43 protein-coding genes and 1 pseudogene are annotated in these 42,273 nt (G+C 43.3%); 24 read left to right on the plus strand and 20 right to left on the minus strand.

Going from position 1 to position 42,273, the window contains the following annotated elements; all coding sequences use genetic code 11:
• Positions 1–129 precede the first annotated feature (129 nt).
• Complete coding sequence (locus tag ED652_RS15155) at positions 130–738, minus strand: riboflavin synthase subunit alpha (protein WP_122055354.1); 609 nt, start codon at positions 736–738, stop codon at positions 130–132.
• A gap of 161 nt (positions 739–899) precedes the next feature.
• Between ED652_RS15155 and ED652_RS15160 the strand changes: the two genes are divergently transcribed.
• On the plus strand, positions 900–2,270 hold the full coding sequence (locus tag ED652_RS15160; protein WP_122055355.1) for an MATE family efflux transporter: 1,371 nt from the start codon (positions 900–902) through the stop codon (positions 2,268–2,270).
• A 114-nt stretch (positions 2,271–2,384) separates the two neighbouring features.
• On the opposite strand, the gene ED652_RS15165 is transcribed toward ED652_RS15160, so the two are convergent.
• Positions 2,385–3,227 (minus strand): DNA ligase, encoded by an 843-nt coding sequence (locus tag ED652_RS15165; protein WP_122055356.1) that lies wholly within the window; start codon positions 3,225–3,227, stop codon positions 2,385–2,387.
• Between the two features lie 294 nt (positions 3,228–3,521).
• On the opposite strand from ED652_RS15165, the gene ED652_RS15170 reads away from it, so the two are divergent.
• The 23 genes from ED652_RS15170 (at position 3,522) to ED652_RS15280 (ending at position 33,573) form a co-directional block, all read left to right on the plus strand.
• Positions 3,522–3,848, plus strand: coding sequence for an STAS domain-containing protein (locus ED652_RS15170; protein ID WP_017105482.1), 327 nt, complete (start codon positions 3,522–3,524; stop codon positions 3,846–3,848).
• A gap of 69 nt (positions 3,849–3,917) precedes the next feature.
• The gene (locus tag ED652_RS15175) at positions 3,918–4,751 is read left to right on the plus strand and encodes an OmpA family protein (RefSeq protein WP_122055357.1); all 834 of its coding nucleotides are present in this window, start codon (positions 3,918–3,920) and stop codon (positions 4,749–4,751) included.
• A complete protein-coding gene (locus ED652_RS15180) occupies positions 4,748–6,847 on the plus strand; it encodes an SLBB domain-containing protein (protein WP_122055358.1) in 2,100 nt (699 codons plus the stop codon). Before ED652_RS15175 ends, ED652_RS15180 begins: the two co-directional genes overlap by 4 nt.
• The gene (locus ED652_RS15185; protein WP_122055359.1) at positions 6,847–7,536 is read left to right on the plus strand and encodes a tyrosine-protein kinase family protein; all 690 of its coding nucleotides are present in this window, start codon (positions 6,847–6,849) and stop codon (positions 7,534–7,536) included. The genes ED652_RS15180 and ED652_RS15185 overlap by 1 nt, the downstream gene beginning before the upstream one ends.
• A 46-nt stretch (positions 7,537–7,582) precedes the next feature.
• Complete coding sequence (locus tag ED652_RS15190) at positions 7,583–8,410, plus strand: phosphate/phosphite/phosphonate ABC transporter substrate-binding protein (protein WP_122055360.1); 828 nt, start codon at positions 7,583–7,585, stop codon at positions 8,408–8,410.
• Positions 8,411–8,452: 42 nt separating this feature from the next.
• Positions 8,453–10,825: a response regulator gene (locus tag ED652_RS15195; RefSeq protein ID WP_122055361.1), complete on the plus strand. Its 2,373-nt coding sequence runs from the start codon at positions 8,453–8,455 to the stop codon at positions 10,823–10,825.
• Between the two features lie 522 nt (positions 10,826–11,347).
• Positions 11,348–12,340, plus strand: a complete 993-nt coding sequence (locus tag ED652_RS15200) for an ABC transporter substrate-binding protein (protein WP_122055362.1) — start codon at positions 11,348–11,350, stop codon at positions 12,338–12,340.
• 200 nt (positions 12,341–12,540) lie between these two features.
• Complete coding sequence (locus ED652_RS15205) at positions 12,541–13,440, plus strand: proline/glycine betaine ABC transporter permease (RefSeq protein ID WP_122055363.1); 900 nt, start codon at positions 12,541–12,543, stop codon at positions 13,438–13,440.
• Positions 13,433–14,665 (plus strand): glycine betaine/L-proline ABC transporter ATP-binding protein, encoded by a 1,233-nt coding sequence (locus tag ED652_RS15210; protein ID WP_122055364.1) that lies wholly within the window; start codon positions 13,433–13,435, stop codon positions 14,663–14,665. The genes ED652_RS15205 and ED652_RS15210 overlap by 8 nt, the downstream gene beginning before the upstream one ends.
• Positions 14,666–15,012: 347 nt before the next feature.
• Positions 15,013–15,441, plus strand: coding sequence for an Hpt domain-containing protein (locus ED652_RS15215; protein WP_162929948.1), 429 nt, complete (start codon positions 15,013–15,015; stop codon positions 15,439–15,441).
• A 195-nt stretch (positions 15,442–15,636) separates the two neighbouring features.
• A complete protein-coding gene (locus tag ED652_RS15220; protein WP_122055365.1) occupies positions 15,637–17,151 on the plus strand; it encodes a sigma-54 dependent transcriptional regulator in 1,515 nt (504 codons plus the stop codon).
• Positions 17,132–18,271, plus strand: coding sequence for a glycosyltransferase family 4 protein (locus tag ED652_RS15225; RefSeq protein ID WP_122055366.1), 1,140 nt, complete (start codon positions 17,132–17,134; stop codon positions 18,269–18,271). Before ED652_RS15220 ends, ED652_RS15225 begins: the two co-directional genes overlap by 20 nt.
• Before the next feature lie 295 nt (positions 18,272–18,566).
• Entirely contained in the window at positions 18,567–19,955 is a 1,389-nt protein-coding gene (locus tag ED652_RS15230; protein ID WP_122055367.1) for an O-antigen ligase family protein, read from the plus strand.
• Between the two features lie 80 nt (positions 19,956–20,035).
• Positions 20,036–20,827 carry a DapH/DapD/GlmU-related protein gene (locus ED652_RS15235; RefSeq protein ID WP_122055368.1) on the plus strand — a complete coding sequence of 264 codons (792 nt, stop codon included), beginning with the start codon at positions 20,036–20,038 and terminating at the stop codon, positions 20,825–20,827.
• Positions 20,820–21,938, plus strand: coding sequence for a glycosyltransferase (locus ED652_RS15240; protein ID WP_122055369.1), 1,119 nt, complete (start codon positions 20,820–20,822; stop codon positions 21,936–21,938). Before ED652_RS15235 ends, ED652_RS15240 begins: the two co-directional genes overlap by 8 nt.
• Positions 21,935–23,362, plus strand: a complete 1,428-nt coding sequence (locus ED652_RS15245) for a Wzz/FepE/Etk N-terminal domain-containing protein (RefSeq protein WP_122055370.1) — start codon at positions 21,935–21,937, stop codon at positions 23,360–23,362. The genes ED652_RS15240 and ED652_RS15245 overlap by 4 nt, the downstream gene beginning before the upstream one ends.
• A 318-nt stretch (positions 23,363–23,680) precedes the next feature.
• Complete coding sequence (locus tag ED652_RS15250) at positions 23,681–24,781, plus strand: glycosyltransferase (protein WP_122055371.1); 1,101 nt, start codon at positions 23,681–23,683, stop codon at positions 24,779–24,781.
• The gene (locus ED652_RS15255; protein WP_122055372.1) at positions 24,778–25,965 is read left to right on the plus strand and encodes a glycosyltransferase family 2 protein; all 1,188 of its coding nucleotides are present in this window, start codon (positions 24,778–24,780) and stop codon (positions 25,963–25,965) included. The genes ED652_RS15250 and ED652_RS15255 overlap by 4 nt, the downstream gene beginning before the upstream one ends.
• Positions 25,966–25,974: 9 nt before the next feature.
• Complete coding sequence (locus ED652_RS15260) at positions 25,975–26,634, plus strand: sugar transferase (RefSeq protein WP_122055373.1); 660 nt, start codon at positions 25,975–25,977, stop codon at positions 26,632–26,634.
• Positions 26,635–26,826: 192 nt separating this feature from the next.
• Positions 26,827–27,705, plus strand: a complete 879-nt coding sequence (locus ED652_RS15265; protein WP_017110861.1) for a LysR family transcriptional regulator — start codon at positions 26,827–26,829, stop codon at positions 27,703–27,705.
• A gap of 99 nt (positions 27,706–27,804) precedes the next feature.
• Positions 27,805–28,932: an efflux RND transporter periplasmic adaptor subunit gene (locus ED652_RS15270; RefSeq protein ID WP_122055374.1), complete on the plus strand. Its 1,128-nt coding sequence runs from the start codon at positions 27,805–27,807 to the stop codon at positions 28,930–28,932.
• Between the two features lie 9 nt (positions 28,933–28,941).
• On the plus strand, positions 28,942–32,058 hold the full coding sequence (locus tag ED652_RS15275; protein ID WP_122055375.1) for an efflux RND transporter permease subunit: 3,117 nt from the start codon (positions 28,942–28,944) through the stop codon (positions 32,056–32,058).
• Between the two features lie 12 nt (positions 32,059–32,070).
• The gene (locus tag ED652_RS15280; protein ID WP_122055376.1) at positions 32,071–33,573 is read left to right on the plus strand and encodes an efflux transporter outer membrane subunit; all 1,503 of its coding nucleotides are present in this window, start codon (positions 32,071–32,073) and stop codon (positions 33,571–33,573) included.
• A 117-nt stretch (positions 33,574–33,690) separates the two neighbouring features.
• Here ED652_RS15280 and ED652_RS15285 read toward each other — a convergent pair whose 3' ends face one another.
• The 18 genes and pseudogenes from ED652_RS15285 to ED652_RS15365 form a co-directional block, all read right to left on the minus strand.
• Positions 33,691–33,906, minus strand: coding sequence for a DUF6434 domain-containing protein (locus ED652_RS15285; protein ID WP_102488036.1), 216 nt, complete (start codon positions 33,904–33,906; stop codon positions 33,691–33,693).
• A gap of 34 nt (positions 33,907–33,940) precedes the next feature.
• Positions 33,941–34,273, minus strand: a complete 333-nt coding sequence (locus ED652_RS15290; RefSeq protein ID WP_004733816.1) for a YnfA family protein — start codon at positions 34,271–34,273, stop codon at positions 33,941–33,943.
• 71 nt (positions 34,274–34,344) lie between these two features.
• Complete coding sequence (locus ED652_RS15295) at positions 34,345–34,641, minus strand: hypothetical protein (protein WP_122055377.1); 297 nt, start codon at positions 34,639–34,641, stop codon at positions 34,345–34,347.
• A 104-nt stretch (positions 34,642–34,745) separates the two neighbouring features.
• Complete coding sequence (locus ED652_RS15300) at positions 34,746–35,195, minus strand: DUF3291 domain-containing protein (RefSeq protein ID WP_122055378.1); 450 nt, start codon at positions 35,193–35,195, stop codon at positions 34,746–34,748.
• 93 nt (positions 35,196–35,288) lie between these two features.
• Positions 35,289–35,747, minus strand: coding sequence for a GNAT family N-acetyltransferase (locus ED652_RS15305; protein WP_048611109.1), 459 nt, complete (start codon positions 35,745–35,747; stop codon positions 35,289–35,291).
• A gap of 90 nt (positions 35,748–35,837) precedes the next feature.
• Positions 35,838–36,119: a hypothetical protein gene (locus ED652_RS15310; protein ID WP_086049389.1), complete on the minus strand. Its 282-nt coding sequence runs from the start codon at positions 36,117–36,119 to the stop codon at positions 35,838–35,840.
• A gap of 59 nt (positions 36,120–36,178) precedes the next feature.
• Positions 36,179–36,511 (minus strand): hypothetical protein, encoded by a 333-nt coding sequence (locus ED652_RS15315; RefSeq protein ID WP_122055379.1) that lies wholly within the window; start codon positions 36,509–36,511, stop codon positions 36,179–36,181.
• 174 nt (positions 36,512–36,685) lie between these two features.
• The gene (locus ED652_RS15320) at positions 36,686–37,090 is read right to left on the minus strand and encodes a DUF1801 domain-containing protein (RefSeq protein ID WP_122055380.1); all 405 of its coding nucleotides are present in this window, start codon (positions 37,088–37,090) and stop codon (positions 36,686–36,688) included.
• A 70-nt stretch (positions 37,091–37,160) separates the two neighbouring features.
• On the minus strand, positions 37,161–37,640 hold the full coding sequence (locus ED652_RS15325; RefSeq protein ID WP_122055381.1) for an ATP-binding protein: 480 nt from the start codon (positions 37,638–37,640) through the stop codon (positions 37,161–37,163).
• A gap of 111 nt (positions 37,641–37,751) precedes the next feature.
• A complete protein-coding gene (locus tag ED652_RS15330; RefSeq protein ID WP_122055382.1) occupies positions 37,752–38,297 on the minus strand; it encodes a GNAT family N-acetyltransferase in 546 nt (181 codons plus the stop codon).
• The gene (locus ED652_RS15335; RefSeq protein ID WP_122055383.1) at positions 38,294–38,491 is read right to left on the minus strand and encodes a hypothetical protein; all 198 of its coding nucleotides are present in this window, start codon (positions 38,489–38,491) and stop codon (positions 38,294–38,296) included. The genes ED652_RS15330 and ED652_RS15335 overlap by 4 nt, the downstream gene beginning before the upstream one ends.
• Before the next feature lie 64 nt (positions 38,492–38,555).
• Positions 38,556–38,666 (minus strand): annotated as a pseudogene (locus tag ED652_RS23890) (GNAT family N-acetyltransferase); the annotation flags it as partial.
• 38 nt (positions 38,667–38,704) lie between these two features.
• Complete coding sequence (locus tag ED652_RS15340) at positions 38,705–39,109, minus strand: NUDIX domain-containing protein (RefSeq protein WP_122055384.1); 405 nt, start codon at positions 39,107–39,109, stop codon at positions 38,705–38,707.
• A gap of 120 nt (positions 39,110–39,229) precedes the next feature.
• Positions 39,230–39,646 (minus strand): GFA family protein, encoded by a 417-nt coding sequence (locus ED652_RS15345; protein WP_102441528.1) that lies wholly within the window; start codon positions 39,644–39,646, stop codon positions 39,230–39,232.
• A gap of 132 nt (positions 39,647–39,778) precedes the next feature.
• Entirely contained in the window at positions 39,779–40,591 is an 813-nt protein-coding gene (locus ED652_RS15350; protein WP_122055385.1) for a class I SAM-dependent methyltransferase, read from the minus strand.
• Positions 40,592–40,723: 132 nt separating this feature from the next.
• Positions 40,724–41,125, minus strand: coding sequence for a hypothetical protein (locus ED652_RS15355; protein ID WP_122055386.1), 402 nt, complete (start codon positions 41,123–41,125; stop codon positions 40,724–40,726).
• Positions 41,126–41,274: 149 nt separating this feature from the next.
• On the minus strand, positions 41,275–41,613 hold the full coding sequence (locus ED652_RS15360; protein WP_017083684.1) for a hypothetical protein: 339 nt from the start codon (positions 41,611–41,613) through the stop codon (positions 41,275–41,277).
• Between the two features lie 152 nt (positions 41,614–41,765).
• Positions 41,766–42,113, minus strand: a complete 348-nt coding sequence (locus tag ED652_RS15365) for an SH3 domain-containing protein (RefSeq protein WP_122055387.1) — start codon at positions 42,111–42,113, stop codon at positions 41,766–41,768.
• Between the last annotated feature and the right edge of the window lie 160 nt (positions 42,114–42,273).

Below are 42,273 nucleotides of genomic sequence, written 5' to 3' on the forward strand. Positions count from 1 at the left end.
TCTGACAGCTCTGGAGGATCGTTCAACCGATCACTTTAGTCCTAACTGATCGGCATTATACCTGATGTGCTCTTTTTACTATTTATAACGATATCTTAATAACTCAAACCATAAACCTTGTTGTTCAGGTCACTTCTGATTTGCGAGTACGCGTTCTACGGTATCAACGATAGCTTGTGTTTGAGGGTCGAATTCGATGTTCACATCGTCCCCTGCTTCACGGCCACCAAATAGAGTGCGATTCAGCGTTTCTGGGATTAGATGTACGGAGAAACGATTGTCTTCCACTTCACCAATCGTTAATGAACAACCATCGACGCCAATGTAGCCTTTGCTCAGAACATATTTCATCGATGCTTCTGGCAGTTCGAACCAAAGTGTACGGTTGTTTTCCGTTTTAATCACTTCGACTAACTTAGCCATAAGTGCGATGTGCCCAGACATGCTGTGACCACCGATCTCGTCACCAAACTTAGCGGCGCGCTCGACGTTTACTTGGTCACCAACATCGAGTTGGCCTAAGTTGGTTAGTCTTAGTGTTGCTTGCATGAGATCAAATGAGATTTGGTTACCTGAGATTTCAGTAACGGTTAAGCAACAACCGTTATGAGCGACTGAAGCACCAATCGCTAATCCTTCAACCATCTCATCGTTTAACTCAATGGTATGAGTCTGAAACAACACTTTTTTGTTGATAGCAACCAGTGTAGCCATGCCTTGAACGATACCTGTAAACATAAGATTCCTATTTAGCATTTTAGTAACAGTTTTTCATAGCAAGTATTGTGACATTTCTTTATGATTCGTCCAGTGGAAGCTCAAGATCAGTGTCTCTGATTCCTTCAGAATGTCTATTCCTACGCTATTATTCTAATTTTCTCTCTTATTTGGAGTTGTTTGTGCATCGTTACAAAGAAGAAGCCTCTAATTTAATCAAACTTGCGACCCCAGTTTTGATCGCATCAGTTGCACAAACCGGAATGGGTTTTGTTGATACCGTTATGGCCGGTGGCGTAAGTGCTATTGATATGGCGGCGGTTTCGATTGCAGCAAGTATTTGGTTACCATCCATTCTATTTGGCGTGGGTCTATTAATGGCGCTTGTTCCTGTAGTGGCACAATTGAATGGCTCGGGTCGCCAAGTAAAGATTCCATTTGAGATTCAGCAAGGTGCGTTTTTAGCGCTAGTCATCTCTCTTCCAATCATTGGCGTGCTCTTTCAAACGCAACTGATACTTGAATGGATGGACATTGAACAACTCATGGCAGACAAGACCATCGGTTATATGAATGCCGTGATGTTTGCTGTTCCTGCATTTTTGCTGTTCCAAACTTTAAGAAGTTTTACCGATGGTATGTCTTTAACCAAACCCGCAATGGTTATCGGTTTTATCGGCTTATTATTAAACATCCCGCTTAACTGGATGTTTGTATACGGAAAGCTAGGTGCGCCTGCTCTTGGTGGCGTTGGCTGTGGCGTAGCGACGGCAATCGTCTATTGGGTGATGTTCGCTTTATTATTTGCTTACGTTTTAACATCGAAGCGTTTAGCGAAAATTAATATCTTTGGCACGTTCCATAAGCCACAGTTAAAAGCCCAAATCCGTTTGTTCAAACTTGGTTTCCCGGTTGCCGCTGCAATCTTTTTTGAAGTAACGCTATTTGCAGTCGTTTCTTTATTGGTGGCACCATTAGGCTCATTGATTGTTGCCGCGCACCAAGTCGCGATTAACTTCTCTTCACTCGTGTTCATGATTCCAATGAGTATTGGCGCTGCGGTGAGTATTCGTGTTGGCCATAAATTGGGGCAAGGCAACACAGAAGGCGCAAGAATAGCGACACATGTGGGCATTATTGTTGGATTAGTAACGGCGTTTATGACGGCTGCCCTAACCGTGTTGTTCAGAGAACAAGTTTCGCTACTTTATACTGAAAACACGGCAGTTATTACCGTTGCCATGCAGCTGTTGTTGTTCGCTGCGGTATATCAATGTACGGATGCAATTCAAGTGATTGCGGCGGGTGCTTTGCGCGGATACAAAGACATGCGTTCGATCTTCAACATTACCTTCGTTGCTTACTGGATACTTGGTCTTCCTATCGGCTATGTATTAGGAATGAAAGACTGGATAGTTGAGCCTATGGGCGCACATGGTTTCTGGATTGGTTTCATTGTTGGTCTTACGTCTGCAGCCATTATGTTGGGGATGCGCCTACATTGGATGCACAAACAAGACGACGATGTTCAGCTAGAATTTAGTTCTCGTTAATTACTAACGTAAATCCAGTATATAAATAAGCCTCAAGAGCTCTGAATTGTCAGGGCTCTTTTTGTTTCTGTTAACTTCAAACGCTCTAGTTTGAATACAGCTAATGCCTTAATTTTAATACTCACTCTTTTCTCGAACAAAGCGTGCAAACTTGGGCTTTCCGTTTTGCGTAAGGCCGTTATAGCGGAAGGTAATTCGACTGCCGATTTCTGGTGGAGCCAACCTCATCTTATCGCTAAACCCACTCCCAATATAAAATTCAACGCCCTCTTCGGTGTACACCAATATCGAGCCCATCATGCCTTTGTACTTTCCGGTTCCACCTTTGTAACCAATGACGGTTGCTTCGGCGTCATGATGTCTTTTGAGCTTCAACAGGTCGTTGCTTCTTCCTGCTTGATAACGACTGGTGATCTTACGAAGCATAATGCCTTCACCATTCTCTTCATCGATGCTGTCTAACTGCTCGAATAACAACTCTTCATTGGGTATTGGAAAATGTTCGATGTAACCAATATGCTTTTCATCAATGATACTCGCCCAATGGAGAATGTTGTAATAACGTTTTTGATAATCTCCAGCAGCACCAGGCATGTCAAAAAGCATGAAGTCGATTTTCCGCCACGCAGTATCACTGGGCGTATGATCTAAAACGGTTGATTGAACAATATGGAAGTTACCTCGCCCTGCCCATAACTCACCTTCTAAGTGAACTTTAGGAAGTTTTGCGACAAACCACTTAGGGACATAAATTCGATTGCCGTTACGTGTGTATAGATGCTCGCCATCCCACAATGCTCTAATACCGTCCAGTTTTTCGCTTTTCCAATATTGAGAGACATCTATCCCTTGTTGATAGGTATTGGCGAGCACCAATTGCTCGGGTGGTAAATAAGAAGAATGGGCAGGTAAAGTACACGCCCACAACGTCGCTATAGCCAGTTTGGTTAACCTCATTATTCACTCCGTATTATTCACTCCTTTCATCCTATGTGTTCAACAGAGTTGATATCAGGAATTAAATAAACGATGCGATCCAAACGTCAACATTATTTAACCCTTGATTTCATTCACCAAATTAATACCTAGTAGCTCTCAAAAATTCACTCATTTTTAGTTCTCATATTGAGAAGTCCTATTTCTCAATATGACACCTGAACAACCAATCGTGCTAACTTATTGAAAATAAACGATATAAAAGTTGGCACATTCAGTGCAATTGTAAACACATGCATTCAAGGAGATAACACTATGGAATTACGTAAAATTGACTTAAACACTACGACACTGACTCTTTCTATTTTTGGTGATTTAGACGCAGCAGGTAGTCGCGATGCTCAAACTGACATCGATGATGTTATTTCAAACGACGGTCATCAAGAAATCGAAGTTGATTTCAGCCAAGTACAGTTTCTTGATTCATCGGGTGTGGGTGCAATCGTCTACATGTTCAAACGTCTTACAGAACGTGAAAGAAACATGCGTTTAGAAAACGTTTCAGGACAACCTCTAGAAATCATGAACTTACTTCGTATTGGTCACGCAATCCCTGTTAACTCAAAAAGTCCTGCTAATTAAAAAAGATCCACTAAGCTAGAAGTAAGTATCTAAAAATAATAATAAAAAGAAAAAACAAAGGACGTTGGCATGAAACTACTTAAAAACTACATAGCCCTTTCTCTGTCTGCTCTAGTTCTGGGTTGCACAAGCTATCCAGAGCAAGGCACAGGCGGTTTGGCTGAAAGCTACGATCCACTTAATTACCAGAATTCTGACTTCTCACCTGTCATGCCTGACGAGCCTCTTGGTCCTGAACATGGACTACGTTTTGATTGGCAACTCGCAAAACTGCATTTAGATGCGTTGATTCAAGAAGGCGCGCGTTGGTGCTTCCCTGCTGCTGTTGTTCAAGCCATTCAAAAACAAAACCGAATCGCACGAGAACTCCAAGGTGGTCTTCTGTTAGATGCAGCCAACGACCTTGTTATCCAAAGAAAACGTCTTAACGAACTTGATGTTCAACTCGACTATGTGACCTCTCAAGCGCGCTGTGAACCACCTAAAAACGAAAACCAATTCCGCATGCAGTTATCCGTGATTCAACAATTGTATGAGCTGCTTAATGTTGACAACCAATTCGCGCAAGACTCTACCGAAGTGAATCCTAAATATATGGGTAAACTGGCTGAAGCATCTTACATTTTGAAAGAAAACAAATCTTTAGACCTTATTGTTACAGGACACGCAGATGCGAAAGGTTCTGAAGAGTACAACGATAAATTGGCACTAGGACGCGCAAAACAAGTCGAACGCTACCTCACTATCTTTGGCCTAAGCCCACAACGAATCAAAGCCGTATCTGTCGGTGGAACGGTGCCACTTTTTGAGGGTGAATCTGACGGAACCTTGCTGACCAACCGTCGAGTAAGCATTGAAGTCATCTCGCCTGAAAACGCAGCGAAGATGGGAGGTGCACTATGAAATCACTAATCACTTTATTCATCACATTCTCATTGTGCTTCGCGAGTTTCGTTCAAGCTAATGATGAGTTTTCTGATGCGGTACAAGTCGGTGACCTTATCCAAGTTAATGTTCCTGGTGAAAGCACTCTCAATACTGGATTCCAAGTTGATAAACGTGGACGAATTACCCTTCCTGAAGTCGGAGCGGTATTCGTGGCAGGTTACAACAATGAGCAACTAAACAAAGTCGTTCTTGAATCTTTAGCATCAGCTTACAAAGACCTATCAAACGCATCCGTGTATGTGAAAGAGCAACAAATCATCATTTCGGTACAGGGTTACGTGAAAGAACCGGGCGAATATACGTTGGCGCTCGGCTCAAGTGTTCAAATGGCACTTTATGCAGCGGGTGGTTTACGCTCAGGTGCACAGTTAGACAAACTGATCCTGAAACGTGGCTCTGATAAAAAAGAGTTCAACTACAAACGTTTTCTAGACTCTGGGGATGAAGCTAACCTACCAACACTACAATCACTTGATTCTCTGTTCGTTCCCGCTTCTCCACTTGTCGGTAATATTGAACAAGAGTTTGATCCAGCCAAGCTTGCTAACTCTGGTGACAGTGCCGACTCTCGCAATGCTATTAAGGTGTTTGGTGAAGTAAACGCGCCGGGGTCATTCACGTACAAGGAAAACACTGACCTCGTTGATGTACTAATGCGATCGGGCGGTGTGACTCGCTATGCCAGCGTTGAGCAAATCCGTGTTATCTCTAACAACACACCTACTCTATTCAACCTTAAACGCTACCTAGACTCTGGTGATGAAAGCTTATTGCCTGTTCTTCGTCCCGGCTCAACCATTTTTGTGCCTAAGCAAGAAGAAGAGATTAAGTCTGGTGCCAATATGGTCTACGTGATGGGTGAAGTTGCCGCTCCCGGCGCTTTTGAAGGTAAGAGGGACGCGACCTTCATGGATATCCTTGCGAATGCTGGCGGTCCGACTCGATTTGCAGAATCACGTCAAATACGTGTGATCAAAGCCGATGGCAGAGTGATTAAATTCGATTTAGCGGCGTACACCGAAGGCTTACCTAACTCTAACCCACCGAGTATTAAAGCCGGTGACGCGATTTTCGTTCCAGAAAAGACCGACATGAACGAGAAGTCTTGGTTAAAGATTGCGCCAGACAGAGCGGTGAATGTCATTGGTGAAGTAAACCGACCTGGACGTATTGAATGGTCAGACGAAATGAACTTCATGGGATTATTGGCTCACGTTGGTGGCCCGACATTACGAGCTGACACGTCAAAAATTGAAGTCGTGACGGGTAGAAAGATGGTTGTGTTTAATCTTGATGATTTCATTCGAAATGGCGCGCCACGCGATCAACTTCCATACATTCGCGCAGGTTCTATCGTGCGTGTTCACGATTTACCACAAGATCCTTCAGACAACAAATCACAATGGGTTCGTCAAAGCTCAGACGCATCAATCTATGTCTTTGGACAAGTGAATGCACCCGGTCGTTACCGCTTCACTAAAGACATGCATTTCTTAGACATACTGTCAGCGGCTGATGGTCCAACTAAAGATGCCGACATACACAATATTCGTGTCACACACCGCGACAAAACTTATTCTAAAGTAAGTAAACTGAACCTATCACTGTACTTTGAAACGGGTGATGAATCATTACTGCCGAACGTAACCACTGGCGACACCATTTACATCCCAGAGAAAGGTAAGAACTGGTTAGACACACCCAAAGAAGAAACCGTTCGAGTGCTTGGGGCTATCAATAATCCGGGTCGTTATGTGTTTAACGACAACATGACCATCTTAGATATCTTGGCGGAAGCGGCAGGCCCTACTGATAACGCTTACGTAGAGAAAATCACCATCGTGAACATGTCTTGCTGCCAAGGCCAAGCGCGTACCTTCGACCTTGTTGAGTTCAGTAAAACCGCGAACATTTACAACCTTCCGGTATTGCGTGCAGGTGATACGATTTACATCCCTGACCGTCGTGAAAGCTTTATCGAGAAAGCACGTGTTGGTTTAGATGACATCCTTCGTATTACGACCACTATCGTGTTAATAGGAGCGCTATAATGACTATTTCAGCAACGCATGCCGAAGTTGAACAACTGTACTTGGCTTCTGAACTGAATGGACAACGCTCTATTTGTGTCACCGCTTGTCATTCAGGTGACGGCGTAACATCTATTGCTACGGCCTTAGCGGAACGCTTTATGTTAGCGGGTCATTCTACCCTGTATGTGGATCTCAATTTATTTAATCCGGCATTCAAAGACTTACATATGTTGGAAGAAAAGCAACAAGGAAGACTCATTGAACATGTTGACTCTCAACGCCTTTTTATGGGGGTTCCAGCCCCTCAAGTTACTTCAACTCAACTGGCTTACAAAGACCCAGAAACGCTGAGTAAAGTGGTAAGCCAATGGTTAGAAACATACGAAAGAGTGGTTGTCGACACTTCGCCTCTGCTGAATATTAATAAAGGCAATATACCCGCCCAATCTGTAGCAAGTGCTTGTGATTGCACATTACTTGTTGTCGCGTACGGAGAAACTTCAACGCACAACTTAATTCAAGCAAAAAAGCTACTTGATGCACAAAATATCTTGCTTCTTGGATGTGTGATGAATATGAAACACTCCCCCAGTTTCGCTAATGAATTGATACGACAAGTAAATAAACTGAAGCTCCTTCCTCGTTCACTACGAGAGAAGATTAAAAATTCGATATCTAGAAATGAGTTTCTCAATTTACCTCTATAAGTGTCACTACAAAATTACGATGTCTCTAAGATAAGGAAGGGAATCTATGAAAAATCTAGCGTTACTAACATTGGCTTTGTTACCGACATTAACTTATGCAGAGACCTTCACATTTGGTATTGTTCCTCAGCAATCTGCAAGTAGACTCGCGCAGCAATGGACCCCAATACTCGCGAGAATAAGTAAAGAAACGGGTCACACAATCATCTTTGAAACCGCTAAAGATATCCCTATGTTTGAGCAACGTCTTGCTAATGGTGACTACGATTTTGCGTATATGAATCCTTTCCACTTTGTTACTTTCAATAACAGCGTTGGCTATAGTGCGATGGCCAAAGCCAAAGACAAACGCCTAAAAGGTATCATGGTAGTGCGTAAAGATAGTGGTATCACAAGCTTGGAACAGTTAGACAACACCACCCTTGCCTTCCCCGCACCTGCAGCATTTGCGGCAACGTTACTGACTCAATCTGGCCTGAAACAAAGAAACGTTCATTTTGAACCTAACTATGTCTCTTCACATGATTCAGTATACCTTTCTGTGGCCAAGGGTTTTTATCCATCTGGAGGCGGTATCATCCGAACCTTCAACGCATTAGCCCCGGAAGTTAGAGACCAGCTAACTCCTATCTATACCTCCAAAGGTTTTACACCTCATGCTATCGCTAACCACCCGAGAGTCGACTCAGAGGTAGTACAAAAAGTTCAAGCCTCTTTTGTTCAATTAGCCCAGAACGAAGAAGGAAAAGCGTTACTTTCGCCACTAAGAATTAAAGCTTTTGAAATAGCAGTTAATGTCGACTGGGATGATGTTCGTGCATTAAACATTAAACAGAAAGACACCATGCCTATGACCGTAAACAAGGATCAATAGTTGCGGTAAGTTTGGGGAAAGCACCACGGTAAGGATACGCTGATGACTTTTAGAACAAAAACAATCATTGGGATAGCTTCGATAGAGATAGTGATGCTTATGGCTCTTGTCATAAGTGCAATGTCATTTCTGTCGGGTTCGAATGAACAGCAACTTATCAAACGTGCGCAGGCAACTTCTCAACTGTTTGCCCGCGCAACCAAAGACGCAGTGTTATCCACTGATATCGCAACATTAGACGATATTGTAAAGGAGATAATGACGATTGAAGATATCGTCTATGTCAAAGTGGAGCGTAATGAAATATTGCTGAGTAGCGCCGGGGATCCAGACTATTTCAGTAAAGAAATTCAGGTCGACACGAGCTTATCCAACGTCAATGATGGCATATTCGATACGTACTACCCATTTGAAAGTGATGGACTAAAGTACGGTTCAATTTCAATTGGGTTTACAACTTCTTCGATAAATTCGATGCTGACAGACGCTAAGAAAACCATCAGTTCAATCGCCTTAATAGAGGTCATTCTTGTTGCCATCTGCTCCTTTATTTTAGGTACTTACCTAACGAAACATTTGTATCAGCTTTCGTTTGCTGTAAAAAAAGTGAGAACGCACGGGCCAGGTTTTCAATTGAACATAAAAAGTGACGATGAACTTGGTGACGTAATTAACGCATTTAATGATATGTCTACCTCTTTGTCTAAAAACTACACGGATATCAAACAAGCCAGAGAACAAGCTGAGCAAGCTTCTGAATCTAAAAGTCGATTTTTGGCCTCTATGTCTCATGAGATTCGAACCCCTATGAACGGTGTTCTTGGTATTTTATCTTTATTAAAAGAGACCAAGTTAACAAAAGATCAAAGCCACTTAGTTAATACAGCTTCAACATCGGGAGAACTACTTTTATCTATCATTAATGACATATTGGACTTCTCTCGTATGGAAGCCCATACGCTCACTCTTGAACAAACAACCTTTTCTCTCCAAGAGTGTATCCACAGCACCATTGATAGCTTTGAGCCGAGTGCCAACGCGAAAAATATCCAGCTTGTTACACCTTATCAGCCTGACCTACCCGTAATGGTGGTCGGCGACGTTCACCGCTTTCGACAAATCTTATTGAATTTGATAGGTAATGCGATCAAGTTTACTTCCGAAGGTAGTGTTACCGTCAACGTTGAGACTAATGAAACCGCAGATAATAAGGTAGAGATTACATGCCAAGTCGCCGACTCTGGGATCGGTATTGAATCCAACGCAATGAGCTATTTATTTGAAGAGTTCACCATGGTGGACCAAGGATATTCAAGACGTCGTGACGGTTCTGGTCTGGGCCTTGCCATTTGTAAACACCTAGCGAAACTGATGGATGGCAACATATATGCAAGTAGCGAGGAAGGTGTCGGTAGTACCTTTACCTTTTCGGTAATTTTGGAAAAAGCATCAAACTCAGCTGAAAAACGTCGTTCTAGTTCTTCGTCGGTGACGTTAAACCCTAAAATTTTAGCCAGCCGTATCCTAGTAGCTGAAGATAACAAAGCAAATCAACTCGTTATCATTAATATGTTTAAAAACGCAGGGATGATCATTGATATCGCGAACGATGGGAACCAAGCTGTCGATATGGTAAAAAATAATGATTATGACTTCATCTTTATGGATATTTCTATGCCAGAAAAAGATGGCCTACAAGCATGTTCCGAAATCAGAAACTTACCCAACAATCAAAAGGCGTCAGTGCCGATCGTCGCGCTGACTGCACATGCACTCTCCGGAGATAGAGAGCAGTTTTTAAATCAAGGCATGGATGACTACCTTGCAAAACCAATGAGAATGTCACATATCGCTGACATGTTGCACCTCCACCTTGTTACCAAACAGGAACATGCTATTGAGTGCAAACCTGATACAGTGAAGGTATCTCAAAATAGCGAGCCTACAACTTCAGATATTCAGGCAAGCGGTACTTCTGACGAACCATATGCAACAGAGGGTTCTGAGGCTCTGGATGACCACAAAAACCAAATAGCCAATCAGCCGCTAACGGAAATTCAAGAATCTGATCTGGTTGATGAGCAAATTCTTGAACAAATGGTTGAAGATACCTGTGCCGAAGTGATGCCAATGTTGATCGAACACTATATTGTAGAGTCTGAAAGCCGCATAAAACTGATTCAAAAAGCTGTTGTGGAACAAGACCTGTCGAACCTAGAGTTTGAAACTCACACCTTGGGCAGCTCCTCGCTCGCACTTGGGAACCGTCGCTTATCTGTGTTAGCGAGGAAAGTCGAAAAACTGTGTTATGAGCAACAATCTGAGTTGGCGTTTTCTAAAGTCGATGAGCTAGTAGCGATTGCCAAAGAATCTATGACTGCTATCGAGAAACGAAGAGAACGAGGTTTTAATTAGGCTGTGCGCTGCGGCTTATTTCTCACTCCCCTAATATCTTCTTTCACTCCTCTGTTTACTCCAACCACATACCTGACTAGAGCCTCTTTCATTAATCTGGCAAGGTTCGGTCAATGACGTACATTACTATTCAATGCATTTTACATGCAAATTGTAGGGTTTAGTGACTTTTCAAAACAAGTAGCACACAAAATAATTACGTTATGTGACTCAGTCTAATAAAGCACATTGTAGATTGAGTCAAAGGTGGAATTCACGAGAATATTCCCTAAGATTATATATAGAGGTGGTTTTTGACGAATTTGTAATAGTTTGACAAAGTTATCCGATGGCTGTGAAACACAGTGGATAAATCAAGCAAATCACACTTTATGCTTTGTTGGTTTATCTATTCATATTCCCTCCATCTCTCCTTCTGCTCAAATGGTTCAAATACACGGAAAGGATCACCATCGAGCAATTTAGTTAGTCAACAGAACTTGATTAGCTTGGTTGTATTATTAAAGAGAAAGGAAACTCAATATGAAATACAAGTTAAGCTCCGTATTTTTGTTAGTTGCAGCAGCCAGTGGTCATGCTAACGCTGGTGAATGTGGCAGCGTAACAATCGCAGATATGAACTGGAACTCTGCAACTTTAATCGCCAACATTGACCAATTCATCCTAGAACACGGTTATGGTTGTGATGCCGAACTCATCCCTGGTGACACAATGCCAACAGGCACGTCGATGATTGAAAAAGGTCAACCGGATGTTGCTCCAGAACTATGGAGTAACAGCCTCAAAGACGCGCTCGATAAGGGTGTTCAAGAGAAGCGTCTTCGTTACGCAGGTAAAGCCCTTGTGGACGGTGGTGAGGAAGGTTTTTGGGTTCCTGCTTATTTGGTTAAGCAATATCCAGAGATGGCAACCATTGAGGGCGTCCGCAAAAACGCTAGCTTGTTTAAACATCCAGAAGACCCAGATACATCTGCATTTTATAGCTGCCCAGCAGGTTGGAACTGTCAAATCAGTGCCGGTAACTTGTTTGAAGCTCTTGACCTAGAAGAGAGTGGTTTCACCATTGTGGATCCAGGCTCGAGTGCCGGCTTATCTGGATCTATCGCTAAAGCTTATGAACGTGAAGAAGCTTGGTTTGGTTATTACTGGGCACCAACCGCGGTGTTAGGTAAATACGATATGGTCAAAGTTGACTTTGGTAGTGGCGTCAATGAACAGGAATTTTTGAACTGTACCACTAAAGAAGACTGTGATTCCCCTAAAGCAACCATGTACCCGCCTTCACCTGTTCACACTGTCACTACTGAAGACTTCGCATCAAGAGCTCCAGAGGCTTATGACTACTTCACTAAACGTGGTTTCACTAACGACAAAATGAACTCACTTCTTGCTTGGATGGAAGACAACCAAGCAGATGGTGAAGAAGCGAGTATCCATTTCTTGAGTGAATTCCCAGAGATATGGCACCCATGGGTATCCCAAAAAGTCGCGAAAAAAGTAGAAGCTGAGCTGTAATCGCTCTTGCTAAATAGATGAAAATAATAGGAATAAATAACGTCGCTATACTTGATGTTATTCAATATTCGGAGTCCTAAGTTTCAGTCACGATGATGTTAAGCGTTATCGCGACTGAAATCGTCTATCTCGCTCGTTATTCTCGTTATTCAACAGCGACTTAAGACGAACTTAAAGACACCGAACTATAAGGATATAAAATGGCTGACAGCAATTGGTTATCAAGCTTTCCTGAAATGGAACGCTCTGATTTGCGAGCAATTAAAAAGGCGCTAGATGGCGCTTACCGTGAATTTTCCCGTGAATACGGCGAAATGATTGAATCATTATTTGACCCTCTTCTTTCTTTCCTTGTTTGGTTCGAAAAACTTCTCATTTCCACCCCGTGGATTATCGTTCTTGGTGTCTGCACCAGCTTGGTATATGCCGCGAGTCGCTCTTGGAAACTGGCATTAGGTTGTGTGGTTTCATTGCTTCTCATTGGTTACTTTGGAATGTGGGAAGATACCATGCGGACACTCAGTATCATTACCGTGTGTACCTTAGTCTCAATATTCCTCGGAATCCCTATTGGTATTGCGATGGCACGTTCTAATCGTGTGCAGTCAATTGTGACGCCACTCCTCGATATCATGCAGACCATGCCTGCGTTCGTATATCTTATTCCAGTGGTTATGCTGCTTGGCATCGGTAAGATCCCTGGCCTGATCGCCGTAGTTATCTATGCAATTCCACCGGTGATTCGTCTAACCAACTTAGGTATTCGTTTGGTCGACAAAGAAGTCTTAGAAGCCGCAACCGCGTTTGGTGCGAGCAAGAAACAACGTTTGTGGGGTGTTCAATTGCCTTTAGCGATGCCAACCATTATGGCGGGTATCAACCAAACTATCATGATGGCGCTATCTATGGTGGTTATCGCATCGATGATCGGTGTTAAAGGCTTAGGACAACCGGTACTTAAATCGATCACCAATCAATACTTCACATTAGGCTTGATGAACGGCTTTGCCATCGTTGCCCTCGCGATTCTATTTGACCGAGCTTCACAGGCTTATGCGCGTAGAACTAATGCGCATCTAGGAGGGTTAAAACATGACTAAACCATTGATTGAAATTAGTGGTCTTTACAAAGTGTTTGGACCAAAGCCGATGTCTGTGATGAACCGTGTGACAAACGGTGAACACAAAGACGATATATTGGCAGATACTGGGCATACCGTCGGGTTGAAAGAGATCAACCTAAAGATCAACCGCGGTGAGATCTTCGTTATCATGGGCCTTTCAGGCTCTGGTAAATCAACTCTAATTCGCCACTTCAACCGTCTAATTGACCCGACTCAAGGTAAGATCACGGTTGAAGGCATTGATGTAATGAGCCTCAATACCAAAGAGCTTGAAGAGTTTCGTCGTCACAAGATGTCGATGGTTTTCCAACGCTTTGGTTTAATGCCTCACCGTACTGTGGTTGAAAACGTTGCATACGGACTCGAAGTTCAAGGCATAAAGAAAGAAGACCGTTTAGCGAAGGCTAATGAGTGGCTAGAAACCGTTGGCTTGAAAGGTTACGGTAATCAATACCCCGCTCAACTCTCTGGTGGTCAGCAACAACGTGTCGGTTTATCACGAGCTTTATGTACCAACGCTGAAATTCTACTTATGGATGAAGCTTTCTCGGCGCTGGACCCTTTAATTCGAAGCGAAATGCAAGATCAGCTGATTGAGCTACAAGAAAAGCTTCATAAAACCATTATCTTCATTACCCACGATCTCGACGAAGCACTTCGTTTAGGAGACAGAATCGCGATTTTGAAAGATGGTGAATTAGTCCAACAAGGTACGCCTCATAAAATTCTGTTGAACCCTGCAGATGATTATGTAGAAGCGTTCGTAAAAGACGTAAACCGAGCACGCGCGCTTACCGTTGAAACGGTAATGCAACCTCCTCTATACCGCATTACTTCGGAAACCATTGAAGGTGCTCTGGCTCAGATGAAGATGCTGAAAAACGATTACGCTTATCACGTGACCGATGACGGCTATCAGGGCTTAGTGACCCAAGAAAGTCTTCAAGATGCGGTTGAAGATTCTTCTGTGCATGACTTCAGTGAAGAGATCTACGAAGAAGTACCAGCGGTATTGCCAGATGCCGTTATTGAAGAGGTTCTGCCTGATACCATGTCTTGTGATTACTCTCTTCCTGTTGTCGACGAAGAAGGCAACCTGAAAGGCGAACTAGAACGAAGCGCTGTTGCTGAGATCTTCACCGAAAATAGCGAGGAAGAAGTAGAGCCTGCCCCAAAGTTAAAAATTGATAAAGCCTCTTAACTGAGTGCCACTTGTCGTGTTGTCATTTAGCTTTGTCGTAAACGGCCTTTCATACAGATAGAAACCAAGGTCGTTGCGATCAATTAATCGCAGCGGCCTTTTATTTTCACAGCCCATCAAATGCATCAAAACACACCACAAACCAAACTAGCTATATTTAATTCATTAAAATAAAAATCTTAATCGTGAGAGTAAACTCAACTCTACGATATACCACTTCTAAATAATTCCTATATTTATAGAGCAAGCGGTTGAAATTATTCTGAAAAATGTCTAAAACTTAATAATGACGGTGCAATTTGGCATCCAATTAAGATAATGCGTTTCTCAAAATAAAAGGAATTGATGTGCAGAACTCAGCCTTAGCCACAAAGACACCCATGAATTTGAGCACACAGGTCGACAACGTCAGCACCATTCAAGAAGCTGAACTTGTAGACGAAAGTATTCTGCAGCAGATGATCAAAGACACCAGTGCAGATGTGATTCCAATTTTGATTGACCATTATATTCAGGAATCAAAAACTCGTATTGCAGCTATTAAACAGGCCTCGACAGCAAACGATTCAGAGGCTCTTGAGTTTCAAGTTCATACCTTTGGTAGCACTGCCATGGCATTAGGAAATCGACCGCTTTCAAAGTTGTCTAGAAAGATTGAAAAGCAATGCATAGAACAGGAACACAAATTAGCATTTAGCCAGGTCGATCAACTTTTAGACTTAATAGTTCTTTCAATCGATGCACTTATCGCAAGAAAAGAAGCCGGTTTTAGATAACGCCATATACGACACAAAAACACTCAACATAGGCAATATCAATAATCAAACTTCGAGTTTGATGCAGTTGAAACAATAAGTAGAACTGTCGGAAAAATTGCATGCGGTAGATAACAAATACACAAGACTCGTATTGATGGTTACATATCACCATGTTAACGATTGGTTAGGATAAAGTTTCAAAAGGAATATACAATGCGCCCTAAAGTATTGTTAGTTGAAGACTCCACCTCGCTCGCTGTACTCTACAAGCAGTACGTAAAGGACGAGCCCTACGATATTTTCCACGTCGAAACCGGCGCGGAAGCTAAGACTTTCATAGAAAGGCACTCCCCACAGCTTGTTATTCTCGATCTGAAGTTACCGGATATGCCAGGGGAAGAAGTATTAGATTGGATTAGCGCAAATGAAATACCAACCGCCGTTATTATCGCGACAGCCCATGGCTCAGTAAACATTGCGGTAGACCTTATTCAGCGCGGTGCAGAAGACTTTTTAGAAAAACCCATTCAAGCCGATCGACTTAAAACCTCTGTTCGCTTACACCTAAAACGAGCGAAACTCGAAAACCTAGTCGATAACATGCAAAGCAAGTTCGATCGTGATCGCTTTCATAATTTCATCGGCTCTTGCCTACCCATGCAGGCGGTTTACAAGATCATTGATTCAGTTGCGCCTACTACTGCTAGCGTGTTTATTAACGGCGAAAGTGGTACGGGTAAAGAAGTGTGTGCAGAAGCGATTCACCAAGAAAGTCAACGTAGCGATAAACCATTCGTTGCTATTAACTGTGGTGCTATCCCTCGAGATCTAATGGAAAGTGAAATCTTCGGCCATGTTAAAGGAGCTTTTACAGGAGCTACAACTGACCGCAAAGGTTCAGCAATGCAAGCTCATGGTGGTACCTTATTTCTCGATGAGCTTTGTGAAATGGAACTGGAGATGCAGAAAAAGCTTCTAAGATTCTTGCAAACAGGCACTTTCACCCCACTCGGCGGCAATAGAGAAATTAAAGTCGATGTTCGAATCATCTGCGCAACTAACCGCGATCCGTTAGTTGAAGTTGAGGAAGGCCGATTCCGTGAAGACCTTTATTATCGGGTTCACGTCGTGCCTATCGAGATGCCACCGTTAAGAGAACGTGGTAGTGACATCGTCACTCTTTGTAATCACTTCTTGAAGCTGTACGCAAAACAAGACAAGAAGAAATTCAAATCAATAGACAAAGAAACGCAGAATCTACTTAAACGTTATGTATGGCCAGGCAACGTGCGTCAGCTGCAAAACATCATCCGCAACATCGTGGTGTTGAACAATGAAAGCAGCGTGACTAAAGACATGCTTCCTCCTCCAATTAATAAAGCGGATACCACGAAACCAAAGTCTATTACGCCAATACGAAATGTGGCGCCCGTTGCTGTGGCAGCTCCGACTCCTGTAACAGAAGCTAAGTTACCGCCGATCACGCCAGAAGAGCTTGAGCAAGCGCCAACACCGCAAGCACAAATCGAGTCAATGACTCCTGCTTTCACAACGGTCGAAGGCGCTATACGCCCAATGTGGCAGATTGAGCGTGAAGCAATTCAACATGCGATCAATCATTGCGATGGAAACGTGTTAAACGCTGCTGTGCTTTTAGAGTTAAGCCCTTCTACCGTTTATCGTAAGAAGCAGGCTTGGGAATCTGAAGATGAGTACAACCAAGCCTAATATCCCCCCGAATAACGTAAACGAGCCTCTTATCAAAGAGGCTCTCATTCCTGTACTGGGAGAAATTTGGTTGTTCATTGATAGCCAAACTTTCGGAGGAATAGAAACACACGTTTTGGAGCTAGCAAAAGGCCTGCTTAATCACGGCAACAAAGTACGTGTTGTTTTGTTAACGCAATACATGCCAGAACCCTCGATTATCGGGCGATTAAATGAAAGCGCCCTGCCTTACTCTTATCTCCAAGACCTATCAAAAGTCCAAGGTAATCCGATAGCTCAGCTGCGGTCAGCGGTTGAACAATATCAGCCACAACTGATTCATGCTCATGGTTACAAAGCTAGTATAGTGAGCAAATCCACTAAATTGTTAAGTAGGCGAATACCACTCCGCCAAATCTCCACCTACCATGCAGGTGAAACGCCAACAGGTCGTGTTTGGGTTTATGATCTTCTCGATCGCTACACGAGTTGGATATCAAACCATTCATTAGTGGTTAGTAGTAAAATAAGTCGTAAACTCCCGACTCGCTCTACATTACTCAATAACTTTGTGAGTATTCCTGTCGATTCTCAAGCACCGGCTTTAATCGATACTCAAAAAGAACAAAACAACCAACTAGGTCACTATCGATTTGGTTTCGTCGGGCGCTTAAGCCACGAAAAAGCCGCCGATCGCTTTATAACTTTAGCGAAAAACTTTGAACAGCATCAGTTCAATTTATTTGGTGATGGACCTGAACGTTCACAGCTCGCACAAAATAGCCCTGTAAACTGCCAATTTCATGGTCATCAAAATGATATGGCTTCAGTATGGCCGCGAATTGATGTATTGATCATTCCCTCCCGATACGAAGGTCTACCCATGGCTGCTCTTGAAGCAATGGTTCGCGGTATACCGGTAATTGCAACGGCCGTGGGCAACCTACCGCAATTGATTGACCATGGCAGTAATGGCTACATTTCGCATTCAGAATCAGAACTAACCACGAACCTCAATGCATGGTTAAATCTGTCTTCCACTGACAAAGAAATCATGAGTGCCAAAGCTAGACAAAGCGTCATCGATGACTATTCGCCGCAAGCCGTTATCCCGCAGTTATTGAATTGCTACCACCTTTAAACCACCCAGCGCCTCAGGTCACTTAACGATTTGAGCACTTACAGAAACACTGATAATACTGTATGTCGTTATGTCACCCTTCTTCGTTCATTCTGATTCTCAATTTGAAATAGATAATTAGCCTTTATAATAAAGTGTTAAATAACAGTATATTAGCCATATCAAACCAATGGCATCACATTTGCAAAGTTAGTCCTAACACTGTTTTCGCTAACGTCATTTAGCTAAAAAGCAATCAAGAAATTTGGCACTCTACGTGTGAGATTAAGTATGAAAATACGAATAAGGAGCATTGATGATCGCTGCGGCCAGAAAAGCCCCCTCTACTATTGGTATTTTAGCGCTCTGCCTAATTGTGGGAGTGGTATGGGTTATTGTGCCTCACCCATTGGTGGCCGTTTGTTTAGCATTTGTTCCACTTGCAGCACTATTTATCATCAACAAAACGTTTTGGTTGGTGATTATGTTCGTTGTGTTCTCTTTCTTTCGTATTCACGAGGCTATCCCTCAGCTTTTTGCGTTCAAAATCCCGTTGCTTCTGTCGCTAGGCGCTTTATCTGCATTACTTTGGCACGGCCTTATAAGCAAAGAGCTGAAGCCTTATTGGCATCGGTCTTTGTCTTGGTTAATGGTGTTCTGGGTGTTAGTGACCATCGGATTGGTGTTTGCGTCCAACAGAGGCGTCGCGCTTGCTGAGTTTAAAGGCATCTATTGGAAAATCATGGTCATGACATTAGCCATTGTTTGGCTAGTAAATAGCGCAGACAAACTTGCGAAGACATCAATGATCATCGTCGCCGCAGGGACATTGGTCGGCGTTATCGCGATTTATAACTCAATTAACGGTATTGGATTAGTCGAAGGAACCCGAGTAACCATCGGTCGGGATTTTGGCTCGATGCTTGGAGACCCTAACGACTTAGCGCTTGTACTGATGTTTCCTCTCGCGTTTGCGATAAGCCAAGCGAGCACCAAAGGCATAGCGACTTTCAAACGACTACTTTGTGTTATCGCTGGCTGTATTCTGGTTTACGCTGTCATAGCCACACAAAGCCGTGGCGGGTTATTAGGTTGTGTTGCCGTCGTGGGCATATTCGCTTTAAAAGTGATTCGTTCCAAAGTGCTATTGCTATCACTTGGTGCAATAGGCGCCGTCGTACTTTACTTTACCGCTGGCATTTCAGACAGAGCCTCTGGTGGTGCAGCAGAAGCCGGTATCGATGAATCGGCAATGGGACGTTTATACGCTTGGGAAGCGGCTTTTAAAATGGCGCTTGATAACCCACTGACTGGTATTGGGTTAAATAACTTCTTTTCCAACTACTTTTTCTACAGCTCTCACTGGGATGGGTTAAACCATGCAGTACATAGTACTTGGTTTGGTGTTTTGGCCGAAACTGGTTTTCTCGGATTCATTGTTTTCATCATCGTGATTGCTTCATTGCTCATCACCACTCGCCAAACGTTAGCCCGTATTAACCAATGCTCTGACAAGGTCACGCCAGCGCTCCACTCTGCGGCCTACGCCGTCTATGCGGGCTTAATTGGCACTATCGTATCGGGCACCTTTCTGACTCAAGGTTTTAACTGGCCAATTTATATCTTGGCAGCACTCACTGTTTGCGTATCTCACGTATCCCAAACTGAATGTCAGAATGAGAACCCACAAACAGAAAAACGATAACTCATTGAAATTATTAACAATCAAGATGTGGCATATAAAATGAAAGATATCCATTAAAGATAAAAATGGAGATTCTCATTATGACGTCAGTATCAGCGCATCAATTCAAACATTGGCTTAAGTTTCATCCTAATTCTCACATTAGAAATGTATTTTTCATTTTGAAAAATATCAGAACAATGGAATTCCCAAGCCCTCAGATTTTCAACAAGTGCCTTTACCATGCTCATAAACTGGTAAGCAACTTCATCTCTGGATTAGCACGCTTTGTTTATTGGACTCCAGCCTTCAAAGGCCGAGTTAATCAATGTGGTAAACGTCTTTACCTTTATGGTGGCCTGCCATTCGTTAGTGGCCCACTCATGATTAAACTTGGTAATGATTGCCGAATCTCTGGGCAAACTACGTTCTCGGGTTGTACTCAACCAACGCCTGACGGTTCTCAACCCTTGCTAAGCATTGGTAACAACGTTGACGTCGGTTGGCAATCCACTATCGCCGTCGGCCACAAAGTCGTTCTTTCCGACAATGTACGCATTGCAGGCGGTGCATTTCTGTTTGGTTACTCTGGGCACCCACTCAACGCTAAACGCAGAGCGGCAGGCGAAGGCGATGATCAAGAACAGATTGGAAGTATCATTTTAGAGAAAGATGTATGGCTAGGCACGAATGTTACGGTAAAAGGCGGGGTCACCATTGGTGAAGGTACTGTGATTGCGGCAGGCAGTGTTGTCACTAAGTCTATCCCCCCTTTATCTATAGCTGCGGGTAACCCTGCGCGTGTGGTCGGGCAGATTCCAAACGAACAACATGTTGAGACAGAATCCGATGTATTCGACTCGTTAGAGACTCATGGAGGTGACCATGCGTGATTTAGTCGTATTTGGTGAAGACTTCGGCGGCCTACCTTCATCGACTCAACACTTAGTTCGCCACTTGGCTAAACAACACAAAGTCTTGTGGGTCAACTCTATTGGTTTAAGACAACCGAAACTGTCCGCTAAAGATGCAACACGAGCGTTCAACAAGTTGTTCGGCAAAACCAAAGCCGTGACTCAAAACATGCTCGACTCTGACGGACACGACAACATTACAATCGTTAACTTAAAGACCATTCCTGCGCCTGCTTCTAAATTATCGAGAAAACTGGCTCAGCAAATGATGTTACGTCAATTGAAGCCAATTATTGCTGAATTAAAACTTCATAGACCTATTCTATGGACTTCAATTCCGACGGCTGTCGACCTATGTGGCCATCTTGGTGAGTCAGCGGTTGTTTATTACTGCGGGGATGACTTTAGCGCACTCGCGGGCGTTGACCACAAAATTGTCGCACAGCACGAATTGGAATTAATTGAAAAATCAGATCTGATCTTCGCTGCAAGTGAAAAGCTGATGGGCAAGTTCCCTAGTGAAAAAGCTCAATTCTTACCACATGGTGTCGATGTCGGTCTATTTTCTACACCAGTACCAAGAGCACAAGATTTGCCAAGTAACCATCGTCCAATTGCGGGTTTTTATGGCAGCCTATCTAAGTGGCTTGATTATGAAATGATTGGTCATGTTGCGAATACGATGCCGGAATGGGATTTTGTTTTCATTGGTCCGAATGAGCTCGATACGCTCATGCTACCTAAATTGGATAACGTACATTACCTTGGGCCTCGTCCACATCACACATTGCCAAGTTATTCTCAGCACTGGGATGTGAGCCTATTACCGTTTGTTGATAACGAGCAGATCCGAGCTTGCAGCCCACTTAAACTAATGGAATACCTTGCGGCTGGCACGCCAATTATTACAACACCGTTCCCTGCTTTGGTTCCATATCAAGAGCACGTAACAACTGTCGGAAGTGCGAACCAAATGATTTGGGCGCTTGACCATGCACGTCAGCTTAACAATTCACCTATCTCTGTCGTCGAACAAGACAGCTGGCAGAACCGTGGTAACTTCGTACATTGGATGTTGGAGCTATTATGAATAATCTTAAATTACGGTTATTAACTATCCTCAATGCGATGTGGCGCCAACGCTATGTTATCGTGCTGCCAATCCTGATTTTGCCGTTTGTTGGCTTTGGGGTGAGCAAACTGGTTCCGGCAAAATACGATGCGCATACCAGTATGTTGATTCAAGAAACCGCTAAAATGAACCCATTCTTGGAAGACATCGCCGTTTCGACCATGCTGAAAGACCGACTCAATGCATTAAGAACGCTGCTTCACAGTCGACATGTACTCTACTCTGTGGCTGAAGAGTTGGAACTAACTACGCCAGACATGCCTGAATTGGAAAAAGAAGAGATCATCACCGATCTTTCTCAACGTTTGTCAGTCACACAATTAGGGAAAGACTTTCTAAAGATAAGCCTAAGCTCGGATACGCCTATAGGCATAGAAGACACACTTCGTTTTGTCAGTGAACACTTTATCGAGCAGTTATTGGCGCCAGAACGTTCTTCGATTCAAGACTCCAGTAGTTTCCTTAAAATCCACATCGATGAACGAAGTGCCGAGCTTAGAAAAGCGGAAGAAGCACTTGCGCTGTACGTGAATGAAAATGTGCATTCGACACCTGAAGTTCAGAGCCAAAGTTTAAACCGATTAGCGTCGTTAAAACAAACGCTTGCAGAGAAAGAAGCAGAGCTATCAGGTGTAGAAAAAAGCTTGGGTTCAATTGACCAACAGCTCTCAAAAACGAACCCAGTTATCGGACGTTTAGAAGATCAGATCATCGATATTCGTAGTGCGCTTACCCTGCTACAAGCAAAATACACAAACCAGCACAGTGCAGTGCAAGCCAAAGTTCGTGAACTAGAAAGACTTGAGAATGAACGAAAAGCGCTGTTGGAACAAAAACAACCTGGTATGAACAGCGATCAATTGTGGGACAACGCGAGTAGCACGACATTAAACAAGCTTTCCGACATTCAACCTTTGTTAGTGACACAGCTCCATAGCTTGCAATTGGTTCGAGCTCGTTATGAGTCTTTAACCGAAGAAACCAAAAGCCTTCGTACAATGATTTTTGAATTGGAAAACAAAGCGAATAACTTTGGTGAGAACGCAAAAGAGATGTATCGCTTGCAACGTGATGTGAATATTAAACGTCAGCTTTACGATGAGCTCACCGAACGTTACGAGATGGCGCAATTAACCGGTTCATTAGGTGTTTTTGAACAAAACAAACGTGTGAAGATTATCGATTTACCCTTTACACCCAGCATCAAGTCTAACATGCCGGCATTCATCTTCATTCTAGCGGGTCTAGTTGCCGGCATTGGCTTAGGAACAGGGTTGGCGATATTGTTCGAACTCTTTGATTCATCAATCAAACGAAAAGATGAAATTGAAGATATCTTAGGGGTGCCCGTTATTACTGTTATTCCTAGAATGAGTAGTTAGCCACAAAGCACTCTCGCCATCACCAGAAATAACTAAACACAAATGAAAACGCCAGCCTCGCGCTGGTGTTTTTAATTGTGTTTGTTCTAATAGCCAGTTTCACTTTGACCATTAACTCTCCGATTTTCTTATCATTCTTTCAACCACAGATTCTGTTTTGATTCCTATTTTGAGAATTGCCTTACTCTCAACTCTAATTATCAGTAACTAGTTGAAAATTATTAAGTAATTAACTGGCACGGCACGTGCAATGGTAACAACAGAACGAAACAGAAAGCTAGGTTGCAACATTAGAGCGTTACTGAAGGGAGCAATATTATGGGAAAGCAAATCACAAAGAATGGCAAAAAGATAATACATGTTGTTCAGCACCTTGCTCCTGGCGGTTTGGAGACGCTAACTCTGGATCTTCTGCGCCTTGCTAAGCCAGCTGATCAAGTGTTGATAGTCAGTCTTGAAGGCACCAAAGAAGAATCCATCGCAAGCTGGCCGAAGCTTAAGCCTTACCACAACCAAATCGTGTTTTTAGACAAGGAGCCCGGTGTTCAATTCAACATAATCATAAAACTCATCAAAGCATTTAGAGGAATTCACCCTGATGTTGTTCACACACATCACATCGGCCCTCTACTCTATGCGGGTTACGCTGCTCGTGTATCAGGTGTTCCAACGCGAATTCATACTGAGCATGACGCTTGGCACCTTCAAGATGACAAGCGCCGACGCTTACAGGCATTAGCGCTTAAAGCCGCTCAACCAACATTGGTCGCTGACGCAACTCGTGTTTACAAACAACTTCGTTCCGCTTTCTCATACGAGAACATCATTACCATCAAGAACGGCGTTGATTGCAACAAGTTCAAACCGATGTCAAAAGCAGACGCGAGAACAAAGCTCAAACTACCGACCGACAAACACATCGTAGGTTGTGCTGGTCGTTTGGAACACGTGAAAGGTCAAGATCAGCTGATTAAAGCACTTGCTCTACTTCCATCTAACACCGTTGTTGCATTGGCAGGCGATGGTTCAAAACGCAAGCAATTGGAACAGCTCACTAGTCGCTTGAATCTCAGTGACCGCGTCATCTTCCTTGGCCTCATCGAGGACATGACCACCTTTTATGGCGCTTTAGACACATTCTGTCTACCTTCTCGTCATGAGGGGCTTCCTCTTTCAACACTCGAAGCTCAAGCGTGTAACGTTCCAACTGTCGCGATGAACGTCGGTGCGGTTGACGAAACCTTATGTCCAATCAGCGGAACTCTAGTTAAAAGCGGCAGCATTGCGGGATTAGCCAGTGCGCTATTAGAAAAACAAAATGAACGCTTTTTGTCACCTCGTCGTTACGTACTCGACAACTTCGACATTGTGAAAATGGTTGCCTCATACAACGATATTTCAGAAGGAGTTTGCGCATGATCGACTGGTTGCTTGCAGGTCTTTGCTTATTTTCTGGTGCGCTGATTGTCTACCATCACGCCGCCTATCCACTGTTACTGCGCTGGTACGCTAAAAGCCACCCCGCGCGTCAAATTGAAGAGAGCCATCGTTGTTACAAAGATGAACAACAGGATTGTACACTTCCAACCGTCACTTTCCTTGTTCCTGCGTTTAACGAAGAACAATGGATTGCTGATAAGATTCGTAACTTAGCGGCGTTAGATTACCCAAGAACGAAATTGCGTGTCGTGATTGCTTGCGATGGCTGTACCGACGACACAGTAAACATCGCCCAAATGACCATCCAAGAAGCAATGTGTAGCGACATTCACTTTGAGATACACGACCATGTTCAAAACAGAGGTAAAGTGGCCGTACTCAATGAAGAAGTGACTAATATTACCAGCCATATTACAGCACTTAGTGACGTGTCTGCCCTGATTTCATTAGATGCACTGTTGATTGCTGCTGCTCACTTTGAAAGTGACGCGGTTGGTGTGGTAAACGCAACTTATCAATTATGTCCAACAGGTAATGTAGGTGAAGATGCATACTGGCAGTATCAAACATCAGTGAAAGAGTGCGAAGCGTCATTTGGTTCAAGTTTAGGTTCGCACGGTGCTTTTTATCTGTTCAGAACGGCATTGTTCACTCCACTACCACTTAATACCATTAACGACGATTTCATTTTACCAATGCAGATAGTCAAACAAGGCTACATTGCAGAATACGAAACACAGATGGTTGCACTGGAGCTGGAAGAGTCAAATCTTAAGACTGACTTCAATAGGCGGCTGCGAATCTCTGCAGGCAACATGCAACAAGCCATACGATTATTTGGCCTGTTCAGCCCTAAATTTAAGGGCATCGCTTTTGCGTTCTTTTCAGGAAAAGGGTTACGACTGTTAACCCCATATCTAATGATGGTGTGCTTAATATGCTCAATATTACTCAACGAATATCTATTGTTTGAAGTACTTCTTTGGGCACAAGTGTTTGTTTACAGCATTGGTGTACTTGGTTGCATCTTGCCTAGCAGACTCATCAACAAACCTGTTTCTTTAATTTCCTATTTAATCGTTGGTCATTATGCCAACTTCATTGGTGGCGTACGTTACCTATTAGGACTTGAAAACTCCCCTTGGACTAGAGCTAATCGTTAAGGACTGACTATGATGAATATTGACCAACTATCAAACCAAAACCTATACCAAAGCAAGGTTTCTCGCGCAAAACGAACTTTTGATTTTGTTAGCTCTTTACTCGCGTTAGTCATCTTATCTCCGGTATTCCCTTTTATCGCACTGGCCATTGCACTGACTTCTCGCGGTCCTATCTTCTATCGCCAACTGCGCGTCGGAAAATCGACACCAGAAAAAATGGAGATTTTTGAAATTATGAAGTTTCGTAGTATGTATCAAGATGCAGAAACTCGATCTGGTGCGGTTTGGGCTACACAGAATGACCCTCGTATAACACCTGTGGGTCGTTTTTTGAGAAAGACACGACTTGATGAATTACCCCAGTTGTTCAATGTGCTTAAAGGTGAAATGTCGTTGATTGGTCCTCGCCCTGAACGCCCAACCTTTTACAACAAGCTTGAGAATGAAATCCCATACTTTGCAGACCGTACTTACGGCGTAATGCCTGGTATTACGGGGCTTGCTCAGGTCAATCAAGGCTATGACACTTGCATTGATGATGTTCGCCGCAAAGTCGGTTTTGACCATAGTTACGCACTGAGTCTATGTTCTGTAAAATCTTGGATTGCTGCTGACCTGAGCATTATCACGAAAACGATTGTTGTGATGGTCTATGGCCGAGGGCGTTAAAAAGTAGACTTTACTAACAACGAACTGTTAACAGCTGTCAGTATCAGTTTGTACTAGTCCCTCTCTTTTTGATTCAAGTCCTATTAAAACCAATGAGTAGCTGATTACTCATTGGTTTTTTTCGATTTTATATACTATTTGGTATACGATACCGAACAGACATTCCAGCCCTGTATTCAAAGCGTATTTCCTATGAAAATCGAAGATCTCAAGCTATTCACTACTGTTGTTGAACTCGGAAGCTTTACCGCTGCCGCCAACGCACTGGACGTGCCTCGAGCGAACGTGAGTAGACGCATTAACGATCTAGAGAAAGCACTCAACATGCAGCTTTTCTTTCGTACAACACGCAGTTTATCGGTGACTAAGTCGGGCGAACTCTATTACAACGAGTTGTTGAAAGCACTGAGCGCGCTTGAAAAGGCCAATCACATGGCGTCTAACTTATTGGAAGTACCACATGGTCGCGTGAAGATAGGTTTGCTCCCTGAAACCGGTGATATTGTTCAAGCCACCCTATTTAAGTTCCAAGATCTCTACCCAGAGGTTGAGCTTGATATTCGCAGTATCAGTAATGGATTTATCGACATGTATCGTCAAGGGTTAGATCTTGCTATGCATGGAGGACGACTAAGTGATTCGAATGTCGTCGCTCGTAAGGTAATGGATTTACAGCGTATTTTTGTTGCTAGCCCTGAATACCTCGCTAAGTCAGGTAAACCCACAAAGCTTGAAGAACTGTCTAAATTTCCGTTTGTGTGTTTCCGCTGGCCAAGTGGTGATATAGATAAAGAGTGGGAAATATCGAATCAAGTTGTGAAAGTTGAACCGTCTATCGTCAGTGACAGTATTGGCTTTGTGAAAGGTGCCTCTACCCGTCACCGAGGCATTGCCTTATTACCCCAATTGATGGTTCGACAAGAACTGAAAGAAGGCTCACTGGTCAACCTGTTCCCGACGGAGACTTTGGAAAAAGAAGAAGCGTGGTTGCTGTATCCACAGCGAAAAGCATTGAGTCATGCCAGCCAGTTATTGATTGATTTCTTATTACAAGAATTACCAAAACTCTAATTATTGTCTCAAATAATGTGACAGTGTTATACCGTTAGCACTGATTATCTCTGCTCGTCATCTCGATAGAATTGCCCCATCAATATTTCGGAGCAATTCATGATGTCTATCTATCGCTACTCTCTACTCGCCGCCACTCTTTTGCCTCTTATCGGTTGCAATCAGTCTGTTGTCACGGAGCTATCTGTTTCTCTGGAACCGTCAGCAGCTTCGATCAAAACAACGGAAGAGCGCCCAATTCAAGTCATCCAACTTGAATCGAAATCTCAACAAGCCAGCAAAACCTTTACGGGTAAGCTCCAATCGGTTGAAACAGCAGGCGTGGCTTTTCGCGTTCCCGGTACCATTCAAGAATTGTTAGTAAAAACTGGCGACAGCGTTAAGAAAGGCCAAGCGATAGCTCAGCTAGATCCGCACGATTACCAAGTTGCGTTAGAGGAGCTACAAGCTCGTGCGTTAGAAGCAAAATCGGCTCATAAATTAGCAAAAGCAGAATTAGCTCGAGTAAGACAAGCGATTGCTGATAACGCGATTGCCAACGTCAATTTAGACCGTGCGATCAGCGGTTACGAACGCAGCGAAGCCGCCGTTAAAGTGGTTGAGCAAAACACTCGTCGAGCCAAAGACTCGGTTCGCTACACTCGCCTACTTGCGCCATTCGATGGCGTGGTTGCATCTTCAAATTTCGATCAATACGAACAAGTACTTCCGGGAATTTCGGTTTTCACCATTCACAAGCCAGAAAAGCTTGAAGTCACCATTGATGTACCTGAAAACTTAATTCATCAATTCGAAGTCGACCAACAAGCAACCATCAGTTGGTATAACGCAAAAAGCTCTATCACTGGTCAAGCAACAGAGATCTCAACACTCCCTCACCCAATCAAACAAACTTACTCAGTCACTTATCGCTTAGATGACTTAGCAAAGAACGACACACTCCGTTTACTGCCTGGTAAAGCCGTCACCCTCACCACTCAACTGGGTGAAAAAAACAACAATTTCTGCCTACCTTACTCTTCCATCGTTAACCAATCAGGCAACGAACAAGTGTTCACCATCAAGGACTCGCAAGCAATATCGGTTTCCGTACATGTTGCGTCACTCGCTGAAAACACAGCGTGTGTCGAATCAGAACTCACCGATGGTGACTATGTCGTTGTGAACGGCGCGCAATACGTTCAAGAAGGCCAACATTTTTCATCAATCCAAGTTAAAGATTTGTAGGTGAGTACCATGAACTTAGCTGACTTTGCCATAAAACAACGAACCTTCGCCTTGTTCTTCACCGCATTGAGCGTGATTGCCGGACTCTACTCTTACTTCGACCTCGGTAAACTTGAAGACCCAAGCTTCACCATTAAAACGGCCGTCGTGGTAACACTCTACCCAGGTGCATCGGCCGAAGAAGTAGAACAACAAGTCACGGACACAGTTGAAACCAAGCTCCAAGAAATGGCTAACCTAAACCGACTACGCTCGCTTTCTCGTCCGGGTATGTCGATGGTGTTTGTTGACCTAAAAGAATCGCTGAACTCAAAAGAACTGCCACAAGAGTGGGACTTACTTCGTCGTAAAGTGTCAGACATGAAAATGCTGCTACCAAGCACGGCACAGATCAGCATCGTACAAGATGAGTTCTCTGAAGTGTACGGCATGCTTTTCTCTGTGTACGGCAAAGACGCTTCTCCATCAGAACTTCGTAGCTACGCAGAAGAGTTACAACGTCGCATTAAAACCGTAGACGGCATTAAAAAAGTCGAATTGCACGGCGTTCAGCCTCGCGTGGTTCATATCGATATTCCAGACGAACGCTTGGCACAATATGGTTTGTCGATGGCTCAGGTTTGGAGCCAATTGAACACACAGAACACTACGTTTGATGCGGGTAAATTCTCTGCAGGTAGTGAGCGTATTCGTGTTCAACAGTCGAGCCAATTCACTTCGCTCGCTGATATTAAAAATCTGATGATCAAAGGTGGCGTGAGCGAGTTAGGAACGGGCCTGTTACGACTTGGTGATATTGCTGAAGTGACCATGGGTTATCAAGAACCGATGATGACGGAAAACCGCTACAACGGTGTCCCAGCAGTAACTCTCGCAATGAGTCCGGTCTCCGGCGTGAATGTGGTATCTCTGGGCGATGACATCAACCGCATCGTTAACGAGTTCCAAGCATCGCTGCCATTGGGTGTTGAAGTCGCAACCGTTGCTAACCAACCAGAAGAGGTTCAAAAATCCATAGATAACTTTGTTAGTAACCTACTCGAAAGTGTCGCGATTGTGTTTGTCGTGCTGTCTATTTTCATGGGCTTAAAGAGTGCAACGATCGTTGGTTCAAGCTTATTGCTGACCATTCTACTAACGCTGATCTACATGAACATTACTGCAATTGATTTGCACCGTGTGTCTCTGGGTACATTTATACTCGCACTTGGCATGTTGGTTGATAATGCAATTGTGATTACCGACATGATGATCGTAAAGATCAACAAAGGTATCGACCGCACTATCGCGGCTATCGATTCAGTGAAAGAGACAGCAACCCCACTGTTTGGCGCGACCGTTATCGCTATCATGGGGGCGAGCCCGGTTATCTTCTCTCAGACAGATGCCGCTGAATTTGCGAGTTCGGTCTTCTTAATCATCGCTTCTTCACTGCTGCTGTCTTGGTTCGTGGCAATGACGTTCACCGCCCTGATGTGTTGGATGTTCATCAAACCAACCAAACAGAAAACAGACACCAAAGTCAGCTTATACCGCAAGAGTGTTAACTGGACCGTCGATAACCCATTGAAAGCGCTCAGTGGCTTGATTCCACTGATCTTAGTGACGGCTTTTGCTATCCCAAATGTCGCGATTAATTTCATTCCTCAAGCAGATAGACCGATCTTGTTCCTTGATTACTGGCTACCAAATGGTGCCAAGGTTGAACAAACGTCGGAAGACATGAAACGCATCGAAGCATGGTTACTTGAACAGCCTGAAGTGGAAAGTATCTCGACTTATGTCGGTGCAGGTGCGCCCCGCTTCTCTGTCACCATTGAGCCAGAACCGTTCGACCCAGCCTATGGGCAGATCCTAATCAACGCGACTGATTTCCCATCATTGAGCCCACTAATTGCTCGTGGTGACAAATGGTTAACTCAAGAGTTTCCAAACGCCGACCCGCGCTTTAGAAGCTTGAAACTGGCGACCTCAGACAAGTTCAGCGTCGAAGTACGCTTCTCAGGCCCAGATGTAGACGTTTTACATGGCTTATCAAACCAAGCGAAAGCCATTTTCCAAGCACATCCAGATACTAAGTACGTGCGTGATGACTGGCGTCAAAAGAGCAAAGTGCTAGAGCCGATCATCAACCAAGACAAGATTCGCCTTGCAGGTATTAACCGTGCTGACATTGCCTTTGCGATGAAACGAGCGTCTGAAGGCATGCCTTTGGGGCGTATGAACCTAAACGATGAATTGGTCACCATTCAATTACGTGGCACTGAAAACTCAATTGAATCGCTAGAAACGTTACCCGTTCGCTCGTTACTTGGTTTACACAGTGTGCCACTGGGTCAAGTTGTCGATGGGTTTGAACTGACCAGTGAAGAGACCATGATTTGGCGTCGTGACCGCGTGAAAACCATCACAGCACAAGCCGGTGTTGGTCGTTACACCACGCCAGCTGCGGTAAGAAACTCAGTGATTGATGATATTGAAGCTATCGCACTTCCGCCAGGTTACAGCCTTGAATGGGGTGGCGAATACTATGATGAACACAAAGCCGTCAGCGATATTCTTAAGCAACTGCCAAAAGCGATCTTGTTAATGGTGATCATCTTGGTGGCGATGTTTAACGGTTTCAAACAACCCGTCATCATATTTACTACCTTGCCGCTGGCAGCAACAGGTGCCACATTCAGCTTGTTGTTACTGGATAAACCTTTCGGCTTTATGGCGTTGATTGGTGCGGTAACTCTCACGGGTATGATCATCAAAAACGGCATTGTATTAATGGACCAAATTGAGCTTGAACGTAAAGGTGGTCGCTCACTGTCGGACGCAATCAAGGAAGCGACGGTAAACCGCACTATGGCGATCTCAATGGGTGCACTAACCACCGCACTCGGCATGATCCCACTACTTACTGATCTTCTGTTCGACCAAATGGCCGCAACTATCATAGGTGGCTTGGCAGCAGCTACCGTGTTGTCTCTCTTCGTGATGCCTGCGTTGTACAAACTCTTCTATCGTTCAGAAGAGAATGGCATCACGGTAAACGAAGCAATCCAAGACGCGATTGTCGTCCTTGATGCAACGCCGAATGGCAGCGCACAGACTCAACAATCAAACATCACTCAATAAGGAGCAATAAACATGTATCTATTACCTAGATTTAAAGTGGCTCCTATTGCCCTAGCCTTGTTACTGACAGGCTGTGCGGTTGGCCCTGATTACGAAGAGCCGCAAACCACTATGGCAGAAACCTTCTTGTACAGCCAAGAAAGTCAAAGCCAAAGCAAGGCAAACCAACAACACAATCATTGGTGGACGCAGTTCAATGATCCAACGCTTAACCAGTTGGTGGCCGATGTTCAAAGCCAGAACATCCCACTCAAACTCGCAGCCGAACGAATCAACATGGCCAACTCATACAAGAGTGTCGTTGAATCTTTCAAAGTACCGACCGTCAATGTCGGCGGTGGTTACTACAACTATCAATTGAGTGAAAACGACTCCCTACTCGGCCCTGTATTTGGCGCGTCTGATGCAGTTCAATCAGCAACTGGTATGTCATTGCTTGATGCTCAACACGATGGCGGTTTCTTAGGCGCAAGCATTGCGTGGGAAATGGATTTGTTTGGGCGTATCGACAGACAATCTAATGCAGCAACGATTCGAGTGGAACAAGCCGAGATATTCCAATCAGGCTTGAACACGCTAATCACCGCAGACGTGATTCACAATTACCTGCAATATCGAGGTGCTCAAGAACGGAAAGCGATTGCGATGGATAACATCCAAGACCAACAACGCACACTGGAACTGGTGACCAAAGTCGTTCGCAGCGGTTATGGTTCAGAGTTAGATCTCGCTCAAGCCAAAGCCATGCTCGCAGCCACAGAGTCAATTGTTCCACAGCTAGAAATTGCCGAGCAAGTTCACAAGCAGCGTATGGCGGTGTTGTTGGGTGAATCACTAGCGAACGTCAACCAACGGTTAGCGGGCGAATTTACTTTGCCACGAATGAACGATGTTATCCCAACGGGTATACCTTCAGATTTGTTAGAACAACGTCCAGACATCCGTATCGCAGAGCGTGAAATGGCTGCAATCAATGAAGAACTTGGCGCAAGCATCGCCAATCGTTATCCAAAGTTCTTCCTAACGGGCACACCAGGTGTTACGGCTGGAAGCTTTGATGACTTGTTCAGCAGTGACTCATTTGGTTGGGCAGCGTCTGCGGGTATCAGTTGGAATGTGTTTGATGGTGGCCGAGGTGAAGCCATGGTTGAGATGAACGAAGCAAGGTTTCGCTCGGCAGCGCTTAACTACCAACATTTGGTAGACAGCGCATTCGCAGAAGTCGATTCAAGCTTGTTTGCTTATGGTCGTAGCCAAGAGAACCAAAAGCGAATTGATGAAGCAACAGACGCCGTGGATAACGCAGTAAGCAAAGCTAAGTCGTTATACAAAGCTGGCCTAGTGGATTACTTATCGGTGCTTGATGCACAACGACAGCAAAAGATGATGCAAGACCGCCAAGTCGCAGCCAAACTGCAAACCGCCAACACCACGATTGCCGTGTATAAAGCGTTAGGTGGCGATTGGAAAGTAGCTAATGAAACGCAGAGTGTTGAATTAGCTCACGCTAAGTAGGCTCGCTGTTCTCAGCTGAACGATGCAATCAGCATAATAAAAAATACCGCCGTTGATTACGGCGGTATTTTTATGAACTCGTTAACTGGCTAATAAGTTGACCAACAAGATAATCCGTTACTTTGTATCGTTACGCTTCGCCCACTCTTGTAAGGCATCACCCATAGTCAATCCTGTCGCATTGTTCATCCACTGCATAAAATCACGGTCAAATTTAAACTCATCACCAAGCTTGGACTTAAAATATCGACGCACGTTCTGAGTCGTTTTGTAGCTGTCCGTAATGACGGTACTGTCATCAATCTGATTCTTGTGCCAATCAACCTTTTTCATGGTTTAATCTCTTCCTGTCATCTCAGTGCATGAATTATGCGTTTCGAGGGCCAAACATAATAATCGCCATACCGAGTAGTGCAACTGAGCCACCGACCAGATCCCACGTTGTCGGCTTTTCGCCATCAACAAGCCACAGCCATATCAGGGCAACAGAAATATACACACCGCCATAGGCCGCATAAACACGCCCTGTCGCGGTAGGATGAAGCGTCAATAACCAAGCAAACAACGCCAGGCTGATCGCAGCTGGAATCAATAACCAAATACTCTTGTCTTCTCTCAACCAAAGATAAGGTAGATAACACCCTACTATCTCGGCGACCGCCGTAAGTACAAAAAGACCGACCGTTTTAAATTCAATCACAACTTACCTTTATCTGTTTAAATGCAGAATACCCTCTGGCGTCTAGGGCCGACAAACGCAATAACCAGTGACTAGGAATTAGACGCATCGTTGCTGTCTGTATCTACGGTTTTGATCAGAGGACCTGCGCACTCGACAAAATCACCGATATCAAAAGTATCTGGCGCATCCGCTCCGCCCGTCACACCAAAACTGCCTTTCACCGCTGGATCCTTATCAGCCTTATCTACGTCTAAAATGATCTCTACTTTATACGTGTGACCATCAGGAAGGAGTTTTGCACACTCTTCCAGTGTTGAAGCGGTAGCACTCATGCTGAAACCGAATAAACACACCGCAAGTACACTACTTTTCATTTTCAACATCATTAAACCTCTCGAAGACTATAGATACATCATACCAATAATCGACTCATCTTCACGGGAATTGCCATAAAACGTCTAAAAAACATAACGTTGGTTATCTATGAACGCTATTTTGGCGCTTCTGACTCTGTAAAGTTGGTTTTAAAAGTGAAGGCATACGGCGTATCACCGGTTTCTCTGAGGTGTTCAAGTCGCTCTATCGCCTCTTCGAGTGTGGGAATATGCTCTTCTTCAATCCACCAAAGAACATAAGTATCTTCAGGTAAACGATGAAACCAATCCCCCTTTCGGCGCATAAAATCACGGTGGTGTGTGCGGAACATGAAGTTCTTTAACGAATCCACAGAGTCCCACACCGACATGTTCACAATCATATTAGGATCATCGAAAGCTTGGATATTGGTGGCGTCACCAGATTCATCTTTCAGACGCCAAACAAACCCTTCACTGCTTTCTGCGATTCCATTAACCAACTCTAAGTTATCGACAAACTCTTTGATTTCTGGCGCATCTAACGGGTATTTCGCCAGAGCGATATTTAACTGAGCTAATTTCATAATGTTTCTTCCTTGATAAATTATGAGTAAAACACTTCGGATACACTTAACCTTCTAAGCCCCGCTTTTTATAACGAATCGAAATACTCACGCCTAGAAGTAATCTGGTATTCGTCCATCAAACTCAGAAGAGTCGTTCGAAATATACATACAATCAGAACCTACTATGCTCACAAAGCCAAGCCTAATATAAAATTGATGCTCAATGTCGCTGTGTAGGTATAAAGCCTTACAATTATGACGAGTGAATAACTCCGTTTTTACCAAGTTGATCAACTCAGACGCATAACCTTGGTGTCGTAATTCTTGAGGTGTAGCCACAGAGCCAATACCGAAACATCCTTTTGCAAGGCCAAACATGTCACTGTAAACGATAAGAGACGACACGACTCTATCCTTCTCGACTAATACATACCAAGTGCCAGACAAGTACTTTTCACTGTTACGACAACCTGCTAAGTAATCGTCTAACGTCAAGCCATCACCCCAAACATCGAAGCCCATTGTATAAATGGAATCTAACTCGTGAAGCTGTGCTTTTCTTAAGTGCATTACTCTAAATATCCTGAATCAACTAACCCATGTAATACCACATTACCGAGACAACGACGGCCACTCATAAACTTACAGATACGAGGCAAATTAAAGAACCGTCACGCCTTCAACTTCAATTACTGAGTTAACATTAGCGCGTTCGATTATCTTGAGTAACGTCGTTTGGATTAGTTCATTATCTCGGATTTCGGTTTCACAAGAAAAACGCTCTTCTTGGACACCATCGCTCTCACCCAGCATAAATTGAACTGCGACTTCCGTTGCGAGATCTTTGGTCGCCCCGTAATACGCTAACGTGATTTTTGGGTATCCGTTGTCGCCTTTTTTAACCTGCTTCGCGATACGTTTTTTAGCTTTATCTAAATTCATACAACTTCCTTTTAAGGCTGAAACTAAAATGAACAAACGTCTGATATTTCTTAGCTTTACTATAAAGCATTACCACAGTCACTACATGATTTAATGGATGACAATCCGCTTTTTCTTACGTTAGTTTTTCCACAAGAACCACAAAATTTCAAAGAGTGGACATTGTAAATAGACATTAAAGTAACAAGCGGAATCCAGACCAACAATTCTGGCCCATTACCACCCGAACAATAGATAAAACCAATCGCGAAGATACCAAATATAACAGACTCCAAAGTCCACAATGTTTGTTTGTACTTTGCATCTTTGATAATAAAAAACGTAAAAAATCCGATTAAACTACTGATAACCCCATAGACCGCAAATCCTATAAAGGCTTCTTGTTGATTCATAACTTTCCCTGTCCACATACCACTTTACGGCCCGAGCAACGCCACTAACCTAAACCATAAGACGTTAAACACTAACCTACATTAAACGAGAAGTGCCAAGCCTTGTAAATCAGTGGCAGGCGTACTTTTTAAACTCTAACCACATTCAGTTAAGCAGCTGACAACACGTAAGAATTACGCGCCAAGAAGCGGTAGATTTTTTCGGTGTTGATAAGTTAAGGCTAGCTCTAAGCACTGCTTAATAAGTGCCCTAGGAAGTGGTTCAGTTAGGTTCAAGACGATTGCCCGATTACCTTGAAATACCAATGTGCCATCGTGCAATTCTCTGAATGTGTCGACTAGCTTCGTTTGACAGTAAAAGAACAAGTAATAGTTGTTTGGCGATTTCAATTTCCAATCAATTCGAATTGGGCTGCCCGTCTTAACGCTGTAACTTGGTTCGCCCCATTTCAGAGACTCTTCGACTTCACCTAAATCCAAATCAGAGCAAAGCTCTAAGATTAATGAACGCAACTCTTCAAGCCGAGCTCGAACATCATCGGGATATTCGTCAAAATGTGTTTTGAGTGCTTTGTCCATTGAACCTCCGATTCACTTGTTACGATATTAAGGGGCTGCTAACTCAAACTATGCTTGGCTACATACCTTTTTAAGCTTCCTGTTGAACCCAAATACCATTTTCGTTTGAAGTGGGAACCTCAAACCAAGACCAAAACAGATCTAACATTTCAGGTGTCATTTCATAAGACTTGCCATTGAGTTCCGAGTTACGGTTAAATGCCCTCTCCTTACAAGTCTCAAAGGGAACATCAAGGTAGTGAACTTCGCTGTCCACGCCTAGGTTTGACGCCCAGCTTGTAAAAGAATCTCGGTCTGATTTACGCCAAAAACCAAAGTCAAAAATTACCGGAACACCCAAAGAAAAGAGCTGCATTGCAGAGTCCTTGAATAAACCTTGAAGCGTAGCCAGCCGGCTATCAAAAACTTCACGCTCCATATGTTCGCCATACAAAGGAATCATCCACTCATCTATCGAGAAACGAAAGGCGCCATGCTTTTCTGCAATCGCTTTAGAGTAAGTCGTTTTACCCGAGCCAATAAAGCCACATACGAAATAGATTTTAATCATGATTCCTCTTTAGCTCATAGGTAGAGTTGCCGTGTAAAAGCGCTGACACCAAGCTTAGCACTAACATAAGCTTAGGATGCCAAGTGTCTTAATTCATTCTTCAAAGCGTTCTTACCCGGAATTTCTTGTGCATAGTGTCATCATTGTTTCAGACACAAACTGTCCTTCTATAAGGTAACAATCTGGGACTTCTCCAATCACTTCGAAACCACATTTCAAATACAATTTTTTTGCAGGAAGATTATTCGAGAGAACATTGAGATCTAACCAATCGATACTTGGGCTTTCGTTACAAAACTCAGTCACGCACTTAATCAGTTCTACACCCAACCCTTGCTTCCTTAGGCTTGAATCAACACCCATGCCGAGAAGCACACGATGAAACTTATACTCTTCACCGTAATGACGTAGGTCTATATGACCAAACACTCGTCCCTTAGAGTCTTTGATTACCCAGAGCTTTCTCCAGCCATTTTCACCAAGGCTTGCCTCAAAACCATTTCGAAACTTATCTTTAAATTGTTCTGAAACTACACAATTCTCTTTAGAGATCGGTTGGAAAAGTGGAGAGTTATCATCCGCATTTTCAAGAAGCTGTGCTCCTATGTATTCGAAAAAGGATTCTAAATCCGACAGAACGGCTTCCGATATTCTCATGTAATCTCCTTCTTGCGCATGATTCTTTCTTTTAGAAGTGTACCAATACTGCTAACGACAAACGTAAAAGCAAACGCCACAAGTGGCTGATAGAAATCAAACGCACCATCTGTAAGAAAAAAGTACTGATAAATGGCAACACCAAAGCCAACCCCTAATGCCAGCTTCAAGTTCTTGAAAAGTCGTTGTTTCATGTTCATTCCCTCGCAGTAAAAATTTGGCGTATAGATATGAGCAGTGCCAACTAATTTGAACTTAATCCAATGGAAACTCTAGGTTTGGGCCGCCCCATTGATAATTCAATTTATCTGAATCTATCCAACAAATAAGTAGGCCATAGTCTTCCTTTTCAAATGATCTAAGTCCCATATCTCCCTCTTAGGTTATAGCGCTAAGAGGTTATAGCGCTAAGTTCGTTGCTGATGGTCACGCAACGCGTTTTTAATTTTTTTCATTGCTACGTAAGTTATTGGAGTGCACTTTTCTGGCAATTCGTCGAGGTTGAACCAACGCAACTCTCGACACAAGTTAGGTTCTGCGTTCTCTATTTTGCCAACCCAATCAAAACATAGGTAAAAGTAATGACGAATCGGCAAACTAGGGTCAACCAATTCAGCAGCTAAATTCAATTCTTTAGTGCTAACCGAAGTTTCCTCCAAAGCTTCGCGTTCTGCTGTGTCTAGAGGAGATTCACCGTCCTCTATGCGTCCAGAAGGAAAGCCCCAATACTGGTCAAACGCTTCAGTATTTTGGCGGAAGGCGAGCAATAACTGATTTCTAGAGACAAAGACAAGTTGAACTACATTTTTCATTTATATGAATCTTCCTTTGGAAAACAATACTCACGTTGAGGGGGCTACAAACGCTTGCAATACTGTAAGCTAAACCGGCAAGCATTAAAGTCTCCCTTAAACCGGTTGCTATGCCTATAGTTATACCTTGTCTGCAAAGTAGGCCATGATTTCTTCGGTGGTCATTTCCTTAGTTTCATTGGAAAAGCAATAGTAACCAGGTCGCATGTCACTAAAATATTGCATGTCCATTTCCAACCCTTCCAAATTTGGAAACAAGCCCACTGGCATATTGTACTCGCCTGTTTCTTTGAATTTATAAAATAAGTGGGTTCCACATTCTCTGCAGAAACCTCGTGAAGCCCAAGAAGAAGATTTGTACATCTTTACTTTATCTTCACCTTCCAGTTTCACTTGAGTACCACATTTCAAAGCAAAGAACGGAGCACCACCCCAAGTTCGACATGACTGACAATGGCAAACTGTAAACTTAGGATCGATGTTTTTAGCCGTAATTTTGACAGAACCACAAAGGCAATTAGCCTCAGAATAATACATTGAAAGAGCTCCTAGATTGATGAAACATACACGCTGCCCTATTGGTGAGCAACGCAATAACAAAGCCGCTAAAAGGAACCTTAATAACTAAGACCAATGCACAGTGAAAATGCCAAGCATTGAGAATCGGTTCTAGGCGCTTTTTCCTCTGCATTTTTTTGCAATAACTAAACCATGATTACTGCTACCAAGCAATGAAACCTCAGAGCATGTCGATAAATGATACTTAAACCATGATTGATACTGTTGCTCATTTAGTTGATTAACTTCCTGACCAATAAACCGAACGTACCCATCGGTTGCAATATGATTTTCGATACTAAATCCAGATTCAATTACCAAGCTTTCAATCTCTAAAGGCTTAGCAAAGTATCCCGTTCTAAAAAATGGATCTACATCGGGAGAAGAGACCAAGCCACTTTCATTCAATTCACTTAGAATATCAGGGGAAACTAAGCTACTGGACATTTTGGCAAGCAAACCCGCCACAAATAAACGACTGATATACGCTATCGCAACTACACCATTTGGTTTCAATATTCGATTTGCCTCTTTTAAAACTGCTTCTCGGCCTGACTTCGATTGTATGTGATAAAGCGGCCCCAATACTAAAACAACGTCTTGAGTACCGTTTTCAATAAAACTCACGTTAGTTGCATTTGCTTCGTGAACAACCAAGTCTAAATTCTGGGTCTCAGCATTATATTTAAGTTGCTCGACTAATTCTGGAACTAGCTCCACTGCTGTCACATCCATACCTTGTCGAGCATAATGAAGTGAATAGCGACCAGTAGCCGCACCAAGCTCCGTCAAACGACCTGCTGATTCGAGATAAGACCCCAAAACATTAATTGTTGTATCAAATTCAATACGCGTTATGTTTTGAGAAAGTAGACGCTTCTCTTCGTCAAATTTCGCGTAGTAATCCATATACTCTTCTTGCACGACTCACTCCTATCCAGTTCACACCAAATGAAGTAAATGACAACGTTACCAATACACTCAAACTGCCACCTAAATCAATCAAGCTAAACCGTGTTAAAAATACCAAGTGTTGGTAGTCTACTTAAGCACTTATTATTCGAATGTTACCTTTAGTGCCGCAGATTGTTGCTCAAATAACCCATTGTCAGATTCAGAGGTAGACTTAGTTACATTTACCCATTGAACTCCTGTATCGTCAATATGACGAAACTCAATTTGTAATGCATATTTTGAACAATGAAGTAGACCAAATCCAAAGCCTACAAAAGTTAATATAACAACTATGGCTTTAAGCCAAAGCGGGGTACTTTCAAGGCTTGGAACTGCTAGCCAAACTGCTCCAGAGAAGACAAATAGCCAAAATATTATTTGCCCCACATTGTCGAGCAAACCGAGTTTTTTAACTCTCACATCATTAATTTTTGATAAAGGGTACGAATCTTTTTTGAAGCTAAACTCTTTTTGGCTTAGTTGAAAATCTGTTTCCTTGTACATTATTTACTCCATTCGTATGACGCCAAATTAAGGTATGAACAACGCTAGCACCTTACTTAGACCATAGTGCAATCGTCATTAAACTTACTGAAATGATGATGCCAAGCGTTGTGAATCACTTTTAAAGTTCTTATATGTGGTCAGTTGACCTATGCGATCACGCAATAAGCTAAAGGGAATAAACTAGCGAGTAAAAAACGACCACCTAACCCCGTACTTTCAAGCTTAGTTACAACAGTATGTTTAGAAGAGTTATTTTCAATCAAACTACTTGCCGCTACACCCGCCACATTACTTGGATCGCTGTAACCTACTTTGTGCCCCGAAAAAGAGAAGATGCTGCCGAGCCCAATAAGTAGGAGCATTGAGTAAAAGGCGTAGTCACTCAAGAACTGGATTGCTAAAGAACCTGTCAACCGTTCGAACAAATAAACAAAACCAAGAGATAGAAAGTTTGACGTAACTACAAATGACATTAACTTGTTCATTATATTTATCTTTTCCTCATTGTTACAAAACGCAAAGCTAAGGTGTGATCAAGGTAATACTGAATCTTGAGTGGACAACCTTAAACACAAACGTAACGCAAAGCTAAAATGCTAAGTGTTAGCTGCTTGCTTTAGCAACTTTCGATATGAATTTATACAGTGCACAGATGATTTAAAGGAGCCCAAGCTAATTCTTCCGAATTACCTAATTTATAACTCCAGATCCAGCCGTTTAATTCATGTTCTTTTACTAGAATGTCACCAACTATCAAACGGTGTTCCTTAGCAAAATAGTCCTCAAGTACGGTTACTTCACTGTTATTTACAGCTAATATGTGTTTTGGAACCCAGCCTTCTTTATTTTCTCCTCGGCAAAAAATCCAATTTGCCCAATCACCTTCTGGGTTGGATTCTTCTACAAACTGCAATTTTTCACCTTTTACGATTCGAATAGGTAATTCTGGATCATCCTTATAATTTTTAACGACGTTGTATTCCATAGCTTATTTCTGCTCCATTTACATAACGTTAAGCTGTGAGTGAACGTGTGCCCAAATTGGACCGAAGCGAGAATAGTATGCTTTCACGAATCATACTTAAGCGCCTTGTTGAACGAAGCCGCTGCGCGGCAGAGTAAAGCAAGTGCAAGCCATACTCTTG

Origin of the sequence: Vibrio sp. Evd11 (assembly GCF_900382755.1) — a bacterium.
Classification (GTDB): Bacteria; Pseudomonadota; Gammaproteobacteria; order Enterobacterales; family Vibrionaceae; genus Vibrio; species Vibrio lentus.

What these genes read in the sequence shown, in the direction of transcription:
- ED652_RS15285 (WP_102488036.1), bottom strand. Translation starts at nt 33,906, where the DNA reads ATGAAAAAGGTTGATTGGCACAAGAATCAGATTGATGACAGTACCGTC.
- ED652_RS15320 (WP_122055380.1), bottom strand. Translation starts at nt 37,090, where the DNA reads ATGGACAAAGCACTCAAAACACATTTTGACGAATATCCCGATGATGTT.
- ED652_RS15325 (WP_122055381.1), bottom strand. Translation starts at nt 37,640, where the DNA reads ATGATTAAAATCTATTTCGTATGTGGCTTTATTGGCTCGGGTAAAACG.
- ED652_RS15280 (WP_122055376.1), top strand. Translation starts at nt 32,071, where the DNA reads ATGTATCTATTACCTAGATTTAAAGTGGCTCCTATTGCCCTAGCCTTG.
- ED652_RS15295 (WP_122055377.1), bottom strand. Translation starts at nt 34,641, where the DNA reads ATGATGTTGAAAATGAAAAGTAGTGTACTTGCGGTGTGTTTATTCGGT.
- ED652_RS15175 (WP_122055357.1), top strand. Translation starts at nt 3,918, where the DNA reads ATGAAACTACTTAAAAACTACATAGCCCTTTCTCTGTCTGCTCTAGTT.
- ED652_RS15195 (WP_122055361.1), top strand. Translation starts at nt 8,453, where the DNA reads ATGACTTTTAGAACAAAAACAATCATTGGGATAGCTTCGATAGAGATA.
- ED652_RS15365 (WP_122055387.1), bottom strand. Translation starts at nt 42,113, where the DNA reads ATGGAATACAACGTCGTTAAAAATTATAAGGATGATCCAGAATTACCT.
- ED652_RS15255 (WP_122055372.1), top strand. Translation starts at nt 24,778, where the DNA reads ATGATCGACTGGTTGCTTGCAGGTCTTTGCTTATTTTCTGGTGCGCTG.
- ED652_RS15360 (WP_017083684.1), bottom strand. Translation starts at nt 41,613, where the DNA reads ATGAACAAGTTAATGTCATTTGTAGTTACGTCAAACTTTCTATCTCTT.
- ED652_RS15340 (WP_122055384.1), bottom strand. Translation starts at nt 39,109, where the DNA reads ATGAAAAATGTAGTTCAACTTGTCTTTGTCTCTAGAAATCAGTTATTG.
- ED652_RS15230 (WP_122055367.1), top strand. Translation starts at nt 18,567, where the DNA reads ATGATCGCTGCGGCCAGAAAAGCCCCCTCTACTATTGGTATTTTAGCG.
- ED652_RS15200 (WP_122055362.1), top strand. Translation starts at nt 11,348, where the DNA reads ATGAAATACAAGTTAAGCTCCGTATTTTTGTTAGTTGCAGCAGCCAGT.
- ED652_RS15235 (WP_122055368.1), top strand. Translation starts at nt 20,036, where the DNA reads ATGACGTCAGTATCAGCGCATCAATTCAAACATTGGCTTAAGTTTCAT.
- ED652_RS15170 (WP_017105482.1), top strand. Translation starts at nt 3,522, where the DNA reads ATGGAATTACGTAAAATTGACTTAAACACTACGACACTGACTCTTTCT.
- ED652_RS15185 (WP_122055359.1), top strand. Translation starts at nt 6,847, where the DNA reads ATGACTATTTCAGCAACGCATGCCGAAGTTGAACAACTGTACTTGGCT.
- ED652_RS15180 (WP_122055358.1), top strand. Translation starts at nt 4,748, where the DNA reads ATGAAATCACTAATCACTTTATTCATCACATTCTCATTGTGCTTCGCG.
- ED652_RS15245 (WP_122055370.1), top strand. Translation starts at nt 21,935, where the DNA reads ATGAATAATCTTAAATTACGGTTATTAACTATCCTCAATGCGATGTGG.
- ED652_RS15355 (WP_122055386.1), bottom strand. Translation starts at nt 41,125, where the DNA reads ATGTACAAGGAAACAGATTTTCAACTAAGCCAAAAAGAGTTTAGCTTC.
- ED652_RS15345 (WP_102441528.1), bottom strand. Translation starts at nt 39,646, where the DNA reads ATGTATTATTCTGAGGCTAATTGCCTTTGTGGTTCTGTCAAAATTACG.
- ED652_RS15315 (WP_122055379.1), bottom strand. Translation starts at nt 36,511, where the DNA reads ATGAATCAACAAGAAGCCTTTATAGGATTTGCGGTCTATGGGGTTATC.
- ED652_RS15300 (WP_122055378.1), bottom strand. Translation starts at nt 35,195, where the DNA reads ATGAAATTAGCTCAGTTAAATATCGCTCTGGCGAAATACCCGTTAGAT.
- ED652_RS15250 (WP_122055371.1), top strand. Translation starts at nt 23,681, where the DNA reads ATGGGAAAGCAAATCACAAAGAATGGCAAAAAGATAATACATGTTGTT.
- ED652_RS15210 (WP_122055364.1), top strand. Translation starts at nt 13,433, where the DNA reads ATGACTAAACCATTGATTGAAATTAGTGGTCTTTACAAAGTGTTTGGA.
- ED652_RS15220 (WP_122055365.1), top strand. Translation starts at nt 15,637, where the DNA reads ATGCGCCCTAAAGTATTGTTAGTTGAAGACTCCACCTCGCTCGCTGTA.
- ED652_RS15270 (WP_122055374.1), top strand. Translation starts at nt 27,805, where the DNA reads ATGATGTCTATCTATCGCTACTCTCTACTCGCCGCCACTCTTTTGCCT.
- ED652_RS15240 (WP_122055369.1), top strand. Translation starts at nt 20,820, where the DNA reads ATGCGTGATTTAGTCGTATTTGGTGAAGACTTCGGCGGCCTACCTTCA.
- ED652_RS15335 (WP_122055383.1), bottom strand. Translation starts at nt 38,491, where the DNA reads ATGAAACAACGACTTTTCAAGAACTTGAAGCTGGCATTAGGGGTTGGC.
- ED652_RS15155 (WP_122055354.1), bottom strand. Translation starts at nt 738, where the DNA reads ATGTTTACAGGTATCGTTCAAGGCATGGCTACACTGGTTGCTATCAAC.
- ED652_RS15225 (WP_122055366.1), top strand. Translation starts at nt 17,132, where the DNA reads ATGAGTACAACCAAGCCTAATATCCCCCCGAATAACGTAAACGAGCCT.
- ED652_RS15330 (WP_122055382.1), bottom strand. Translation starts at nt 38,297, where the DNA reads ATGAGAATATCGGAAGCCGTTCTGTCGGATTTAGAATCCTTTTTCGAA.
- ED652_RS15190 (WP_122055360.1), top strand. Translation starts at nt 7,583, where the DNA reads ATGAAAAATCTAGCGTTACTAACATTGGCTTTGTTACCGACATTAACT.
- ED652_RS15165 (WP_122055356.1), bottom strand. Translation starts at nt 3,227, where the DNA reads ATGAGGTTAACCAAACTGGCTATAGCGACGTTGTGGGCGTGTACTTTA.
- ED652_RS15275 (WP_122055375.1), top strand. Translation starts at nt 28,942, where the DNA reads ATGAACTTAGCTGACTTTGCCATAAAACAACGAACCTTCGCCTTGTTC.
- ED652_RS15310 (WP_086049389.1), bottom strand. Translation starts at nt 36,119, where the DNA reads ATGAATTTAGATAAAGCTAAAAAACGTATCGCGAAGCAGGTTAAAAAA.
- ED652_RS15205 (WP_122055363.1), top strand. Translation starts at nt 12,541, where the DNA reads ATGGCTGACAGCAATTGGTTATCAAGCTTTCCTGAAATGGAACGCTCT.
- ED652_RS15265 (WP_017110861.1), top strand. Translation starts at nt 26,827, where the DNA reads ATGAAAATCGAAGATCTCAAGCTATTCACTACTGTTGTTGAACTCGGA.
- ED652_RS15260 (WP_122055373.1), top strand. Translation starts at nt 25,975, where the DNA reads ATGATGAATATTGACCAACTATCAAACCAAAACCTATACCAAAGCAAG.
- ED652_RS15305 (WP_048611109.1), bottom strand. Translation starts at nt 35,747, where the DNA reads ATGCACTTAAGAAAAGCACAGCTTCACGAGTTAGATTCCATTTATACA.